Below are 50,893 nucleotides of genomic sequence, written 5' to 3'. Positions count from 1 at the left end.
TTGGCCGTCGAGACCAATGAAAACTGGATGGAGGCCAACCGATACATCAACATGGACGACCTGCGCGAGCACAAGAAGCTCGCTCAGCGCCAAGCCGCATGACCAGCATCATGGCTGCCCCATTTTGCAGAACTTGACGCACACAACCCCTTCATTCTCGGCAAGGAAGGTCGCGTCCGGTCGAACCGACCCCCTCTGGCCTGCCGGCCATCTCCCCCTCAAGGAGGGAGATTATCCACGCCCGAAATGCCGTGCCGCGACCTCGACATGCGTATGTGCCGCATGCGGCTCGAAGCGCTCGGTCTCGTTGTGGTCGGGCGCCTCGTTCGGCCACCAGACACCGCCGATAACAACGCCTTCTGAGACCAGCCGCTGATCCGCGATCAGCGCCGCACCGACCGCATCGACGAAGGTAAAGCGCCCGGGGCGCAGTCTCAGCACCGCGACATCGCCGACGCCGCCAACTTTGAGCGTCCCAAGCTCCGGCCTGGCGATCGCCTCGGCCGGCCTTTGCGTGGCGGCGCGAAGCACCTCGACCAGCGGCATGCCCAGCGCCATCAGCTTCGACATGCAGACGAGGATGTCGAAGGCGGGACCGTCGACGCAATAGAGATGCACGTCGCTGGAGATGACATCGGGCGCCAGGCCCTCGGCCAGCATCGCTTTCGCCACGGCGAAGTCGAACGATCCCATGCCGTGGCCAATGTCGAAGATGACACCGCGTTCGCGGGCCAGCCGCATGTCCGGCCGGATCGCGCCGGAGGCGAACACCGGCGCATTGGGGAATGGCCGAAAACAATGGGTGAGGATGTCGCCGCGGCGCAGCCGCGGCAGCACTTCGGAGCGGCCGGGCGGCGGCTCGTCAATATGCCCATCAGCGGCAGGCCGGCCTGGTCGGCGGCTTCCAGCGCGAGATCGACCGGCGCGATGCCGCTGGCGCCGCCGGCATGCTTGCCGGAGCGCACTTTTACGCCGACGACGACATCGGCGTGCTCGCGCACCGCAGCCACCGTCTCGCGTGGCTCGCAGAGCCTGAGATCGCTGCATTCGCCGACAGAGACGCTTTGCGAGAAGCCGAATATGCCGGCAAAGGAGATGTTGACATAGGCCAGGATGCGCACCTTCGAGCGCTCGATGACATGGCGGCGAAAGCCCAGAATATTGCCGGCGCCGGCGCTGCCGGCGTCGATGAAGGTGGTGGTGCCGCTCTTGGCCGCCAGCCGGTCGGCATCGACGCCAAGCGAGGTGCCGCCCCAATAGACATGGCTGTGCAGGTCGATGAGGCCGGGCGTGACGATGCAATCACGAGCGTCGACTATCTTGGTGGCGTGCTCGGCATCGATCGCCGCCTCGATGGCCACGATGCGTCCGCCCGCAACGGCGACATCGCGCGGCGCGTCCAGGCCCGAGGCCGGATCGATCAGGCGGCCGCCCTTGATCAGGAGATCGAACTGCATCGGCGCCTGCCTCTCTCTTTGTTTCGGGGCATGATCTTTGGACAAAACGGTTTCCGTTTGTCCGAGAAAACCGGTTTCCACTTTTCGGGATCATGCCCCGACTGGTCAAACCGGCCGGTAAGCGACGGCTTCGACCTCGATCTTGATGTCGATCATCAGCCGCGATTCGACCGTGGTGCGGGCCGGCGGATTTTTCGGGAAGTGCTTGGCGTAGACGGCATTGAAGGCGCCGAAGTCGCGCGCGTCCTCGAGCCAGACCGTGGTCTTGACGACATCGTCCATGGTGCAGCCGGCCAGCGCGAGTGCTGCCTTCACATTCTGCAGCACCTGCTCGGTCTGCTCGGTAATGCCGCCCTTGACCACAATGCGGTCGCCGTCGACCGGCACCTGACCTGAGATGTAGACGAAATCCCCGGCGCGCACGGCCGGCGACAGCGGCACGTGGGATGTTCCAAAACACTCTTTGGGCAAGGGAAACTCCTGTTCAGAATGGCGGGCCGCGCCCCGTTTTCGACGACCGCTCTACGCCTGTCCCGGTGATCCTCATAGGGGGCTTTTTGGAAAGCAACATTTTTCCAAACGCGTGTTGCTTTATCGCAGGCTCGCCAGCATCTTGCGCGTCGCATTTTCCCGACAGGAGATTCAATGACCTTCGACAAGAACCCGTTTCCAGAGGGCGATGCCGATCGCCACGCGCTCTGGGAAATGTTGGTGCGGCGCGACATCGACGCCTTTATCGGTCAGGACTGGTCGATGGTCGAGGATGATTTCCTCGCCGACAGCTTCTTCGGCATGCATGCGCATTTCCTCAGCGATGCCGACGCCTGGCGTCTGCAATTCCCGAGCCTTGCCGTCTATCGCGACGAATGGCTGCGCCAGGCCAAGGAGACGGCGGCGGCCAGATTCGCCGAGCCGCTGCGCGAGGCGCTGTTTCGCGTCACCAACATGCGCGACATCGACGTCGATGGCGACCGCGCCGTGCTGCACAAGAAGTTCAACGGCTCGGTGGCCAAGGCCGATGGCAGCGTCGACAAGCTGAAATGGCAGACGCTGTATTTCTGCAGGAAGGTGGCGGGCCACTGGAAGATCGGCGGCTTCGTCGGCTACATGCCGCATCCCTTGGGGATCTGAGTCTTGCCCGCTTATGCTATTGCCGGCCTTCGCGCACGAAGACGTGCGCCTCCCGGGCTGCAGTTGTAAAAGCTCGCCAACCGAATCCACTCGAGCTCAAGCGAGTTGAACGGCACAGGTTCGTCCCACAGGGCTAGCGGGAGCGGTGGTCGAACACGACCGCCATGGTCTTACCAATTGCCGCCATGACGACGAGTTCGACGAGATCGTCGTCGCTGTCGACACAGGTTGGATCCATGCGGCGGATGGCATCGAGCGCCGCTCTAGTCGAGACGGTATCGCCAGCGCGGAATCTGGAAAGCGCAGAGGAAACAAGGTTCTGGGTTGTCACGTCGATGACAGGTACGCTCGGCACTACGTTCATGGCTTCCTCCTGCCAAGAACCCTCTCCCGAAGGAAATAATACGCCGAACAACGGCGTGTGCCAGCGGAATCGTGGTCCGACCAGATTGCCGGGAGGGCACGTTTGCGTGTTTGATAAGGTCGAGCCCACAGCGTCCAGGACCGGATATGAAACTGTACTTCAGCCGCAATCCCAATCCGCGCCTTGCGGTAGCAACGGCACGTCATCTGCAGGCCAAGGTCGAGTGTGAGTTCGCGGCACCCATGGCGCCCGGGCAGGCTGAGCGGTTTCGTCAGCTCAATCCCAATCTTACCCTGCCGATATTGGCATGGACGGGCGGCAGCCTGTGGGAAGCCGACGCCATAGCCTGCCTTCTGTCGCGCGAAGCGGGTTCGGATTTCTGGCGCGGCGGCGGCGACCAACCCGACATGATCCGCTGGCTGAGCTGGGGCAAGGAAAATTTCGTGCGGGCCTGCGACACCGTGCATTTCGAGCGCGGAACCAAGCAGCGCTACGGGATTGGGCCTGTCGACCAGGGCAAGGTCGAGGAGGGGCTGGCGGAGTTCCGCATCGCGGCAGCGATTCTCGAGGCGGAGCTCGCCAAGCGGCCATGGCTTGTGGGCAAGTCGCTTTCCTATGCCGATTTCCGCATGGCGACGTTTTTGCCGTTCAACGATGCAGCCGGCCTGCCGCTGGCGGACTATCCCTCTGTTCTGGGTTGGTATCGCCGGCTCGAAGCCATCGATGCCTGGCGCGATCCCTTCGACGGGCTGGACGCGCCGCTTCTGCCGCCGGTCAACTCCGCTTGATGTGCTTCCCTTTGGGCAGATGGGCTGATGTGTGGCGCTTTGGCAGCATAGGTGTGGAACAGCGGGCGAGTTGCCATGGCGCGCTCGACGGCTCGCGGCCGGGTTGATAAGCCCTGTCCGCAAGGAGAGTCGTGACATGACCGTAGCCATCGAGATGGGACAGACGACGGCGGGTGCGCCGGCGGCGCTCGACCTTGAGGAGCTGCTGGCGACCCGGCTTCTGGTGCAAGGCAATTCCGGCTCCGGCAAATCGCACCTTTTGCGCCGGCTCCTGGAGCAGAGCGCGCCCTGGGTGCAGCAGACCATCATCGACCCGGAAGGCGATTTCGTCTCGCTGGGCGACCATTACGGCCATCTGGTCATCGATGCCGAGGAGCATACGGAGCGTGGCCTGCAAGCAGCCGGCGAGCGGGCGCGCATCCACCGCGTCTCCACGGTGCTCAATCTCGAAGGGCTCGATGCCGAGAACCAGATGCGGCGCGCCGCTGCCTTTCTCGGCGGGTTGTTCGAGGTTGGCCGCGAGCATTGGTATCCGATGCTGGTGGTGGTCGACGAAGCGCAGCTGTTCGCGCCCGCCGTGGCCGGCGAAGTGTCCGACGAGGCGCGAAAGCTCTCGCTCGGCGCCATGACCAATCTGATGTGCCGCGGCCGCAAGCGCGGCCTTGCCGGCATCATCGCCACGCAGCGGCTGGCAAAGCTCGCCAAGAATGTCGCGGCGGAGGCGTCCAATTTCCTCATGGGCCGTACCTTCCTCGATATCGACATGGCGCGCGCCGCCGACCTTCTGGGCATGGAACGGCGTCAGGCCGAGGCGTTTCGAGACCTGGAGCGCGGGCACTTCATGGCGTTGGGCCCAGCGCTGTCGCGCCGTCCGCTGGGCGTGCGCATCGGCCAGACCGAGACCAGCCCGCGCAGCGGTACGCCGCGGCTGATGGCAATGCCGGAAACAGCGCTTGAAGACGCGCGCGCCATCATCCTGGCGGCGCCGCCGCCCGAGACGATGCGCGCGCCGCGCCGGATGGCGTCGCCGGAGCTGCTCGACCAGCTGATGGCGGCCAAATCGGCAGCGATGGAGATCCGCCCGGAACCTGCGGAACCGGCGGTAAGCGCCGAGGATATGGCCGAGCGGCGAGAGCGGGTGGACCGTGTCCTGCGCGCCATCCTGGCGCAGCCCGATGCGGGTTTCCGCGTCATCGGCGTGCTTTATCAGGAGTTCGTCGTCCGCTGCCGCATCGAAGGCCTCGCTTCGGTGGTGCCGGACCTCTCAGAATTCCGTCGCATGCTGACGCGTGCCCGCGCCGGGCTCGGCGCCGACATGGCAGGCGATGACGCCTGGCAGGACGTTTCCGTGCGCGCCTCGCTGCTGCCCGAGGACATGCAGGGCGTGTTCATGATGATCGCCCGCGCCGCCAAGGAGGGCTGGCCGTGCCCGAGCGACGCGGCGATCGCGCGCGCCTACGGCTCGCATTCGCTGCGGCGCGCCCGGCGGCTGCTCACCTATATCGAGGAGCAGGGCCTCATCGTCTGCCAGCTCGACGGCACCGGCCGCCGCACGGTGACGCTGGTCGAGCTCGCCTGGGCGACGGCGCCGGGCGACCCCAATGCCGCGGAGGCGGAACAGGGCAGCCTGGCGCTGTGAAAGGCGAACAGGCAGCTACCTGACTTGCTTGCGCGGTTCTGAACAAGATGTGTTTCGCCGATCGGCGCGCGACGATTTATGATGGGTTTCCGAGAATCGCAGAACGGTTCGGGCGGGAGGGTTGTCCGGTGCGGTTGAAATCTCTGGCTGTCTTTGTCTTTGGCCTCCTCGCCATCGCCGGCATCGCCTTGACGATGTCTGCCCGGTCTTTTGCCGCGTCCTCCGATATACCGGCCTGGCTGCAGGCCCATGTCGGCAATGACGACGGCGAGATTTCGCAAGTGGTGCTGGAGCGGGCGCGCGCGCTTTACCTGAAAAAGGTCGCGCAAGGCGCGGTCCACAATGGCTGCTATTTCGCCATGGATGCGACGCGCCCCGGCGATCTCGGCAATGGCGTGCTAGGGCGGCGCTACTACGTCATTTGCGAGGCCAAGCAGTCGTTCAGGGCGATCTCGTCGGGCCATGGCGGCGGCCGCAATTTGAAAGGCGTGGTCGATTTCTCCAACGGGAAGCGCTGCGCGAGAAACTTCGGCAATGCCCTGGACTCGTCCTTGACGACCGGTGGCGCCTATATGACCGGCGAGGCAAAGACCTCATTCAAGGGTTTTTACCGCATCGGCGCAAAAAAAGACCAGGCGCTGCTGCGCACCTTCATCCAGTTCGACGGCGAGGGCGAGACGGCGAATGCCAGGCAGCGGGTGATCGGCGGCCACGCGGCGCGGCTGTTGCGCGGCATGTGCGTGCGCAAGAACCCGAACAGCTCCTATGCCGACCATGACGGCTTCGTGCCATACGGCAAGCTGGTGGATTATGCCGGCGGCCGCAGCAATGGCTGCACCAGCTGGTCGCCGTCCGACGCCGACCAGATCATTTCGATGGTGAAGGGCAATCCGACGACGCTCTATATCTACCCGGAATCGCGCGACATCGCCGCCGTTGGTAAATCGGGCGCCTATTGGAATGCGTCCTGCCTGAAGAAGATCGGCAAGCCGAAATTCTGGCCGCGAAAGAGCCTTGAGCCGATCATCGCGCAATACGCCAAGGACAACCCGCCACCGCCGCCACAACCGTTGCCGATCTGCACCGGGCCGTGAGGGATGAGTCCTCGGCTCGGCATTGTCGGCGGCGCGGACTGGCTGGGCGGCGCCGCCGATCCGATGGGCTCTACTGATTGATCTCGGGTTCGACGAGCTTTGCCAGATTGCGCAGCGACTCCTGCCAGCCGAGATAGCAGGCTTCGGCCGGAATAACGTCCGGAATGCCGGCCTGCGTGATGTCGAGTTCCGTGCCGACCGACACTTTCTTCAGGAGCACGGTTACTTCGATCTGGCCGGGCAAATTGGGGTCGTCGAACCTGTCGGTGTAGCGCAGGCGCTCGCCGGGAACGAGTTCGAGATATTCGCCGCCGAAGGAATGGCTGCCGCCCGTCGTGAAGTTTCGGAACGACATCTTGAAGGCGCCACCGACTTTCGCGTCGAAGCTGTGCACGGTGCAAGTGAAGCCGTTCGGCGGAAGCCATTTCGCCAGCGCGTCGGCTTCTGTGAATGCGCGGTAGACCTTCTCCGGGCTGGTCGTCAGAACGCGGTGCAAACGTACGGTGCTTGGCATCTCTTCGGTATCCTTTGTGGTTTCGTTGTTCGATGCCCCAAGGACGGGTGAACCTCACCCGGTCCGACATAGCCTGTCAAATTTTCTTGAGCCCTTTGCCGGCAGCCATCCGCCCGCGACTTCGAGTCGCCGCCTCAGGCAGGCGGTCGTGTCGCGTCAAATTGCATGAACCATTGACAGGTTGCCTAACCTTTCGGCGCGGATCTCACAATTTATTAAAATTGTAAGTCTCTCCTACAAAGTTGTATTAGGATCAGCTTAACGCCTTCGGCATTATCTATTAAATGAGGGGCGACGATCTCCTTGGTGTACTATAGAATGATTCCCTGGAACGACGGATCAATTTAAGAGTTGATCCGAAATGGTCGCTCGAAGGTTGTCGAACGACCAAGGCAGCACGCGCAAGGAGTGTCGGAATGACCACAGTCCTCAACGCCAAAGGCATTCCACTTCCCTATACCGGCGCTTCCACCCATTGGTTCTCGGCGACTGGAGGCGCGCCTTACCGCTACGGCACCTCGGGCAACGATTCCTTCTGGGGCGACACCAACGTCAAGGTCACCATGTATGGCGGCGCGGGCGACGACTATTACCATCTCTATTCGACGATCAACAAAGCGGTCGAGAACTACGGCGCGGGCGTCGACACGATCGATACCTGGATGAGCTACAAGCTGCCCGCCAATTTCGAGAACCTCGTCGTCACCGGCGACGGCCACTATGCCTTCGGCAATGCTCAGGACAACATCATAACGGGCGGCGCTGGCAGCCAGACGCTGGACGGCGGCAAGGGCAATGACGTGCTGATCGGCGGCGCCGGCGCCGACACCTTCATCATCACCAAGGGCAATGGCAGCGACCTTATCTCCGATTTCGGCGCGACCGACACGGTGCGCCTCAACGGCTATGCCTTCACCTCGTTCGAGGCCGTCCACGCCAATATGGTCCAGGTGGGATCGAACGTGCAGCTGAACCTCGGCTCGAGCGAGGTGCTGGTGTTCCACAACACCACGATCGACAAGTTTCAGCCCGGCCAGTTCGAGCTGCCGATCGACAAGACCGGCATGACGCTGTCCTTCAACGACGATTTCAACACGCTGAGCCTGTGGAACGGCCAGAGCGGCATCTGGGATTCCAATTTCTGGTGGGGGGCGCAGAACGGCAGCTCGCAGCCCCAGAACGGCGAGCTGCAATGGTATATCGACGCCAATTATGCGCCGACCAGCTCGGTCCATCCGTTCAGCGTCGCAAGCGGCGTGCTCACCATAACCGCGGCGCATGCGCCCGACGACATCAAGCCGCTGATCAACAATTACGAATACACTTCCGGCATACTGACGACGCACGACACCTTCTCGCAGACCTATGGCTATTTCGAAATGCGGGCCGATCTCCCGGAAAATGCCGGCGCGTGGCCGGCCTTCTGGCTTCTGCCCGAAGACGGTTCATGGCCCCCGGAACTCGACGTGATCGAAATGTATGGGCAGAACCCGAATGCGCTTCTCATGACCGCGCACACAAATGAGACGGGAACCCACACCACGGTCGGGTCGACGGTGAATGTCTCCAACACCGACGGCTATCACACCTATGGCCTGTTGTGGACGCCGGACAAGCTGGTCTGGACCTATGATGGCGTCCAGGTCGCGGAAGCGGCGACGCCGTCCGATATGAACAAGCCCATGTACATGCTGGTCGACCTTGCGGTCGGCGGTCAAGCCGGCGCGCCGCCCGACCATCTGGCGACGCCCGCGCAAATGAAGATCGACTATATCCACGCCTATACGCTGAACGATTTGCAGCAGAGCCATCTGAGCACGACAGCCGAGCACGCCGTCTAGATGTCACGGGACCGCGCGCCACTCAGGGATGCGGCCATCGGCCTGCGCCCGGTTTTCCTGCGCGGCATCGCCGATATCGGCATCTTTTCGTTGCTGATCAACATCCTGCTCCTGGTGATCCCGCTCTATCTGCTGCAGGTCTATGACCGGGTGTTGCCGTCCTCCAGCGTCGAGACGCTGCTTTATCTCTCGGTCATGGCGGTCGTCGCGCTCGCCTTCCTCGGCCTGCTGGACGCGGTCCGCGCCGTCTACGCGCAACGTGTTGCGGCCACCGTCGACCAGAAACTGGGCGCGCGGACATTCGCCGCCTCGCTTGGCGCCAGACATGCCGGCAGCGGGCTGTCGCCGCTGAACGACCTTGCCACGACTTGCGCCTTCATCAGGTCGCGCGGCGTGGCGGTGTTGTTCGACCTGCCGTTTGCGCCCGTCTTCCTGGCCTTGCTCTATTTCATCCATCCCGTCCTGTTCTGGCTGACGCTCGCCGGCGCCGTGCTGCTGTTTCTCTTGGTCGTGGCCAACCAGCTTGCCATCGGCAGGAACGATGCCATGTCGGCGGAACGCTCGGCGGTGGCCAGCCAGGCGGAGCAGGCCTTCGCCCGCAACACCGACACGCTGCGCGCCATGGGCATGGTGCAAAATGCCGCCGCGGTCTGGGGACAGCACGTTGCTGAGGCGCTGACCCTGCATGACCGTTCCGGAAGCGCCAATGCGATCTTCAGCGCGACGTCGCGGGCGCTGCGCATGATGCTGCAACTGGCGATCCTCGGCGCCGGCGCGTGGCTGGTGCTACAAGGGCAGATGACCGCCGGCATGATCTTCGCTTCGTCGCTGGTGTCGTCGCGCGCGCTGCAGCCGCTCGACCAGCTGATCGGATCCTGGCGGCAGATCGTCGACGCCAAGCGATGCTGGAAGCGGCTGGACACCGCCCTTGCGGCGCAACCAGCGCAGGGGCGCAAGCTCGCACTGCCCGATCCATTGGGCGCGATTTCGGTGCAGGATCTGTTCTTCATCGCGCCGACTGCGGCTTTCGGCACTGAGCCCATCCTCAAGCGGTTGAATTTTGCCATCGGCGCCGGCGAAGCGGTGGCGATCGTCGGCCCGAGCGGGGCCGGCAAATCGACGCTGGCGAAATTGCTTGTGGGCGCGCTGCAGCCGACCGGCGGCGCGGTCAGGGTCGACGGCGCCGACCTGAGGAGCTGGGACGAAACCCAGCTTGGCAGGCATATCGGCTATCTCGCGCAGGAGGTGGAGCTTTTCCCGGGATCGATCGCGCAAAATGTCGCCCGCTTCGAACCCGACGCCGATGACGCCGCGATCGTCGAAGCGGCCAGGCGCGCCGAGGCGCATGAGCTGATTCTCACGCTGCGCGACGGCTATCAGACCATGATAGGCCCGTCGCATACCGTGCTGTCGGGCGGCGAGCGCCAGCGGATAGGGCTGGCGCGCGCCTTCTACGGCAAGCCACGCATGCTGGTGCTGGACGAGCCCAACGCCCATCTCGACGGCAGTGGGGAGGCGGCGCTCGAAGGGATGCTTTCGGCCGCGCGAAGTGTAAGCGTCACGACAGTCGTCATCACGCATCGCCCTTCGATCGCCGCGGCCTGCGACCGCGTCATGGTCCTGCGCAACGGCATGGTCGAAGCTTTCGGCCCTGCGAGCGAGGTGCTGAGGCAACCGGCGGCCGGCAAGGCCGGGAGCTCGGTGGTGACAGGCTCGTTCGTGCCGACCGTGCGCCCGCACAGCGTCCGCTTCGGGTCATAGACGATGATGCAGCAGAGCCTCGCCTTCGAAGGTCGACCGCGCACCGACTTCCGCCGCATGGCCGTCGTCGGCTACGTGGCCATAGCGCTCTTCGTCGGCTGCTTCGGCTATTGGGCGGCGAACGCGCCGCTCTCCGGCGCGGTGATCACCTCCGGCACGATCTCGGCGACGGGCGGCAACATCCTCATCCAGCACCCCGAGGGCGGCATCATCGAGCAGTTGCTGGTGCATGAAGGCGACCGCGTGCAACAAGGCGAACCGCTGGTCCTGCTCGACCGCAGGGCGGCCGAGACCGACCTCAACCGGCTGACCAGACAGACGATCGCGCTCAGGGCAAGTGCCGCGCGACTTGAGGCCGAGCGCGACGGATCGGACAGGCTGGCGCCGATCGCCGAAGCAGCACCCGCGCCGTTCCAGCGCGATTTCGACAATCTGGTGCACGAACAGCAGAAGGAGTTCGAGGCCAGGCTCGCCCGGTTCCGCTCCGAGCAGTCGATCCTGGCGCAGCGCGTCGCCATGCATCGTGAGTCGGCGGTGGGACTGGAGGCGCAGAAACTCGCCATCCAGCAACAGGCCGAGATCGTGAAGAAGGAACTCGGCATCAAGACCGGCCTGCTCGACAAGGGTCTCACCAACCGCAGCGAATATTCGCAGCTTCTGCGCAGCGAGGCCGATCTGGTCGGCCAAGCCGGCGCGCTGGAGGCGGATATCGCAGCGACCAAGACGCAGATCGTCGAAGCCCAGGCGCAGGTCGAGCGCGCGACCACGCAGCGCGTCGAGGACGCGCTGACCAAGCTCGACGAGGTTCGCACCAGCCTGGCCGACATCGGCGAACAGATCACCGCAGCCGAGGCGGTGCTGGGGCGCACGACGATCAAGGCGCCGGCAACCGGCATCGTGGTATCCTCGATCTACAACTCCAAAGGCAGCGTGATTGCGCCGGGGCAGAAGATCATGGAGATCCTGCCCACCGCGTCGGGCCTCATCGTCGACGCGAAGCTGCGGCCGAAGGACGTGGACCTGGTTCGCGTCGGCCAGCCGGCGAAGCTCAGGCTGTCCGCCCTGAACGCGCGCCTCACCCCTGAGGTCCCGGCTACGGTGACGCAAATTTCCGCCGACAGGCTGATCGATGAAACCACGCATGAGGCGTATTTCCGCGCCAGGCTGAAGATCACCGACACGCTGCCGCAGGGCGTGAAAGCCGAGCAGCTTTACCCGGGAACGCCGGTCGAGGCGTTTATCAGCACCGGCGACCGAACCTTCCTCGAATATCTGGCGCGGCCGATGCTGGACTCGTTCGCGCGGGCGTTCACGGAGCGATAGGCGCCAACTCGTCCTCCCAGTTGACGCCGCCGTAGAACACCCTGAGAATCACCACCTGGTCGCCTTCTACGGTGAAGGCCACAGTCAGGCGGCGCTCGAAGCCAACGATGCGAAGCCCCGGCCGCACATCATCCCTTAGGGTTCCGCGTTCCGAGGCATAGTCGAGACCCAGGCAAAATCGCTCGATCCGCTCGATGTAGCGAAGGGCGGTGAGGTTGCCGGATGCGTGAGCGACCGTATCGTATATCCATAACAGGTCCGTCTGGGCTTCCGGCAAGAGGACAACATGCCGGCGCTTCACACGTTCCCCTTGAGGCGAGCTGCGTGATGTGCGCGAATGCTGTCAAAAGACTTGTCGGCCGGGATGGCCTGGGAGGGGTCTGCCTTCCACCTATCATAGGTCGGCGCGACCTCCTCACGCAGCCAGCGCTCCACGGCGGCGTCGCGTTCCTGCAATGCGCGAAGACCGGCGCGGATCACTTCACTGCTGGTCGCGTATGTGCCGGACCGAACGAGCTGGTCGATGAAAGCAGCCTGCTCGGCCGGCAGGCTGAAGGTGCGTTTTTCGGTGGCGGACATGGATCCCTCCTATCAGGTTGGTATGATATTATCATACCAGCGGCGAGATCGCACGCCCCAATATAGGCTTAGGGACCGCTCCCCTTGCCGTCGGCAAAGACACCGGACATTCGGTTCGGATGCCTGAGATGGGTCGGCGTGATGCCGGTCTGCTGGCGGAAGACACGGCTGAAATGGCCGGCATTGGGAAAACCGCAGCGGTAGGCGATGTCGCCGATTGCCAAGTCGCTCCCCTCCAGCAGCGACTTGGCCTGATGTACGCGCAGCGCAAGATAGGCGGCCATCGGGCCGATGCCGAGCTCGGCGCCGAACAGCCGCTCAAGCTGGCGCCGGGATAAATGCAACCGGCCCGCGATCTCGGCGACCGACAGCGTCTCCTGGAGATTGCTTTCCATCAGAAGCAGCGCCCGTTTCACCGCTCGGCTCGACGCGGCCGGAAAGAGATCGCCGACTGGCTGCACATCCAGGCTCGAGCGGATGCGGTCGAGCACGAGGATCTTGGCGGCTTTTTCCGCAGCCTTGCGGCCGATGAACTGCGACACGAAATGGCCGGCAAGGTCGGCCGCACCCGTGCCTCCGGCGCAGGTCGAGCGGCCCCTATCGACGGAAAACAGGCTGTCGGCATGGGCGTTCACATCAGGGAATTGGCTGCGGAAATCCTTGATGTGAAACCAGCTGACGGCAGCACTGTAGCTATCGAGCAGACCGTAGCGCGCGAGCACGAAGCTGCCGGTGCAGAGTGCCGTCAGCGGCACGCCCTTTTCGGCCGCCCGCAACAGGAAGGCCTCCTTTTCGGAGCTGAGGCTGCGGTTGGTGTCGAGCAGGCCACCGACCACGACGACATTGTCGAACTCCTGCGGATTGCCGATCGCCTTGGTCGGCAGCAACTCGACACCGCAACTCGCCCGGATCGGCAGGCCACGCTCGCCGACGATCTCCCAGTCGAACTCGATCCGGCGGCTGCGGTCGCCTTCATCGCCGGCCAGCCGCAGCGTGTCGATGAACAGCGACAGCGGCGACAGCGTGAAGTCGCGAACCAAGAGAAACGCAAACCGCCTGGCCATTGTTGCTCCGAAACGTTCCTTCGGGTGGATGGAAGCAAAGATGTCGCACAGGCGAGCACGCGGCGCTTTTCAGGAGAAGCCACCGGATGTCGGAGATGAGATCGACGGCCTCAGTGCGGAGCTGGAAATTCTCTGGGTTGTGTGGTGGTCATGGGATGTCGTCATCTACGCTCACACAAGACAGGCAGATGGACCAGCGGAATTGATCAGTATGGCACGGCGTGAGAAAAACCCTATCGTGTTTGTGTAACCTGCAGCACCAAAGCGGAGCCCAACCATGACCCTCACCAATCGCGATATCATCGAGCTGACGGCATGGCGCCGCAAGCTGCACCAGCAGCCGGAAATCTCCAACGAAGAGGAAAAGACCGCCAAGGAAGTCGTCGGCTTCCTCGCCGATACAGGGCCGGACAAGGTGCTGACCGGCCTTGGCGGTCATGGCGTGGCGGCGGTCTATGACAGCGGCCAGGCGGGGCCGACGGTGCTGTTCCGCTCGGAGATCGATGCGCTGCCGATCGAGGAGCTTTCGGGCGTCGAGCATGCCTCGCAGGTGCCGGGAAAATCGCATATGTGCGGCCATGACGGCCACACCGCGATCCTGGCCGCACTCGGCCGCCAGCTCGGACGAGAACGGCCGGCGCGCGGCCGCGTCGTCTTGATGTTCCAGCCGGCGGAGGAGACCGGCAATGGTGCGGCCGGCGTCGTCGCCGATCCACGCTTTGGCGAGATCGCGCCGGATTTTGCCTTCTCGCTGCACAATCTGCCGGGCGTGCCGTTCGGCGAGGTGCGGCTCAAGCCCGGCGTCGTCAACTGCGCCTCGCGCGGCATCCGCATCGTGCTGGAGGGCAAGACCGCGCATTCCTCCATGCCCGAAACCGGCGTGTCGCCGATGCCGGCGATCAGCCAGCTGATGCCGGCGCTTCCGGCACTCGGGCGCGGCACTTTCGCCGATGACGATTTCAGCATGGTGACCGTCACCCATGCGACCATGGGCGAGGCCGTGTTCGGCATTGCGCCCGGCTACGCCGAAGTTTGGGCGACGCTGCGCACAAGGCGCGACGAGCGCATGGCGGAGTTGGTCGCAGCTGCGGAAGCCCTGGCCGCCAGGATCGCGGGCGAGCACCACCTTTCCGTGCGCTGCGACTATCACGAAATCTTCGTCGCCAGCGTCAATGCGCCGGACGCGGTGGAACATCTCAACCGCGCGCTCGACGAGGAAGGTGTCGCGCGCAGCGAAGAGGCCCTGCCGATGCGCGCCTCGGAAGATTTCGGCATTTTCGGCCACAAGGCGAGCTCAGCCATGTTCTTTCTCGGCGCCGGCGAGCGCCATCCTTCGCTGCACAACCCCGATTATGATTTTCCCGACGATCTGATCCCGATCGGTTCGAAAATCTTCATGCGCACGGCGCGCAACCTGCTGGGGTGAGCGGCCCTGCAAAATCCGCATCCTGAAGCTGCCTTTTTCCCGCTGGAATCGTCTTGTAGTCGCGTCCTACATTAGGAGGGGCTTGCGGATGAGAATTGCAACGGTCGTCGCGTTGACTGCGACAGTGGCAGGGTGCGTATCGTCTCCGGTCCAGTATGGAGCCTCGCTCTCGACCCAAGACCCGAAATGGGCAACGCCGGAATGCCAGCAGGCCCGCACGGATGCCTTGAATTACGACCAACGCGAGAAGGAGCATCCAGGATGGGCCGCCGGCGTCGTGCTTGGGCCTTACAGCATGGGGCTCGTTGCGGCCATCAAGGAGCATGAGCAGAAGCGGCGCCGGCTGCTCGCACGCGAGGTGCATTTGCAGTGCTCAAGCCTGCCCTTGCCGAGGGATCTGGACTTCGATCCAAAGATCTACGCGCCAAAGCCGACGCATTATCCCTGAGGGTGGCTTGACGGCGGCGATCATGATGCGCCCTTGGCCAGAGGCCAGTCGACCGGCCCGCGCAGCTCGGGTAACAATGACCGTCTTTGGCGAAAGGGGTCCAATGCGGCAAGTGCCCATCGTGATGCAGCCGTTTGGCGGCATGGCGAACAAGATGTTCCAGTACATGTTTTGCCATGTGCTGGCGAAGCGTATCCCCGGTGGCTATGTCTGCGACGCCGACCTGCCGGAATGGTCCATTGCCAGGGTGCGGCCGCCTTTGTTGTGGAAATACCGGCTGCTTCGGGTCGACGGCTATCACCGCTACGACCTCGACGGGATCATAGCCGCGTTCCGCGACAGGCGGGCGCGGAGCATCCGCTTCAAGGGCTTTGCGCAGCGGCTGGGTTATTATGACCGGGACGAGGTCTCCGGGCTTTTCGACGGGCGTGCCGTCGCCGCGCCGACCCATGGCGACGATTTCCTCGTCATCCATGTGCGGGCCGGCGACATCCTCGACGGCTTCCACCGCAACTATTGCCCGATGCCATTCGGCTTCTTCGAGACGCTCATCAAGGATAGCGGCCGCAAGCCGGTCTTCGTCGGCCAGACCCATGAGGACAACGATTATTGCCGGCGCCTGCGTCAGCGTTTTCCCGATGCTGTCTTCGCGCCGAAGGCGTCGCCATTGACCGATTTCGAGACGCTGCGCCGGGCGAGCCATCTCGTCACGGGGGTGAGCAGCTTCTCCTGGCTGGCCGGTTGGTTGTCTTCGGCGCGGACGATCCATCTGCCGGTGGCCGGCATATTCGACCGGTGCATCAGGCCGGATATCGACCTGCTGCCCCTTGACGACCCACGCTATCGGTTCCACCAGTTCGACATGGGCGACTGGACGGGCTCTTCGGAGCAGCTTGCGGCATTTTATGGCGATGCGATCCCGTTCCGGCAGGTCGAGCCTCAAGCAGCAGCGGGTGGCGCGGGGAAAGCGTTGCGATGAGAATTCCGTTTTCCGTCAACAGGCCGGTGATCTGCGCGATCATGAAGCTGGAGCAGCCCTATGTGATCGAGTGGGTCGCCTGGCACAAGCTGCATGGCTTCGACCTGATGATCGCCGACAACTGCAGCGCCGGCCCGCAGTCGGCGGTGCTCCAGGCGTTGCGCGATGCCGGCTGGATCCGGCTCGTCGACTGGCGGCACGACACGGTGCTGCCGCAGCGGCGGGCCTATTCCTATCTTTACTGGCAGGCATTGCTCCACGGCTATCGCTATCTGGGCTTCATGGACGCCGACGAGTTCCTCGAGCCGCTCGACGGGCCGCCCTGGAGCGGAGCGGAACTGGTCCGCTCGCTTTTGAGCCGCCCGGGCGTGCGCAGCGTCGCCTTTCGCTGGGTGAATTTCGGCAGCGACGGCAAAGAGGCCTATGACGACGAACTGGTGACGGTGCGGTTTCAAAGGCGCGGCACGCATGACGCCCCGACCGCGCGCTGGAAGAAGTCGTTTGCCCGCGTGTCCTCGGTGCTGCGCAAGGCGCTGCGGGATCCCGGGCAGTTCATGCCGCACCCGCACGGTTTCCGCATCTCGCTGCGCAGGACGCTGGTCTACGGCATGACGCTCGACAAGCACCCGGCGGCCATGCCGATGGAATGGAAGATCGGCTGGATCCGCCACTATGCCGTGAAATCGAGGCAGGAACTGGCCGACAAGCATGCCCGCGGCGGCGGCTTCACGCCGTCGAGCGAGGCGCCGTCGCTGGACGAGTACCGGGTATCGAGAGATCAGAACGATATTCTCGATCCGCTCGACGATGCGACGGTGGGCGCCTTGCGGGCAAAGGTTTCGGAAATCGTCAGGTCGCTCGACCCGGCGGTCATCGCCCAGACGCGGCCGCTTTTCACGCAGCGGGGTCGAGGATCAGCGGCGCGGTAGCCATGCCGTGAAACGACATCGTGGCGCGGCGCTCGGCATTTGCGGCATCGAGCCGCCATCCGGGCGCACGGGTGAACAGGGCTTCTATCATCGCCGCGATCTCGATACGGGCGACATGTTGCCCGAGGCAGACATGCAGGCCGGTGCCGAAGGTCATCGACATGGCTGGCGGGCGCGTGAGGTCCAGCCGGTCGCCATCGGCGAAGACGGCATCGTCGCGATTGCCGCTGCCGAGCACCGGCACGACCGCTTCGCCAGCCGCAATCCTGACGTCGCCGAGGTCGATGTCCTGCGCCGCGATGCGGGCGACGGCGTATTGCACCGAGGCGCCATAGCGCAGCAGTTCGGCCGCCGCGCTGCTCCAGTCGACAGCGCCGCGCTCGAGCAGCGCGCGCTGTTCGGGAAAGCGATCCAGCGCAACAATTGCGTTGCCGAGAGCGTCGACGACAGTCTCCTGTCCGGCAAACAGCATGAAGACGATGTTGGCCACCATGTCCCCGCGCGACCAGCGGCCTTGCGCAACCTCCCGCACCATGCCGGCAACCATTCCGTCCGGCCGGTAGGCCTGTCGAGCCAGCCGCTCCTCGACAAAAGCCTGGCATTCGCGATAGGCCTCGGCGCTTGCTGCCGGCGGCTGCGCTCTTCGCAGGTCGAATGCGCTGGCCATGCGGCGGGTCACCGATTTCAACGCCCAAGGGTCCTCGATCTCGATGCCGAGGATTTCCTGCAGCAGCCAGAAGGACACCGGCACGGCGAGCCCGGCGACGGCGTCGACGCGGCCATCCGCCAGCGCACGCTCGACCAGCTCGTGGCTCAGCGCGCGAAGACCTTGCGTCAGAGCTTCGATGGCCGGCCGTGAGAAAAAGCCAGCGACCGGCCGGCGCAAGGCGCCATGCTGAGGCGGATCGGCGAGCAGCACCGAGCGGCTGAGCAGAGCCATGGGCGCATGGTCGACGAGCTTGCGGCGGACCTCTTCATATGTACCCGGCGGCGCCTGAAGAAGAGCGGGATGCTTCAGCGCGCCCGACACCAGCTCATGGCTGAACACATAATGCGCGTCGGCCAGCTCGGGATAGGGCGCGACGCCGCGCGCAATGCCGCCGGCGGCGCGCATGCGGGCGAAATGCGGAAACGGGTCGTCGCCGAGCGCGAACGGATCGAAATGCGGAGCTGTCATGACGGCTCGAATCTCATGCCTTGAGATTCTTGGCTGAAATGACCCTGAAGCCGCCTGACGTGGCGTCCTGCGGGAAGAAGTCCGGCATGACGTAGAGGAACTCGCATCCGTAGACGCGGTAGTGCATGCGCAGCAGCGGATCGCGGATGATCTCTTCCAGCGGCGGTCTTGTGCCGGTCTGGTTCCAGCGGTCGATGGTGGCGCGGAACCGCGCATCGGCCTTGACATGATCATACTCTTCGCCCGAGGAGCCGGCATAGGACGAGCAGCGGCCATCGCCGATCAGCCAGCTGGCGCCCAGGCGGCGGCCGTGGCTCTCCATCTCCTTCAAGAGCCGCACCGCCGTGTTGGAGCCGCGATGGCTCGGCCGGACGCAGAGATTGTAGGCGTAAAGTGCGTAAACCGGCTCGCTGCGCGGCAGCGATGCATAGGCATCAAAATTCCTGGGGAAATCGGCGCGCACCAGCGGATCCTGGCTGGTCTCGGTAAAGCAGATGGTGCCAGCAAGCAGATCGCCATCGATCGCGCCGAACATGGTGTGTCCGAGTGCCAGCCGGTGGCGGATGGTCGTTTCGCTCGCCTGCAGCGGTGCGGCCCAGGCGGCAGCCTCAAGCTCCATCAGCAAAGGGATGTCTTCCAGGTCTAACCGGCGGATGGGTATCGCAACATCGTCTAAATTCATGTGTCGGCTGCCTCGACTTCTAACGCGTTGATGGCGCATGGCAGTTTCTTGCCAATGCGGTTTGCAGCTTCACGGAAACGTCAACCTGTTCTATCTCCTGTTTGACGCATGCCGGATCGAGAACCATTTCACGGCTTTCACAAGCCTGTCTAATTATCATGGTTCCCCTTTGCAATTACATACGGACAACGGAAACGCATGATATTTTACGTCGCGCACCGGGAGCACGCCTACACGCAGGCGGTGGTGCTTCTGTATCACCGGACTGACCTGGAGGCGTGGTTCCGGCTGGTGCGCTACGAGGATGCCGGGCTGCTGCGCGGCGTTCGCGCCGGGGTGGTCATCTGGTCCGACATGGACCGGCTGACATCGGACGAATTGAGCCGCGCGGCCGGCATCAGCGCCGAACTGGCTGACAACACCGGCCTGACGCAGCTCAATCACCCGACCGCCAGCCTGCAGCGCTTCGACCTGCTGCGCCTGCTTCATGCCGACGGCAGCAACGCTTTTCGTGTGTTCAGGCCGGACGAGCTGGAAGAGGCGATACGCTATCCCGTTTTCATCCGCGACGAGACGGGCGCACTCTACAGGGAGCCGCCGCTGCTGCACGACCGGCCGGCGCTGGACGCCGCGATCGCCCGGCTGGACGGTAGCGATCTGGTGCGGCCGATGGTGGTGGAGATGATCGGCACCCCCGGAATGGACGGTTATTTCAGGAAGTACGCGGCGTTTCGGGTCGGCGATACGATCTACGGCCAGCATTGCGCCATGTCGAAATCGTGGTTCGTCAAGAATTCGCCCGAGCAATTGCTGCAGGCGCATATCGAAGAAATCAGGACCTATGTCGATACGAATCCTGACGCCAATGCGGTCATGCAGGTCTTCGAAAAAGCCCGCATGCAGTATGGCCGCATCGACTACACTTTCGTGGACGGCAGGCTTGTAGTGTTCGAGATCAACAGCAACCCCACCGTGCTCAGCGACCCGCCGACGCCGTTCGCCATCTATGACCCCAAGCCCTTTGCCGATCTTCAGGCCGACGCGCTGCTCGCGCTGCCGCAGGCAGCCGAGGCGGACTCGCTGGCTGCAATCGACACCGCCCACCGGTCGGCGCTGGCCAAGTTGCGGCGCCATTACCAGATGAGGCGGTTGAAGTTAACGCTGCGAAAAGTGCTCAGGAAGAGGAAATAGCCGCCGCCTCCTCCGCAACCCGAAAGTACACCACGTCACGTTTCGTCGGATCTTGTCACAGCCTGCCTGGAACCAAATCACGGGCTAGATTGTTCAAGTTGGTTACGACGCCGACGCCGCCTGCCGGTTGGGCAAGCGGCGCACTTGAGGAGCTCCCCATCATGACCATCTCATCCAGCTTTCGTTCGCTCGCGGTTGCGGCAATAGCCACCGTTGCTGTCAGCGCTGCCAGCGCCGCGCATGCCGATAGCGGCACGATCCGCTTTGCCGTCTACAAGGCGGCCTTCTTCGTCGGCGGTTCCGGCGGCGAGGGGACGCTGACCTTCCACGGCCGCTCCTATCCCATCACGATCGGCGGCGTGTCGGGCGGCTTCGCTTTCGGCGTTTCCAAGACCTACTTCAAGGGCACCGTGCGGCACATCCGCAGGGTGCGGGATGCGACCGGGGTTTATGGCGCGGCCGGCGGTGGCGGCGCGCTCGGCAAGGGGGCGCAGGTGATCGTCATGACCAATGACAAGGGCGCCACGCTCGAGCTTACGGGCCGGCAGGTGGGGCTGCAGGTGAATGCGGATTTGAGCGGGTTGGCGATTTCGTTGAAGTAAGGGGCGTTGCGTCTGGGTGGGCAAGGTCGTCCAGGATGATGGCAATCGCGTAGGGCGGTCCCCACTCCGTCTCGGCTGGCGCTGGCCTCGGCCCCCTACCTCTCCTCCACAATCCGCAGATACGCCGCCGTCACGAACAGCACGATCAGCCCGAACAAGATCCGCCGTGCCCCCTCCGGCATCTGCAGGATGGTCAGCAGTGTTGTCAGCACGGTCAGGATCAGGGCGCCGATGATGCTGCCGGTGTAGCCGCCGCGGCCGCCGAAGATAGAGGTGCCGCCGATGACGGCGGCGGCGACCGAGGGCAGCACCAGCGGTTCGGCGAGCGACAGCGAGGGGGCCTTGATCAGGCCGATATAGAGCAGGCCGGTGATGCCGGCGAGCACGCTGGAGGTGACGTAGAGCGCGGTGATGACCTGCCAGTATTGCACGCCCGACAGGCGGGTCGCGCGCTCATTGTCGCCGACGGCGTAGAGCAGGCGGCCGAAGCCGGTGCGGGCGAGCGTGAAGACGATGAGGGCGGCGAGCGGCACGAACAGCAGCAGCGCGTTGGGGAAGCCCCATGTCACGCCGGTGCCGAGCCAAGCCAGGAAGTCGGGGATTTTTGCGCCCGACGCGATCACCGTGCGCTGGTAGACCTGCAGGCAGCCGGTGCCGATCAGGCTGGTGCCCAGCGTCATGATCAGCGGGTGGACGCGGAAGACGCCGACGCCAATGCCATTGACGAGGCCGATCAGCACCGCCGGCATCATCGCCAGGAGGAACGCCACCGCCGGGTCCTGGTTGACCACTTGCGTGGCCATGATGAAGGCGCTCATCGTCGCCACCGTGCCGACCGACAGGTCGATGCCGCCGGTCAGCATGGTCATGGTCTGGCATCCCGCCAGGATCGCCAGCGGTATGGCGAATTTAATAGTGTTGGCGATCCAGCGCTCGTTGACGATGCCGGGGCGCAGGATCTGCAGGATTATAACCAGGATGGCGAGCAGGACGATCAGCGGGATGAGCGGGCGATCGGCCATGAAGCGCTTTATGCGGCGGGCGAAGGGGACCGGGGTGATGGCGGTGGTGCTCATGGGGCGGCTCTTGCTCGCGATGAGGTTTGCAAGGTGCGGCAAGTTGGCGAGGACAGTGCTCTACGGCGCCCCCCTCTGGCCTGCCGGCCATCTCCCCCACTTGTGGGGAGATTGGCAGCTTCAGCGCCTCGCTCATTCTTGCAAGGTTGGAGATTGGCGAAGGTCGTCGCGACATCCAATCTCCCCCCTTGTGGGGGAGATGTCCGGCAGGACAGAGGGGGGCGCGAAGGAACGCCGACGTCTCTCTGCGACAGCCCTCCCATCATTGCCGCCCCCGCATCGTGATAAACGCGCCGAACATCACCACCGCCACCATGATCAGCCCCTCGATGATGGCGGTGACATTCGGGTCGATGGCAAGCAGCGTCAAATCCGTGCGCACCAGGCGCAACACGAAGACGGCGACGATCGGGCCGAGCAGGCCGCCCTTGCCGCCGCCGAGCGCGACGCCGCCCAGCACCACGGCGGCGACGCTGGCGAGCAGATAGGGGCCGGGGATGGGGGCGCCGATGCCGGTGCTCATGGTCAGCGCCAGGCCGCCAAAGGCGGCGAACAGGCCGGACAGCGCATAGGCGATGATGCGAGTGCGCTTGACCGGCACGCCGGAGCGGAACGCCGCCAGTTCGCTAGAGCCGATGGAGTAGATGGAGAGGCCGAGGCGCGAGCGCCTCAGTGGTATCCAGATGACGCAGAGGCACACGATCAGCACCAGCAGCGCCTTGGGCAGCCAGGCGTCTATGGCGTCGGGCAGGCCGGGGATCGGTACGGTGCCAGAGATCAGCGCCTTCAGCCATTCGGCGATGCCGCCGCCCGGCGCGTCGAGTACCAGCAGGGCTGCACCCTGCAGCACGAACAGCATGGCCAGCGTCACGACAATGTCGGGCACGCGGGTGACGACGATGAGCAGGCCGTTGAGTGCGCCGAGCACGAAACCCATGGCCAGCACGAAGGGCACCACGAACAGCGCGTATTCCTCGCTCGCGCCATTCATCATCGACGCCGCGGTGACGCTGGTCAGCGCCATCATGGCGGCGACCGACAGGTCAATGCCGCCGGCGATGACGACGACGGTCTGCGCGGCGACTGCGAAGGCATAGGGCAGAACGGCTCGGGCGAGCGAGCCGAAATCATTGCTGCCATAGGCCGGCTGGATGATCCTGGTGGCGATGAACAGGACGATGAGCAGGGCGAACAGGCCGACGACCCAGGCTTGGCGGCGCAGGAAATGGCTCATGGCGCGGCCTCCGGCGAAGCCGAAGTGTTCGCGGTCGGATCAGCCAATATGCCGATATCGGCCTTGGCGCCGCGCGGCAGGCCGTAGGCGGCGCGCATCAGCGCCGGCTCGTCGGCCTCCTCGACCGGAAAAATGTCGACCATGCGGCCGCCGAAGATGACGATGACGCGGTCGCAGACGCGCTGCACCTCCTCCAGCTCCGAGGTGTAGAACAGCACCGACTTGCCGTTGCCGGCGAGTTCGCGCAGCAGCTTGTAGATCTCCTGCTTGGTGCCGACATCGATGCCGCGCGTCGGGTCGAAGCACAGGATGGTGCGGGCATCCGCCGCGATCCAGCGGGCGATGGTCACCTTCTGCTGGTTGCCGCCGGACAGGCGCTGCACCTCGCCTTGCGCGCGGGTGTCGATCTGCAGCCGCTCGATCGCGCTGAGCACGGTCGCGCGTTCGCGGCGCATGTTGATCGGACCCCAGTTGCGCAAGGCAGCGCTGAAAGGCAGCGCGATGTTTTCGCGCACCGAGCGCTGCATGGCGAGCGCTTCCGAGCGGTCGCCCGGCACATAGGCAATGCCGGCGCGGATGGCGTCGATCGGATGCGAGAATTTCACCGGCTGGCCATCGACTTCGATCGTGCCGCCGGAGGGCCGGATCGAGCCGGCAAGGGCGGCGAACAACTCGTCCTGGCCCTGGCCTTCGAGCGCGACGACGCCGGCGACTTCGCCGTCGGCGAGATCGAAGGAGACATCGCTGAGCTTGGCGCCGACGCGCAGGTTTCGCACCGAAATGCGCGGCCGGGTGGTCGCGGGCGCGGCCTTCTCGGCAGCGCTGCGGGCCGCGACATGGGTTTTGACGATGCGGGTGCCGAGCATCAGCTCGACGATCTTTTCTTCCACGCCCGGCACGATGTCGACGATGCCGACGGTCTCGCCGTCCCGCAGCACGGTGGCGCGGTCGCACAGCGCCGAGATTTCGACGAAGCGGTGCGAGATGAAGATCACGGCGCGGCCCGAATCGCCTTGGCGGCGCACCACTTCCAGCACCTTTTCGGCAAGGTTGGCGGGCAGGGCCGCCGTCATCTCGTCGAGCAGCAGCACGTCCGGCTCGACGGCGAGCGCCCGCGCCAGGTCGAGCACGCGCAGCACGGCCAGCGGAATGTCGCGCGCGGTGTCGCGCAGATCGAGGTCGGTGATGCCGAGCTCGCGCACCCAGGCGCGGAACGGCTCGACCGGCGTGCCGGTGAGCCTGAGATTGGAGAGAACGTCGAGATCGGGGATTAGCGACGGCTCCTGGTAGACCGGCAGCAGCCCGGCGCGGCGCGCGGCGGCGGGCGAGCGAATGTCGCGCGCTTCGCCACGGATCAGGATGCGGCCGGAGTTCGCCGGAATGGCGCCGGTCAGGATCTTCACCAGCGTCGACTTGCCGGCGCCGTTGGCGCCCATCAGCGCGTGGACCTCGCCAGGCAGCACGGAGAGCGACGCGTTGCGAAGCGCTGCAACCGCGCCGTAGTTCTTGGCGACGCCGGTGGCGTCGAGGAGGGGGCTGGTGGTCAAATCGATGTCCGCTCAGAAATTCTCTTGCTGGCACTCTACGGCGCCCCCCTCTGTCCTGCCGGACATCTCCCCCACTTGGGGGGAGATTGGCAGTTCCGGCGCCGCCCCTCGTCTTGCGACGTAGAAAATTTGCGAAAGCCGAGATGACAGCCAATCTCCCCACCTGTGGGGGAGATGTCCGGCAGGACAGAGGGGGCGCCGTAGAGCGCTAGTCTGTGTGACGAGGACGGCCGTTCGCCGTCCTCGCCAGTTCATTCAAACCAGGCTTACTCCCCCGGCCCCTTGCAGGCCACGATCTGGTCCTTCGTGTAGGTCGTCCACTCCGGGATCGAGATCGAGACCGGCCATTCCGGGCTGAGCGACGGGTCGGCGGCTGCCTTCAGCTTGGCCTTGCCTTCGTCGGTGGCGTTGTCCCACAGCTGCGGGTCGACCAGCACGGTCTGCTGCGCCGGCTTCTTGCCGTCGAGGATCTGCAGCGCCAGCGTCACGCCCGCGCCGCCGATCGAGCCGGGGTTGGTGACGGCTGCACCGACGAGACCTTTCACCGAGCTCAGCTGGCCGACGAAGCCGGCATTGTCGGCGCCGACCACCGGCACCAGCGGCGCCTGCGATTCGACCAGCGCGTCGACGATGACGTTGTCGATGCCCGACGTCCACACGCCGTTGAACGGCGTGCCGGTGGCCAGGAACGACAGCATCTGCTGCTTGGCCTGATCCTGCTGCCAGCCGGTGAAGACTTCCTGCGCCACCTTCACGCCGGGGTTTTCGGCCAGCGCCTTCTTGAAGCCTTTGTCGCGATCGCTATCGGCCGAGGCGCCGGCGGCGCCGCGCATGTAGAACACTTCGCCCTTGCCGCCCATCTGCTGGAACAGCCATTTGGCGCCGAGATAGGCATACTGTTCCTGGTTGTTGGAGATGATGTAGGCCGACGGTTCGGTCACCGCCTGGTCGACGGCAACGACGACGATGCCGGCCTTGGTGGCTTCTTCCAGGCCCGCCTTGATGCCCGCGGGATCAGCGGGGTTGACGACGATGGCGTCGACCTTGGCGCTGATCAGATTGCGGATGTCTTCGAGCTGGCCGGCGGCATCGGTGTTGCGGTGGGCGATGTTGAGCTTCGTCACTTCGCCCGAAGCCAGCGCCTGCGCCTTCATGGCGCAGACCATTTCCTCGCGCCAGCCATTGCCCTGCACGGTGTTGGAAATGCCGATCGTATATTTGGCTTCGGCCGACGACACGCCCATCGATGCCAGCAAGGCAGCGCCCGCAAGCAACGGGACCATGGTCAGTATTTTCTTCATGTCAGTACTCCTCCACATTGTTGTTTTTCGTCTCAGGGTCAGACCCTTCGGCAGGATCGGACCAAGTCATTCACCTCGTCATTTGACGAAGGGGCGCAGCACGTCGCGGGCGAGCAGGAAGCCCCGCTTCACCGCATCGTCGTTGCCTTCAAACCGCCTGTCCTCATGTTCGATGATGACCGAGCCGTCATAGCCGGCGCGGTAGAGGCCGGAGAAGAAGCCGCTCCAGTCGACATCGCCCAATCCCGGCATGCGCGGCACCTGCCAGCCTATCCCGGCGGAAAGAATCCCGCGCTCATACAAACCATCATGATCGATCATCAAATCCTTGGCGTGGACATGCAGCATGTAGGGGCCGAACTCCTTGATGAAGCGGCCCTGGTCGATCATCTGCCAGACCAGATGCGAGGGGTCGAAATTCATGCCGACCTCGCCGCCCCAGGCCTCGAGGATGCGCCGCCAGATGTAGGGCGAATAGGCGATGTTGTGCCCGCCCGGCCACTCGTCATAACTGAAGATCATCGGGCAGTTCTCGAAGGCGAGTTTTACCCCGTGGCCGCGCGCATAGGCGACGGTCTCGGGCCAGACTTTCAGCACGTCCTGCCAGTTGACGTCCACGGTCTTCGAGGCATCGCCGCCGCAGAAGGTGTTGACCACCGGCACGCCCATATTGGCGGCCAGCACGATGACCTTCTTCAGATGCCCGATGACGGCCTCGCGATGGGCAGGGTCCGGATGCAACGGGTTGGGATAGTAGCCGAGGCCAGAGACCGTGAGTTTCTTCTCTGCCAGCGATGCGGCAATCTCCTTGGCCTGCGCAGGCGAGGTGGAGGCGGCGTCGATATGACTGGTGCCGGCATAGCGTCGCGTCGCGCCGGAGGTTTTCGGCCAGCAGGCGATTTCCAGCGCCTCGAAGCCAACCGAGCTTGCCCAGCCGGCGACCTCGCCAAGCGGCGTCTCCGCAAAAGGTGCTGTTAGCACTCCTAGTTTCATTCTGCCTCCTAGACCCCGACGACTATAATGCCGATTGTTTGGATCGCTTCAACCTCGCGACCTCATCTTGTTCAAGACTGTGCCGGACAGCCGCCATCGGATCGTCCGACAGCAGGTCGCCCAGCGCCGATGTGACGGCCGCGCGGAACGTATCGTCGGCGGCAAGGCCGGGGTCGAATATCCCGTCGATGGCAAGGATGGCGGACACCAGCGCGCTGGCATCGTGACCGGTCGCATCGGCGATCGCGGCGACCTTGCCGGCATAGGGATCCGACACCGGCCAGCGTCTGCCGAAACGTTCCGAGGCCTGGATCAGATAGGCCATCCAGCCGGCGACCGGCACCGACAGCAGGCCAACGCTGGCGCTCTGTCTCAGCCGGTCGCGGATCGGGTTGAGCAGGCGCTGGACGATCTTCTGCGAACCGTCGGTGGCAATCTGGTGGTTGCGGTGGCGGATCGCGGTGTTCTTCAGCCGGGCAAGACTCTGCTCGACATAGGCAAGCGGCAGGATGCCCGGCACCGGCATCAGCGTCGGCACAGTCTCTTCGACCAGCATGCGCCTGATGAAGTCCGACAGCAGCGGGTCGGCCATGGCATCCGATGTGTGCTCGAGACCAGCCAGAACGCCGAGCGTGGCGAGTGCCGTCTGGGCGCCATTCAGCACCCGCATCTTGAGATGCTCAAACGGCGTGACGTCGTCGACAAAGGTGGCGCCGACCAGATCCCAGCGCGGCATGCGGCCGGCGAATTTTTCCTCGATCACCCATTGCCGGAACGGCTCACCGACAGCGACGGCGGCATCGTGGTAGCCGAACCATTGTTCGACACTGTCGAGGTCATCCTGCGTCACCGCCGGCGCGATGCGGTCGACCATGGCCGCGGGGAACGCGACATTGGCCTCTATCCAGCGGGCCAGCCCTTTGCTCCGCCGTTCGGCAAACGTCCGCACGACATTGTTCAGGATAGTACCGTTGGTCGGAATGTTGTCACAGGAGAGAAACGTTATGGGTCGCTCATGTGTGGCCCTGCGCTGCTCCAGCGCCCGCACCAACAGGCCGGGGACGCTGCGCGGCTTCTCGGGGTTGGCGAGGTCGTGGACGATATCAGGATGGCCAAGGTCGAGTTCGCCGCTGGACGGGACGTGGCAATAGCCTTTTTCCGTCACTGTCATCGTCACCAACTCGATATCGGGTGAGATCAGCACGCCGAGCGCCAGTGCCGCACTCTCCTGGCTGTCGACCACCCGGACGATGCTGCCGATGACGCGCGCCTCGATGTGGCTGTTCTCGCGGATCAGCCTTGTGTACAGCCCGCCCTGCCGTCCCAGCGTGTCGGCAAGGCTGGGCGGACGGATGTTGATGCCGACGATGCCCCAGCGGTCGAAGCGCAGCGAGATGAGATCGTCGGTGTATTCGGCCTGATGGCAGCGGTGGAAGGCGCCGACGCCGAGATGCGCCATGCCGGGCGAGAGGAGCGTACGGTCATAGGACGGTGTCTGGACCGAGGCCGGCAAGCGGTCGAGCAGCGCCGGCCCAAGCGTTTCGGTGGAAGCGCTCACCGGTTCGCCCCGATCACCGCCTGTTCCTGGTCGATGACCGCGCCGGTCATCGGTCCGGCGGCATCGGAGAGCAGGAAGACGGCGAGGCTGGCGATGTCGTCCGGCGTCAGCAGCCGGCCGAAAGGCTGCGCGGCATTGGCCTTGTCGAGCCAGCCAGGGCCGTTGCCCAATGTCTCCGCCTGCATGATGCGTTCGGCCGGCGTGTCGGTCCAGCCGACATTGATGCCGTTGACGCGGATGCGATCGAAACGGTGGGCGTTGGCGGCGTTCCTGGTCAGCGTCGCCAGCGCGCCCTTGGTGGCGGAATAGACGGCGAGTTCCGGCGAACCGCAATGGGCGTTGATCGACAGGATGTTGAGAATGGCGCCGCCCTGTCCGCGCTGCTTCATGTCGGCAATCGCCGCCTGCATCAGGAAGAACGGCGCGCGCGTGTTGACGGCAAACAGTGCCGCCCAGTCGTCGAGGCTGGCGTCGAGGAAGGAGGCGCGATCGGTCAGGCCGGCGGCGTTGACCAGCGCATCGATGCGGCCGAAGCGCTCGATGCAGGCTTGCGCCAGAAGGGTGGGGGCGTCAGGATCGGCAAGGTCGGCGGCGACGAAGATGGTCGGCGTGCCCATTTGCGAAAGCTCGGCCGCCACAGCCTCGCCACGCGTCTTCTCTCGGCCGGTGACCAGCAGCCCGGCGGCACCGGAACGCGCCAGCGTCTCGGCAATGGCGAGGCCAATGCCTTGCGTCGACCCGGTGACCAGAGCCACCTTGCCGTCAAGCCGGATCTCCATTCCTCCTCCCGGGAATAAAGTTTCTATTTTGAGAAATATGGAACGACAATTCCCGATAGTCAATTGGACCAGTGACGCCTCATTCGCCGCGCCGCGCCGCCACGCCATGGACCAGCGCCATCCCAACGGCGAGCGAGGCCGCCAGTGAGCGGAAGCCGGCAAAGTCGGATTCCACCACTTCCAGCCAGCTGTCCGAGAGCGGGATCAGCGGGCTGAAGGTGCTGTCGGTGACGGTGACGATACGCGCCTTGCGCTCATGCGCCACCGCGACGAGATCGGGCGTGATCGAATTGTAGGGGCTGAAGGAGACAGCGAGCACGGCATCCCGGCCGCCGATGCAGCCGATCTGGTCGAGTGCGGAGGACCCGACATTGTCGACCAGCACGTTGCGCACGCCTTGCTGCGAGAGCGTCAGCGAGAGATAGGCGGTGACGGGAAAGGCGCGCTTGGAGCCGATGACATAGATCAGCTCGGCCGCCGCCAGCAGCGCCACCATCTTGTCGAAACTCTCGACGTCGAAGCCGGTCTCGATGCGGCCCAGCGAGGCCTGCGATGCGCCGACCATGCCGTGCAGGAAATGCAGATTTGGCTCGGTCTCGGTGCGCGGTTCGCCGCGCCCTTCCGGCCATGAGCCCTTGATGTGCTCCTTGAACAGGCCCTGGAAATCGGAAAAGCCGGAATAGCCGAAGATCTGGGCAAAGCGCACCAGCGTCGAGGGCTGCACGCCGGCCTGTGCCGCAACCTGCGCGATGGTGCCGAGCGCGACGTCGCTCGGATGCTGCCAAAGGAAGATTGCCACCTGGCGCAGCCGCTTGGGGAAATGCACCGTGCCCGACGACAGCACCGCGCGTAGCTCCTCATAGGTCTGCGGCTGGATGTAGCCAAGCGCGGCCAGCGAGCGTCCGCGCTTGCGCGTCGCCGCCTCGTCGGTGCTGGACCGTCCGGATGCCTTGCTTGCCCCACTCATGATTTCAGGCTAGCGCGATACGATCGTTTTACAATATGAAAATTGGAAATGATGTTCGAAAGCGGTCTGCCGGGAGGAGCTTGAAAATGGTCTACGCAACATCGGACGGATCGGCGGGCAAGCGGCTCAGGGTCGGCATGGTCGGCGGCGGTCGCAATGCCTTTATCGGCGCCGTGCATCGGCTGGCCATGCGCCTGGACGACCAGATCGTACTGGTCGCCGGCGCGCTGTCGTCGAACCCGGAGAACGCCGCCGCCTCGGCCGCCGAGATCGGCATCGCGCCCGAGCGCAGCTATGCCGATTATCGCGCCATGGCACGAGCCGAAGCGGCGCGGCCGGACGGCATCGAGGCGGTGGTCATCGTCACGCCCAACCATCTGCACGCGCCGATCGCCACGGCCTTTCTCGAGGCCGGCATCGACGTCATCTGCGACAAGCCGCTGTCGACGACGCTGGCCGACGCAGAAGCATTGGTGGCGCTGGCGCGGGAGAAAAAGCGACGCTTCGTCGTCACGCTCAACAACACCGGCTACGCCATGGTCCGCCAGGCGCGCGAGATGGTGGCGGCGGGCGCGCTTGGCCGCATCGTGTCCGTGCATGGCGCCTACATCCAGGACTGGCTGACCAAGCCGATCGACGCCGAGGGCCAGAAGCAGGCGGAGTGGCGCACCGATCCGGCGCGCGCCGGGCAGTCGGCGGTGCTGGCCGATATCGGCGTGCATGCCTTCAACCTGGCAAGCTATATCTCCGGCTGTGAGGCCGAGGCGGTGTCGGCCGATCTGTTCACCGCCGTCCCCAGACGCCGGCTCGACGACAATGCGCATGTGCTGGTGCACTGGACGGGCGGGGCGCGCGGCACGATCCTCGCCAGCCAGACCTCGCCCGGCCACTACAATGATCTCTCGGTGCGCATCTATGGCGACAAAGCCGGGCTCGAATGGTCGGGCGGCCGGCCGGAAGAACTGCGCTTCTCCATCCATGGCGAGGAGACCCGCACGCTGGTGCGCGGCGGCCATGGCTCGACCACTGAGAGCCAGCGCGTGTCGCGCATGCCGGCGGCGCATCCGGAGGGATATATCGAGGCCTTCGCCAATTTCTACCGCGACGCCGCCGACATCATTCGCGCGCACCGTTCGGGCGGGTCGGTTGATCCGGCGCGCGCGGCACAGGTGCCCGATGTGGTGGAGGGCGCGCGCGGGGTGAAGTTTGTTGCGGCGGCGGTGGAGTCGAATGCAGCGGGTGGGGCTTGGACGGCGGCAAGGTTTGGGTGAGGGATAATATCGAGAAACACCGGTGCCGAAGCGCCCATTCCTGGATGGAACAAACGCGATCGGCAACGGTCTTGGCCTCAAGCAGCAAGCAATGCAGTCCAAGACGCTCTCATTCGTGCAAGGCGCTGACGAACGTTGGCTGCCTTCATATCAAGATCTCTTGCAATTCTAGGGCCATCGTCGCCGCGTGCGACGCCGATCAGAATAGCCTCATCAGTTGGAGCAAGCGCCGACGTTAATCTGCGCAACTGATCCCTTGCCTGGAGTGCAGATTCAAAATTGCTCTCGATAGACAGTCTGAATTCTTCTCGGCCAGATGTTTCGACACGCCTCAGGATACCAGCGCGACTATGCTCGCGACGGCGAACGCGACCGACAGTAGCTCTCACCTCATCAGGAACGCTGACGATCGGGAGTTGGGATGCCTGAAGATCGAGAAGATGATCTAGGCCCGCTTCCATTGCGAAGCTTCGGGCGTCGATTTTTGTACGGCTCATACAGATTTTTTGTAGGCGAGCGTACTGTTCCCACACGAGGTCATGGTCAGTCATTTTGTTTCCTATGGTCTATGAGGGACCGCTTTGGCCCTCGGGAAAACCTTAATGTCGAAAGTGACATTGGCTGAGTTCCGAAGAGGTTTTTGGAGGCGCTGTGCTACAAAAACTTTCTAGAAGGCCAATATTGCCGTCGACATAAGGCAAAATGGTTGAAAAATTCAGGAAGTTCAAGGGGCATTTGCGCCCCCTGATCAAATATTAAGCAGTTAGCTGAATGCGGAGTGTTTCGGACCATTTTCGCCGGAAAGCGTCAAAGGTCGTAGCAGCCGCACTATTTTCTCGGCTCATGATGCTCTGGGCGCGAGCCAGGGACAGCAGCATCAACTCCAAGGCGACAAGAGGCCCGTCTGACCCGGCTGAAGCTGTGGGCTCTGTTTCTTCTTCATTGCCTCCTGCGGCAACAGTTGTCATTAGCGGTGCATAAAGTTGCGCGTAGAATGGGTGAGCGGTGTTGATCGTCAAAATCACACGGCCAAACTTGTTTTCTACGTGGTAGAAAGGCCAATATTCATCATGGCGATACGTAATTATGTATTTTGACCCTTTTACTCGCTCAAATGCTTCATCGTCGGTCTCGCTATCTCGTTTGACGACTACTGCAAGGCCCCGCAGATTGGCATCTATTTGGGCGCGTTCTTCCTCGGACAAATCAGACTCTAGCACCTCCGATTGAAAGGGGTCTGTCTCGTTGGCTTTCAACTCTGCTGCACTGAGAGATGATCCCTTGTCTCGGGTATTTCGCTGCGCCTGAAATCTTTGGATTTCCGATCGCACTGTAGAAATGTCGTCACCTATCGCGGAGTTAATGGCATCAATGACATAGCCTTTGGGTCGGACTCCCTGTTTGTTGGAGGCAACGCCAAAAGCTTCGTCTAGTTCGCCTGGGAAGTCTATTTCGATTCGAAACCAGTTGGTGTCGGAATGGCGCTTTGTAATCTGTGGGATGTATCCGGCAAAAACCTCACGATCATTCCGGAGTATTGAGATGTTTTGTCCTGAGAAAACACCGATATCCTTCAGCATTTTCCTCGGGTACCCCGCCCATTCTTCAATCGGAAGGGCGTATAATTTGACAGTCGCTTCGAATGTTTGTGGTTTGTTTTCATGCTGTCTAAGTGTAATTTTACGAGCGACAACCAAGCGGCTTGTAGTGATTTTTAGCAGATCCAGCTTCGCATGCCGAGCGTTCGGCATCGATAGAGTGGGGTCGACGGGATCAACCCGACGATTGTTGATGTAGAGCTTTAGGCCCTTCGCAAGCTCTCGGCGATATACATGAGCCATCTCCTTGGTCGCATGTTCGACAAGGGTTCGATCAGTTGCGAAGCTCAGGCGATCACATTCGGGCATGTAGACGATGGTACCAGTGCGGCCTAGGGTATCATTTACATCCTCTCCCTGGGCAGTAGGAACGTCTTGATCGTCCCGGCTCTTTGGAAAGCGCATAGCTTTGACAAAGAAATCAGTGATATCGGGAGAGAGCTCAGTAATGAATTCGGGTGCAGGCAACGCGATTAGGTTCGCCTTGTCTCGCCCAATAGCGTCGCTGTCGAGAACCATACGATAGTATGCTTTGGGCTCTTGCCAAGAATAAATTTCTACTACTGGCGACATTGAAAGTCCGGCAGTTTTCATGCCCATGCCGAAACGACCAATGCCGGAGCGACTACCGAATGTCATAGAGCCGCCGAAGGAAGTAGCTACCTGCAATACGTTGGGTGCCATGCCTCGACCATTGTCCCAGACCATAATGTCGGTCTGCAGATCGCCTTGGCGGCCAGCTTGTCGGATGAAGATTCGGACATCCGCGGCGCCAGCGCCGATGGAGTTGTCGACATGTTCGCAGAGTGCAGAAGTGGTGCTGTCATAGCCGACGTCACGCAAAGACTGAACAAATGTCTGTGCCAGAAACAATGGAACAGCCGCTGATTCCTTCAGTGCTCGTGTTAGAACCGCGCGGCCGCCTCTGGGTGCATCAGCAGCCCATTTAGGTGAAAATGTCTCAGCCTCAACCAGCTCTTGAACCTCAGTTGGCTCGTTTGTCGCGTCTTCGGGAGTGGCCGTATCGGAAACGATGTTGTTCATTTTGATGGTCCTATTTTCTGTGGCGACCGTTATGGCCGCACGGGTCAAGGGCATCATTGCGCCCTCAACTATAAAGGAGCTGGCGACGGCAAAGTGTGACAAAGATATGAGCTACTGGAAGCTTGCGCTTTTCGCGCCCGCTCGTCGCTCTGGTGGCACGGTCATCGGCTCACGACCTCGGCGGTATCAAAGCGGGGCCTCAACAGCTGGCGTTTCTCGAAAAATATGGGTTCACCGCGTCGGCAGCCTATTCCGTCATTGAGGGCTATGCGCTTAAGGGGAAGCTGACTTCGTCCGTCGATATCGAAGATGAACGCCTTTCCCTGCCTCTGAGGGACTGGCGTCGTTGCAAGATTTTGGAGAATTGGTGTGAAGAATAGTCATTATGTCCCGGCGCTGCTGCTCGGGCGGAGAAAAGGAATCAGGCCCTATGCGAAGCTTGAGGCCATGTGGGCTTCCGTTCCCGAAAAACGCAAGATCGAGTGTCACAACGTCGCTTACGACGCGGACACGGGGGCGGGTTCTTACGCCCTCCACCTCGAATGCATCGAAAAGGGAAGAAAGTAGGCAGCTTCACGCCTTCGCCCGTGGATACGACGCTATCCCTTGATCGCCGAGCCGACGATGGAATCGACGAAGAAGCGCTGCAGGAAGACGAACAGGATGAGCGGCGGCAGCACGGCGAGCGTCGCGCCGGCCATCACCAGGCCGGTGTTGACCGCGCCCCTGTTGTAGCTGAGCAGGCGGCTCAGGCTGATGACGATCGGGTAGGCGTCGGCATTGCCTTGCAGCACGGTCAGCGGCCAGAGATAGCTGTTCCAGTGATAGACGAAGGCGAACAAAGCGAGCGCCGCGATTGCCGGCGCGACGCTTGGCGCGACGATCTTGTAGAGGATCAAAAACTCCGAGGCGCCGTCCATGCGCGCGGCGTCGATCAGGTCGTCAGGCACGCCGGAGATGAACTGGCGCATCAGGAAGATGCCGAAAGCATTGGCGAGATTGGGCACGATGATGCCGGCGAGGCTGGCGTTGAGGCCGATCGAGCCGACCAGGCGATAGAGCGGGATCAGCGTCACGATCGGCGGCAGGAACATGGTGGCGATCAGCACAGAGAACAGCAGCGACTTGGCGGGGAAGTGGTATTTGGCGAAGGCGTAGCCGGCCATCATGCTGGTCAGCAGGATGCCGGCGGTGGTGATCGAGGCGATGACCAGGGAATTCCACATCGAGCGGCCGACATTGACCACGCCCGACACCTTCTCATAGGCGTCGAAGCTCGGCGTAAGGGGGATCCACACCGGCGGCACCTGCATGCTCTCGGCCGGCGTCTTGAGGCTCGACAGCACCATCCATACCAGCGGGAAGGCCGAGGCGACGGCGACCAGCAGCATCAGCGTCGCCAGCAGCGCCTTGCGGCCCGACGGGCGCCGGCGCGACAGCCGGCTCGACGATCCCGCGCTCATTCGTCGTTCTTCCGGTTGGCGAAGGCAAACAGCACGCAGACGACGACAATCAGCGAAAGCATCAGCATCACCGCCATGGCCGAACCCAGTCCACCCTGCGCACGCTCGATGCCGACGCGGCGGATGTGGTAGGTCAGCACATTGGTCGAGCCGACCGGCCCGCCCTGCGTGATCAGGGCAACCGGCTCGAACACCTGCACGGCGTTAATGATGGCGATGACGGCGCTGAACAGAAGCGTGCGCCGTATCAGCGGCAGGGTGATGAAGCGGAACTGCTCGAAACGGTTGGCGCCGTCGAGCTTTGCTGCTTCATACAGGCTGCCGGGGATTTGTGTCAGTCCGGCGATCGCCAGCACGGTGAAATAGCCGACCTGCTGCCAGACATTGAGGAAGACGATCGAGATCAGCGCCGAGCGCGGCGACGACAGGAAAGGCTGCGGGCCGATGCCGATAAGGCCGAGCATCTGGTTGAGAGGGCCTTCGCTCGGCGAATAGAGTTTCGACCACACCAGCGCGACAGCGATCATAGGCACCATGTAGGTGGCAAACAGCACCGTGCGCAGCGCCGTGCCGCCGGCGACGTCGCGCTGGTAAACCATCAGGCCGAAGGCCACCGACAGAGGCAGGATGAGGACGACGGAGAGCGCGGTGTAGACGGCTGTGTTGGCGAGCGCGGCCTTGAAATCGCGGCCGACCGAGGAGACCCCAAAAATCTCGCGGAAATTGTCGACGCCGACGAAGCCGGCGCTGGAAAACGGCGTCTGCGTCGACCAGTCCTGGAACGACAGCCAGACGGTGAGCAGCATCGGCAACAGGATGAAGATGCCGATCAGCGTCACGGCGGGCGCCAGCATGATGCCCGCCGAGGCACGATACCTCTGAATCATTATTTGGCGGCGCGCTCCAGGATCGAAATGGCGTCGGCCTGCGCCGTCGCCTGCGCATCCTTGGCCGAGACCTGGCCATACTGCAACGCCTCGAGCGTCTGCTGCAGCGATTCCGAGAATTCCTGGCCGCCGGGCACGACAGGGAACGGCTTGGCGTCGGTGAGCACGCTGACATAGCCGGAGAGGAATTCCGAGCCGAGCTTGTCCTTGTGCGCCTCGATGTCGGAGAGGCGTGAGGGCAGGATGCCCATCGACATCAGGATATCCGACATCGCGGAAGCGCCGTTCTTGCCGGACTTTGGATTGTTCAGCCAGGCGAGGAAGTCCCACGCCGCCTTCTGCTCGGCCGCACCTGCATTGGCGTTGACCACGGTCATCCAGGAGTAGGATATCGAATGCGGCTTGTCGCCGCTCGGGCCGACGGGAATCGGCGCCGTTGCAATGTCGGCGAATCTGTCGCCCATGCCGGCCTTCAGCGCGCTCTCCCACCAATTGGCCATGATGATCATGCCGGTCTTGCCGGAGACGAAATTGTCGAGGAAGGGGCCGGTGGTGTTGGCGTCGGCTGTCGCCATCGAAGGCACGCTGGCGCCGGACTTGATCAGGTCTTCATAGAGCTGGAAAGTCTCCGCGGCCTGCGGGCTGTCGAGCACCGGCTTGCCGTCCTTGACCAGGTCGCCGCCATTGGACACCAGCAGCGAGGCGAAGGGGTGGACAACGCCGGCCGCCCAGGAGTTGATCATGCCGAAGCCTTGCTGTCCCGCATCCTGGTTGGTCAGCTTCTTGGCCGCATCCTTGAACTCGTCCCAGGTCTTGGGTGGCGCCGCGATGCCGGCCTGCTTGAACAGCGCCTTGTTGTAGTTCAGCGCATAGACGTCGATTTCGTTGGGGATGCCGTAGAGCGTGCCGCCGACCGAGGCGGCGCTGGTGATGCCCGCCGGCCATGCGGCCTTGACCTCGCTGGCCACCGCATCGGGGGCGGGCGCGACCAGCTTGTCGCGCGCCAGTTCCGGCAACCAGAGATCGTAGATGCCGCCGATGGTTGGGCCGTCCGCGCCGCCGCCTTGCGAGCGCAACGTGGTCAGGAGGTCGCCGAAGGGGACGGCGCGCACGGTGACGCTGACATCCGGATTGGTCTTGGCATAATCCTTGGCCGCCGCTTCCAGCAGCGCCACCGTCTCCGGCGACCAGTGGGTGAGATAGGAGATGTCGACCGATTGCGCCCAGGCCGTGGCGGGCAGGATGGCGAGGCCTGCGGCCAGTGCCAGTTTCGACGTCCAGGCAAACGACATTCCTCATCCTCCCTATCGGTTCACATGAGGTTATGACAAGTCAGCGCGGCGACGCAAGGGCTTGCTGGGGAAAAAGTCTCACATGGTACGGTCACAGATTTCTTTGCGGCGCTGGAATGTGGATATTTATCGTTAGGTAACAAACGGATGCAGGTACTGCAATGTCGTGAGCGGGCCAACGCCGCCATTCCTGAGGCGCAGCAGACCTCTTGCGAATACCGCTATGTCGTTATAATGACTTTTGCCGAACCAATGACTTCTCACGGCACGGGAACGCCGCGGGACGCCAAGGACAGAGAACAATGGGAGACTGGCAATGAGCATGCTTTCACTTCACCGGCGCGCAGCGCTTAGGCTGATCGGCGGCCTTGCCGCCGCCTGCGCCGGCGTCTTTGCCTCATTGCCGGCGCGAGCCGCCGACAGCACGGTGACGCTGTGGAGCTGGCGCACCGAGGACGAGGCGGCGATGCGCCGCATCTTCGATGCCTTCGAGGCGAAGAATCCCGGCATCAAGGTCGCCATCCAGTTCACGCCCGATGCCGATTACCAGAACCGGCTGAGCACGGCGCTGCGGGGCGGCCGCGGGCCCGACATCGCGCAGCTCAAGGCCTATGGCGAGTTGCAGCCCTTCGTCGAGGCCGGCTATCTCGACGCGCTGGACGACAGCGTGCCGGAGCTGAAGAACATGGAGGACGCAGCGCTTGGCGGCGTGCGTGGCCGCGCTGACGGCAAGCTCTACGGCGTGCCCTACTCGGTGCCGATGATGGGCGTCTTCTACAACCAGGATATCTTCGCCGCCCAGGGCATCGAGATCCCCAAGACCTACAAGGATTTCACCGCCGTCTGCGAGAAGCTGAAGGCGGCCGGCATCACGCCGATCGCCACCGGCGGCGCCAACGGCTCGGCCTGGGAACTGGAGATCGCCGTCGGGGTCGTCGGCCCGACCGTCTATGGTCCTGAATTCTACGACGAGATGATGAGCGGCAAGGCGACCTTCCAGGATCCGCGCTATGTGGCGGCGCTGAAGCGCTTCGCCGAGCTGAAGCCGTATTTCCCCGACGGCTTCGCCGGCATCGACTACACCACCGCCACGCAGCAGTTCATCGGCGGCAAGGCGGCGATGTTCCTCGGCGGTTCGTTCGAGAACGGCAGCTTCAAGGCGCAGAACCCGAAGCTGAAATTCTCGATCTTCCCGTTCCCCGCCGACGATGCCGGGGCAAAACTCTACACCTCGGCCTTCTCCGACGGCTCCTATGGCCTGGTCTCCGAGAGCCAGAACAAGGAAGCCGCGACCAAGGTGCTGGGCTTCATGGCTTCGGCAGAGTTCGCGCAGATGTTCGCCGACGAGCTCGGCTGGCCGCCGGCCCGCACGGATGTGACGTTGAAGGATCCAGTGCTGGCCGCGATGATGGAGATGGCGAAGAATTCGACGCCGTATCTGACGCTGGTCGGCTTCCGCTGGCAGTCGCCGACGGCGTCTTCGGTGCTGCAGTCGGAGATCATCGACATGGTCGAAGGCAACATCGCGCCGGAGAAGCTGGCGGCCGACATGCAGGCCGCCGTCGCCACCTGGTTCAAGCCGAAGCAGTAGGCGCGGCCGGTCGCAAAAGCGGCCGGCCTCTCACGGACCAGAAAAGCGCATGAGCACCCTTCGCCGCACCAGCAGCCTTCGCCGCACGCAGCAGCGCATGGCAGTGCTGTTCATCCTGCCGGCGCTGGCGGTCTATGCGCTGTTCGTCCTCTATCCCCTGGGGATGTCGCTGTGGGGCAGCTTCTTCGTCTGGAAAGGGCTGCGCATGGTCGAGTTCGCCGGCCCGTCGAATTTCTCAAGGCTGTTCGTTTTCCCCAGCGGCGCGCGGATCTACGGCGCGCTGTGGCACAACACCGCCTGGTTCTTCGGCATCATGGTCTTCCAAAATGGCCTCGGCCTGTTGTTCGCCTGGCTGCTGTTCCTGCGCGACAAGGGTGCGGCGTTCTTCCAGTCGTTGTTCTTCTTTCCGGCGGTGCTGAGCCCGGTCATCGTCGGCGCGCTGTGGCGGTTGCTTTTGGCACCGGGCGGCGTCGTCGAATGGGCGCTGAACGGGCTTGGCCTGCACCAGGGCAGCCTGACCGTGCTCGGCAACAGCCACACCGCGCTTGCCATGCTGATCGCCGTCGATGCCTGGAACTGGATGGGCCTGCCGGTGCTGATCTACACGGCAGGTCTGCGGCAGATTTCCGGCCAGATTTTCGAGGCGGCAAAACTTGACGGCGCCGGCAATGCGCGCATGCTGTTCTCGATCGCGCTGCCGCTGCTGATGCCGGCGCTGGGCACGCTGACGACGCTGTCGTTCATCAACACCTTCAACCAGTTCGACATCGTCTATGTCATGCAGGGCGTGCAGGGCAATCCGAGCTATTCGACCGACACGCTGGTGACCTACTTCTACCGGCTGGCCTTCGGGGCGGAAGGCGCTGTCGGCATCACCGATATCGGTCTGGCGCTGGCGCTCGGCACCGTGCTGTTTTTGATCCTCAGCATCGGCACGCTCATGATGCTGCGCTCCTTCGACCGCCGCACGGTGCAGCTATGAGCGCGCTGGCGATTTCGCAAAGACCGGCCATCTCTCGGCAGCTGGCGCGGCTGCCCGGCTGGACGGTGCTGGTCGTTTGGACGGCGGCCGTGCTGTTGCCGCTCTACATCCTCATCGTCTCCTGTTTCAAGACCACGGCCGAGATCTACGACAACAGGCTCGGCCTGCCGCAAAGCTTTGCCTTCGACAATTTCATCAACGCCTGGACGCGCGCCGATCTCGGCCAGAATTTCATCAACAGCCTGATCGTCACGGGCGGCGCCGTCATACTCACCATCGTCGTCTCGGCGATGGCGGCCTATCCGCTCAGCCGCTACAAGCTTGGCTGGAATGCCATCATGCTCGGCCTGTTCCTGTCCGGCATCATGCTGCCCATCCGGTTGGCCTCGGTCGAACTGTTCACGTTGATGCGCAATCTCGGCCTGCTGGATTCGCTGACCGGGCTGATCCTGGTCTATTCGGCGATCCGCATTCCCTTCGCCGTCTTCATCTTCGCCAATTTCATGCGCGTCTTGCCCTCCGAGTTGGACGAGGCGGCGCGCATGGACGGCGCCGGCGAGGTGCGCATCCTGTTCCAGATCATCCTGCCGATGGTCAAGCCGGCGGTGTCGATCGTGGCAATCTTCACCGCGATCGCGGTGTGGAACGATTTCTTCTTCCCGCTGATCTTCATCTTCGACGACCGCTACAAGACGGTGCCGCTGGCGATCAGCGTCTTCGTCGGCCAGTTCCGCACCGACTGGGGTCTGGTGTTCGCCTCGCTGGCGATATCCATGGCGCCCATCCTGATCATGTATTGTCTGCTGGCGCGCCAGATTCGCGAAGGCGTCGGTACCGGAGGGGGCATGAAATGATCGAAGACAGGATTTATGCGGCGAAATCGATCCTGGTGGTCGGCGCGCACGCCTTCGATGCCGAGGTGATGGCCGGGCCGCTGGCGGCCGCTGCCGTCAAGCGCGGCGCCACGGTGACCTTCCTGCATCTGACCATGGGTGAGCAGGGCCATCCGTACCTGGTTCCCGCGCATTATTGCGTGCAGAAGGAAGAGGAAGCGGGCAGCGCGGCGGAGCGGCTCGGCGTCACCATGCGTGGCTTTGGCCTGCGCGACGGCTTCCTGCCCACAGACGATCAGACGGCGCTCGAGGTGGGCGACATCATTCGCGAGCTGAAACCCGAGATCGTCATCACCCATTGGCATGGCAGCTGGCACAAGGACCATCGCGCCGCCGCGCATTTGACGAAGACCGGTATCTTCTTCGCCGGACTGCCGACCGTTGCCAGCGACCATCCGGCGCACACGCCGCAACTGCTGCTGTTCGGCGAAAACTGGGAGGACGATGACGGCTTCCGGCCCGAGCATCTCGTCGATGTCAGCGACGGGTTCGAGGCCTGGCGCGACGCGGTCATGGAGTATGAGCTGGCGCGCGGCCTGAGCAGCTTCCCCTATGTGGACTATTACAGTTCGCTCTACCGGCTGCGCGGCTGCCTGCGCGGCACGCGCCATGCGCAGGCCTTCGCGGCGGCGTCGCATTCGTGGAATGCCGGCAGCGGCCTGTTCTCGCTCCCCTTCGGCAAAGGGTCCGGTCGATGAGGCGGGTACTCGCCATCGACCTCGGCGGCACCAATCTGCGCGCTGCCGTATCTCCGGGCGATGTCGGTGCGTTGGAGGCGCTGGGCAGCGAGCCGGCGCCGGCAACCCTTGATGCCTTCATTGCGCGCATCGACGCGCTGTGCGCTGAGGCCGGGTCGGTCTCAGCGCTTGGCATCGCGGTGCCGGGTCTGGTCGAGGGCTCAATCTGCCGCTGGATCCCCAACTTGCCGTTCCTCGACGGCGTCGATATCCAGCCGCTGTTTCCCAAACTGCGCGTAGCGCTCGGCAATGACGCACAGATCGCGCTGCTGGGAGAGGCTGTCGAAGGCAGTGCGAAAAACATGCCGGATGCGATCCTGCTCGCCATCGGCACCGGCATCGGTTCGGCGGTGCTGGCCAATGGCCGCATCGTTGCCGGCGCGCATGGCGGCGCCTGCTCGTTCGGCTGGGCCTGCGCCGACGTCAAAGACCATGGCGAGGAGCGCAGCGGCTGGCTGGAGCGCGTCGCGTCGGGCCGGGCGCTCGATGCCCTTGCCGGACAGATCGGCCTTGCCGACGGCCGCCAGCTGATCGCCGCTGCCCAGGCCGGCGAACTGGCCGCACTCACCTTGCTTGAACTGCCGGCGCGACAGCTCGGCACCGCGCTTGCAGGCGCTGTCGCGCTGCTCGATCCGCAAGCGGTGCTGATTTCGGGTGGTTTGGCGGAGGCGCTGGATGTGATCCGGCCGCCGCTGCTTGCGGCGCTGCGACGTCAACTGCCGCCACATCTGCGCGGCATCGACGTCAAGGCTGGAAAGTTCGGTCCCCGCGCCGGTCTGGTCGGCGCGGCGCTGGCCGGCGCCGTTGGGCAAGGGTGGAGGCAGGTGCGATGAGCGAAGCAAGCTTTCAGCAGCCGGACCGCAGACGGCCGGAGCCGCTCTGGTACCAGGTCGAAGAGGCGATCCGCGCCATCGTCAAGAGCGGCGAATGGGCAACGGGCGACCAGATCCCGGCGGAGGACAGGCTGTGCGCCCTGTTCGGCGTCAGCCGAATCACGCTGCGCCACGCCTTGCGCAATCTCGAGGAGGCAGGACTGCTCAGGCGCGAACATGGCCGCGGCACGTTCGTGCGCTCGACCACGCTGGTCGCCGGCACGCGCGAGCTGACCAGCTTTACCCAGGAGATGGGCAATATGGGCGTGGTCGCGGGCTCGCGCCTGCTCGACTGCAGCCTGACCACCGCCAATGCGGCGGCTGCCGGCGCGCTGGAGATCGAGGAGGGCGATCCGGTGGTGCGCATTCGCAGGCTGCGGCTCGGCAACAATGAGCCGATCGGCATCCAGACGGCGCAGCTGTCGGCCGTGCGCGTGCCGGGCTTCCTCGATGCCGGCCTGCTGCAGGGCTCGCTCTACGAGGCGCTGGAGCGCCATTACGGCATCGTGCCGGTGGCCGCGCGGGAGAACTACCGGGTCGGCGCGGTCGGCGCGGCGGACGCCGAACTGCTCGACCTCGCTGTCGGCAGCCCGGCCTTCGTCGTCGAACGCATCACCACCGACGAGCGCGGCCCGTTCGAATTCACGGTCTCGATCATGCGCGGCGACCGCTACGAAATCCGCTCGACGCTGCGCGCCGGACGCGTGCCGCTGAACCCGAGAAGCTGATCCATTCCAGACCGACACAGCAAACAGGAGTACCCACGTGTCCGATCTCTACATCCACCGTCTCGCCGCCCTCATCGACCAGGCTGCGAAAGCCAATGAAGAGGCCTTTGGCCAGGCCGCCAGCCGCTTTGCCGACTCGCTCGAGGGCGGCGGGCTGGTGCATCTCTATGGCTCCGGCCATTCGGTGCTGCCGGTGCAGGAAGTGTTTCCGCGCTATGGCAGCTATGTCGGCTTCAACCCCCTGACCGACCCGCGCGTGATGTGGCACAATGTGCTCGGCGCCGGCGGCGTGCGCGAGCTTTTGTGGCTGGAGCGAACTGAAAAATACGCCGAAAAATTCCTCGACCACCAGCCGCTCAACAAGGGCGATTCCATCATCATCTTCGGCCATAGCGGCCGCAACTCGTCGGGCATCGACACCGCGCTCTACGCCAGGAAGCGCGGCATGTTCGTCGTCGCTGTCACCAGCAAGAACAATCTGGACAAGCCGGCGACGCACTCCTCCGGCAAGCGGCTGGCGGATGCCGCCGACCTCGTCATCGACACCTGTTCGCCGATCGAGGACGCCATCGTGCCGGTCGAGGGCTGGAGCCGGCCGGTGTCGGGCTCATCGACGGTGCTTGCCATGATCCTGGCGCATGAGCTGATCGCGCGCACCGCCGAGCAGCTCGCCAAGCGCGGCATCGAACTGCCGGTCTTCGCCTCGCCGACCATTGCCGGCGTGACGCTGCACGACACCGACGTCATCTACGGCGTCTACCGCGAGCGCATGCTGGATGCGCAGAAGAAGCACCTGCCGACCTTCCAGGCGACGATGCGGGGAGAGTGAAAGCACGGAGGCCCGGCACATGGCCAGGCCTCCAATTTCTCTCGCTGGAATTTTCCGGATGTTCAACGCCGCTTCGGGCGCGCGGCAGGAGATTTGTTGCCGCGCGGGCCGCTCTGAACCGGCGTGTTGCCCTGGTTTTCCTCCGACAGCTTGCGCCAGCGGGCAAGGCGCTCAGGGTCGAGCGTACCCGCCTTCAACGCAGCCTGCACCGCGCAGCCCGGTTCGTGGACATGGGTGCAGTCGCGGAACTTGCACAGCGGTGCGAGCTCGGTGATTTCGGCAAACAGCGTGTCGATGCCGGATGCGACGTCGCTGACATGCAGCGTGCGCATGCCCGGCGTGTCGATCACCCAGCCGCCACCGGCAATGGGGTGCAGCGACCGCGCCGTGGTGGTGTGGCGACCCTTGGCATCGTGTTCCCGGATGCCCGCGGTCTGTTGCGGCGATTGCTGCGCCGATCCGGCCAGCGTGTTGACCAGCGTCGATTTGCCGACGCCGGAGGAGCCGACCAGCGCCACCGTCTGCCCTGCGCCACACCAGGGAGCAAGCGCCGCTGCGGCATCGGCGACGCGCGGGTTCAGCACCACCACGGCCAGCCCACGCTGCAGGGCGGCGGCCTGGCCTTGGTAAGCCTCGGCATCGTCAGCGGTGTCGGCCTTGGTCAGCAGGATCACCGGCGTCGTTCCGGCCTCGTTGGCCAGCGCGAGATAGCGCTCGAGCCGGGCGATGTTGAAATCGGCATTGCAGGACGTCACGATGAACAGCGTGTCGACATTGGCCGCGGCCAGCTGCGGCACCCTGCCGCCCTGTGTGCGGCGCTCCAGCACCGTCTTGCGGGTCAGGCGGCGGCGCAGCAGATGCGTGTGAGGCTCGACCAGCACCCAGTCGCCGACGGCATAGTCGCCGGTGTTGGCATTGGCCGGCAGCGTCAGATCCACTGGCCCTGACAGAGACAGACCGGCCAGACGGTCGCGGTGCACCGAAGCGATGCGCGTCGGCACCAGGTCTGCCTCATCGGCTTCAAGCTGGTCGCCGAAGAAATCCGTCCAGCCCAGGCTTGCGAGGGAAGCCGTCACGGTTTTGACCACGGCGACGGCGTCACAGACATCGGAGAGTATCCTTTGGCAAAATGGGCGCGGACCCTCGGGGCGGTTGTTCAAGCCGTGTATGGGCGGCATGGCGGCATTTGGCAAGCCGAACCGCGCCGATGGCCAAGCCGTTTCGCGCACCGCGTGGAACGCATCGAGGCGGTGGTTCGCTGAACGTCACCAGACACGGAACTCTATCGTGGCACCTATCCGCGTCGCGTGCGTCGAGGGTCGTTCAACATTGAGGAAAAATCCTATGCGCTTACGCCTCGTTACTCTCAATGTCTGCAACACGGAAGGCGAACCGGAGCGCCTGGCGGCCATCAACCGGGAGCTGGGGCGGCTCGACCCGGATCTGGTCGCCTTTCAGGAGGTCATCCAGACAGCCGATGTGAAATTCCTCGATACGCTGCCCGATGGTTTGGATTTGCATGCAACGCATCAGGCCTCGTCGTCGACCTCGAAGTTGGCAAGGACGGCTGAGGATGGCAGGTCGGGAAGCCTGGCAGAAGGGAGGGGGATGGCCGGCGCCACAGGGGGCGGGGGGTTGGGATGGGGTTGCCTGAAGCACCGGCCAAAGCGGGACAAGTCCCACGCCCACAAGCTAGCAGAGGTTGGATCGGTTCATATGGTGTGATCGCGGAACTGGCGCAAAAGCGCTTTCACATCCCCGCGCAGGCGTCGGCAACGGGCCCGCAACCGGGGGTTTCCGGTCGGTTGGTGGGTTGCGCAAGCGCCGGTTGAAGGCGCTGCGGGAGGCGGTCGTTTTTAGTGCGGTTGGAGTGCTATGCGCTCAGCGACAGGTGCTCAAGGCAGGGCAATCGCATGGCGCCACCACATGCGATTGTCCTGCTAACGCCACCGGCAGCATCCGCCGCGCAATCAGATCCGCCCCGCAATCAGATCCGCCGCCTTCTCGGCGATCATGACCACTGCCGCATTGGTGTTGGACGACACGATGCTCGGCATGACCGAGCTGTCGCAGACACGCAGGCCTTGCAGCCCGCGCACGCGAAGCTCGGGGTCGACGACGCTGTCGGCATCGCCGCCCATCCGGCAGGTGCCGACTGGGTGATAGGCGCTGCGGCCATGTTCTCGGGCGAAGGCTTCGAGTGCTGAGCGCCCCTGCATCGCCTTGCCGGGCAGATGCTCGCGGCTGATGTATCTGGCGAAGGCTGGCTGCGACAGGATTTCGCGGCTGATCTCGATGCCGTCGATGGCGCGTTCGAGATCATAGTGCTCGGCGAACGGGTTGGGGTCGATGATGGGCGCATCGCGCAGGTCCGCGGACTTGAGCGTGACGCTGCCGCGCGAACGCGGGCGCACATGGTAGGAGTTCAGCGTGCAGCCATTGCCGCCGGGAACCGAGCCGATGCCTTCCTCAACGCCGGCGCCGGGCAGGAAATGGAACTGGATGTCCGGCGTCTTCTCCGCGCGGTCGCCCCACCAGAAGCCGCCGGCCTCGACGATGTTGGAGGCCACCGGCCCCTTGCCGAACAGCGCATATTCAAGACCGGCGACCGCTTGCCAGCGCTTCTTCTTGTAACGGTCGATGCCATGCGGTCCGTTGAGCTCGGCGACGACATCGACGTCCATGTGATCGTGCAGATTCTGGCCGACGTTTTTGGAATCGTGGACCACCTCGATGCCGTGATGGCCGAGATGCACGGCCGGGCCGATGCCGGACAGCATCAGCAATTTCGGCGAGCCGATGGCGCCGGCGGCGACGATGACTTCGCGCTCGGCGCGGAGCAGTTCGGTGCGGCCATTGACGATGATCTCGACACCGATGGCGCGGCCGTTCTCGACCACGATGCGGCTGACGGAGGCGTCGGTGCGTAGCGTCAGATTCTTGCGGCCGAGCGCCGGCTTCAGATAGGCGACCGCCGTGCTCGAGCGTTTCCCCCGGCGCGTCGTCGTCTGGTAGAAGCCGGCGCCCGCCTGCTTACCGGCGTTGAAGTCGGCGCGGAAAGGAAGGCCCGCCTGCTGCGCCGCCTTGACGAAGATGCGGGTCAGCGGATGCGGCGCGCCGCTGGAGACGCCGAGCGGGCCGTCAGTGCCGTGCTGCGCATCGGCAAAAGTGTCGTTGCCCTCGGAGCGGACGAAGTAGGGCAGCACGTCGGCATAGCTCCAGCCGGCACAGCCATTCTCAGTCGCCCAGCCGTCATAATCCTCAGGGCAACCGCGGGTGAACACCTGGGCGTTGATCGAGGAGCCGCCGCCCAGCACGCGGGCCTGCGGATAGACCATGGTGCGGCCGTCGATCTCCTTGCCGGGCGCGGTGTCATAACCCCAGATCAGCGGCCCCGACGTCATCTTGAAGAAGCCGACCGGCAAATGGATGTAGCGGTCGGTGTCGGGCGGACCGGCCTCGAGCAGCACGACGGACACGTCCGGGTCCTCGCTCAGCCGGGCGGCCAGAATGCAGCCAGCCGAACCGCCGCCGACAATGATGTAATCCGTCATTTCCACTCCCGGGTTCTCTTTGTTGGAGCATGATCTCCGGACAAAACGGTTTCCCGATTTGTCCGAGAAAACCGGTTCCCACTTCTAGGGATCATGCTCCGGCGGGCGATGAAAATCACCGCCCCTTCCTCTTGCGCGCGACGATCTCAAGTCGCTTGTGCCACGTCAAGAGAAAGGGTATGGTTATCGTGTTGAAGGGTTGTCGTACAAGTGGAGGAGCAGCTTGACGATCCTCACCAGGAGGTCCCGGCCGCGCTCCCTGCGCAAGATGCCGGGCGGAACAGAATTGGAATCGGGAGGTTTCGAGGTATGAACGACACGAAGAATTTTGCGGTCAACCGGCGCACGCTGATGATGGGCGCCACCGCCGGCGTGGCGGCACTCGCGATGCCGAGCGTGCTGCGCGCGCAGGAAAAGCCGACGCTGGTGACGTCGATCCGCTCGCTGTCCAACCCCTATCACGCGGTGTGGAAGACCGGCGCGGAAGCGTATGCCAAATGGGCCGGGCTGGAACACGTCACGCTGGTTTCGGAAGGCAACAGCGAGAAGGGCATTGCCGACATCAAGGCGATGCTGGCCAAGACCGGCGGCAACATGGTGCTGAATTCCGATCCCAACGACACGCCCGATGCGCGCCCGATCGTCGAGGCCTGCGCCAAGGCCGGCGCCTATGTGGTGACGCAGTGGAACAAGCCGGGGGATCTGCACCCGAAGGATTTCAACCCGAACTATGTCTCGCATATCGAGTTCGACGGCATCGACGGCGGCAAGACCATCGCCGAGATCCTGTTCAAGACCATTGGCGGCAAGGGCGGCATCGTCGCACTCGGCGGCCTGATCTCGACCACGGCGGCGATCGAACGCAAGAAGGGCCTCGATGCGGCGCTCGCCGCCAACCCGGACATCAAGCTGCTCGACTTCCAGGTCGCCAACTGGAAGTCGACCGAAGCCTTCGACCTGATGGGCAATCTGCTCACCCGCTTCGGCGACGACATCAAGGGCATCTGGGCGGCCAATGACGATATGGGCTCCGGCGCACTGGAAGCGCTACGTGCCGAAAATCTCGCCGGCAAGGTGCCGATCGTCGGCGTTGACGGCATCAAGACGGCGGTCGATGCGGTGCGCACCGGCGAGTTCGCCTGCACCGTCACTTCGGATCCGTTCTGGCAGGGTGGCATGGGTCTAGCCATCGGCTACAACGCCAAGATCGGCAAGTTCGACCCGACCAAGGAGCCCCCGGAGCACCGTGAGTTCTACGGCAAGGCGGTGCTGATCTCGCACGACAATGTCGAGGAATATTACAAGACCAATGTCGATGCGAAGCCCGAGATCGACTGGAACGATCTGTGGGGCCGGGTCACCGGAGCAATCCGCACCTGATCCATCGGAGTGGGCTGCAACTCCCTGGCGGCCCGCTTCCTCCCGCAGCCGTCGCGATCCCCTTGTCGCGACGGCTGTCACCAGCAGACGGGAAGCGGTTTCTTGACAATCCATACAGAACCCCTGAAGTCCGTTTCGGACATCGAGCGGACGACGCCCATGACATCGTTCCCCGGCCGCATCGCGACATTCCTGGGCGGCAGGCGCTGGCGCAGCCTGGCGCCGCTGGCGGTGCTGATTGTACTCTGCGTACTCATCGCCATTGCCAACCCCAATTTCATCGAGCTGCGCAATCTGGTGCGGCTTGCGAATTCCGCCGCCGTGCCGCTGACGCTGGCGATGGGGCTGACCTTCATCATCCTGATGGGCAGCATCGACCTTGCAGTCGAAGGCACGCTTTCGGTCGCGGCGATGGTGCTTGTTCTGCTCGCCGCCAATGACGGCAACGGCAACGACTATGGCTGGTGGGCGGTGCTCGCTGCCATCGCCGCCGCCACCGCCATGGGCTTCGTCAGCGGTCTCGTCCAGACCATGCTGCGCATCCCGTCCTTCATGGGCACGCTCGGCATGTGGTTCATCGGCCTCGGCCTGTCGGTCTATATGCTGGGCGGCACGGCCATCAAGCTGAACGACGCCTCGATCCGCGACCTGGCCTTGCACCGTTTCCTCGGCCTGCCGGTGGCGGTCTGGGTTGCGTTCGGCTCGTTCCTGCTCGCCACCGTCATCCAGTATCACACCAAGCTCGGCCGCCACATATTGGCGATCGGCGGCGATGAGGATGTCGCCAAGCTCTCCGGCGTCAATGTGGTGCGCGTGCGCATCACCGCTTTTGCGCTGGCCGGGTTCTTCTTCGGCATTGCCGGCGTGCTGGCCGCAGCACAGCTCGGCCAGTCGCACGCCGTGATCGGCGACGGCAGGCTGTTTGCAGCGGTCACCGCAGTGGTCGTCGGCGGCACCGCTTTGACCGGCGGCGAGGGCGGCGTCGTCAACACGCTGATCGGCGTTTTGATCGTCACCGTGCTTGCCAATGGCATGATCCTGCTCGGCATATCGCCCTATATCCAGCAGACGGTGCAGGGGCTGATGATCATCGCCGCGGTGGCGCTGTCGCTCGATCGCGTCCGCCTGAAAATCGTGAAGTGAGCGCCATGCTGCAGGCGTCCAACATCATCAAGAATTTCCCCGGCGTTCAGGCCTTGCACGACGTCTCCATCCAAGTGCGGCCCAACGAGGTGGTCGGGCTGATCGGCGAGAACGGCGCCGGCAAGTCGACGCTGATGCGGGTGCTGGCCGGCGGCTACCGGCCGGATGGCGGCTCGCTCACGCTG

At 63.9% G+C, this 50,893-nt stretch carries 49 protein-coding genes and 1 pseudogene (1 of these 50 only partly in view); 26 read left to right on the top strand and 24 right to left on the bottom strand.

Translation table 11 applies throughout. The annotated features are described in order from the left end of the window. Positions 1 to 231: 231 nt before the first annotated feature. Positions 232 to 1,457, bottom strand: a pseudogene (locus NKI46_RS02725) (amidohydrolase/deacetylase family metallohydrolase). Between the two features lie 105 nt (positions 1,458 to 1,562). Then, positions 1,563 to 1,928 (bottom strand): RidA family protein, encoded by a 366-nt coding sequence (locus tag NKI46_RS02720; RefSeq protein WP_023683098.1) that lies wholly within the window; start codon positions 1,926 to 1,928, stop codon positions 1,563 to 1,565. A 174-nt stretch (positions 1,929 to 2,102) separates the two neighbouring features. On the opposite strand from NKI46_RS02720, the gene NKI46_RS02715 reads away from it, so the two are divergent. Next, positions 2,103 to 2,588 (top strand): hypothetical protein, encoded by a 486-nt coding sequence (locus NKI46_RS02715; RefSeq protein WP_023669704.1) that lies wholly within the window; start codon positions 2,103 to 2,105, stop codon positions 2,586 to 2,588. A gap of 133 nt (positions 2,589 to 2,721) precedes the next feature. Here NKI46_RS02715 and NKI46_RS02710 read toward each other — a convergent pair whose 3' ends face one another. After that, on the bottom strand, positions 2,722 to 2,952 hold the full coding sequence (locus NKI46_RS02710; protein WP_023669703.1) for a hypothetical protein: 231 nt from the start codon (positions 2,950 to 2,952) through the stop codon (positions 2,722 to 2,724). A 146-nt stretch (positions 2,953 to 3,098) separates the two neighbouring features. On the opposite strand from NKI46_RS02710, the gene NKI46_RS02705 reads away from it, so the two are divergent. The 3 genes from NKI46_RS02705 to NKI46_RS02695 all read left to right on the top strand — a co-directional run bounded on the left by NKI46_RS02705 (position 3,099) and on the right by NKI46_RS02695 (position 6,473). After that, complete coding sequence (locus NKI46_RS02705; RefSeq protein ID WP_352744617.1) at positions 3,099 to 3,740, top strand: glutathione S-transferase family protein; 642 nt, start codon at positions 3,099 to 3,101, stop codon at positions 3,738 to 3,740. Between the two features lie 136 nt (positions 3,741 to 3,876). Beyond that, entirely contained in the window at positions 3,877 to 5,379 is a 1,503-nt protein-coding gene (locus tag NKI46_RS02700; RefSeq protein WP_352744614.1) for a helicase HerA domain-containing protein, read from the top strand. A 128-nt stretch (positions 5,380 to 5,507) separates the two neighbouring features. Further along, positions 5,508 to 6,473 (top strand): hypothetical protein, encoded by a 966-nt coding sequence (locus NKI46_RS02695; protein ID WP_352744611.1) that lies wholly within the window; start codon positions 5,508 to 5,510, stop codon positions 6,471 to 6,473. A gap of 70 nt (positions 6,474 to 6,543) precedes the next feature. Here the strand turns inward: NKI46_RS02695 and NKI46_RS02690 are convergent, their stop codons facing one another. Continuing rightward, positions 6,544 to 6,987 carry an SRPBCC family protein gene (locus tag NKI46_RS02690; RefSeq protein WP_023683102.1) on the bottom strand — a complete coding sequence of 148 codons (444 nt, stop codon included), beginning with the start codon at positions 6,985 to 6,987 and terminating at the stop codon, positions 6,544 to 6,546. Between the two features lie 416 nt (positions 6,988 to 7,403). Here NKI46_RS02690 and eglC point away from each other — a divergent pair, with 416 nt between their 5' ends. From eglC to NKI46_RS02675, 3 genes are read left to right on the top strand one after another with little or no spacing between them, the layout of a single operon-like run. Continuing rightward, positions 7,404 to 8,828, top strand: coding sequence for an endo-1,3-1,4-beta-glycanase EglC (gene eglC / locus NKI46_RS02685; RefSeq protein ID WP_023669698.1), 1,425 nt, complete (start codon positions 7,404 to 7,406; stop codon positions 8,826 to 8,828). After that, positions 8,829 to 10,589 (top strand): type I secretion system permease/ATPase, encoded by a 1,761-nt coding sequence (locus NKI46_RS02680; RefSeq protein ID WP_352744608.1) that lies wholly within the window; start codon positions 8,829 to 8,831, stop codon positions 10,587 to 10,589. Positions 10,590 to 10,592: 3 nt separating this feature from the next. Next, a complete protein-coding gene (locus NKI46_RS02675; protein WP_352460756.1) occupies positions 10,593 to 11,912 on the top strand; it encodes an HlyD family type I secretion periplasmic adaptor subunit in 1,320 nt (439 codons plus the stop codon). Here the strand turns inward: NKI46_RS02675 and NKI46_RS02670 are convergent. The 3 genes from NKI46_RS02670 to NKI46_RS02660 form a co-directional block, all read right to left on the bottom strand. After that, on the bottom strand, positions 11,899 to 12,213 hold the full coding sequence (locus tag NKI46_RS02670) for a type II toxin-antitoxin system RelE/ParE family toxin (protein WP_023669695.1): 315 nt from the start codon (positions 12,211 to 12,213) through the stop codon (positions 11,899 to 11,901). The two genes, NKI46_RS02675 and NKI46_RS02670, sit on opposite strands and share 14 nt — an antisense overlap. Beyond that, positions 12,210 to 12,491 carry a type II toxin-antitoxin system ParD family antitoxin gene (locus NKI46_RS02665; protein WP_023669694.1) on the bottom strand — a complete coding sequence of 94 codons (282 nt, stop codon included), beginning with the start codon at positions 12,489 to 12,491 and terminating at the stop codon, positions 12,210 to 12,212. The genes NKI46_RS02670 and NKI46_RS02665 overlap by 4 nt, the downstream gene beginning before the upstream one ends. 68 nt (positions 12,492 to 12,559) lie before the next feature. Next, entirely contained in the window at positions 12,560 to 13,555 is a 996-nt protein-coding gene (locus tag NKI46_RS02660; RefSeq protein WP_023737560.1) for a GlxA family transcriptional regulator, read from the bottom strand. Positions 13,556 to 13,832: 277 nt separating this feature from the next. Here NKI46_RS02660 and NKI46_RS02655 point away from each other — a divergent pair, with 277 nt between their 5' ends. The 4 genes from NKI46_RS02655 (at position 13,833) to NKI46_RS02640 (ending at position 17,337) form a co-directional block, all read left to right on the top strand. Then, the gene (locus NKI46_RS02655) at positions 13,833 to 14,981 is read left to right on the top strand and encodes an amidohydrolase (protein WP_023737562.1); all 1,149 of its coding nucleotides are present in this window, start codon (positions 13,833 to 13,835) and stop codon (positions 14,979 to 14,981) included. A gap of 88 nt (positions 14,982 to 15,069) precedes the next feature. Then, a complete protein-coding gene (locus NKI46_RS02650) occupies positions 15,070 to 15,429 on the top strand; it encodes a hypothetical protein (RefSeq protein ID WP_023737563.1) in 360 nt (119 codons plus the stop codon). Between the two features lie 103 nt (positions 15,430 to 15,532). Next, positions 15,533 to 16,408, top strand: coding sequence for an alpha-1,2-fucosyltransferase (locus tag NKI46_RS02645; protein WP_023698639.1), 876 nt, complete (start codon positions 15,533 to 15,535; stop codon positions 16,406 to 16,408). Beyond that, positions 16,405 to 17,337 (top strand): glycosyltransferase family protein, encoded by a 933-nt coding sequence (locus NKI46_RS02640; protein ID WP_352744603.1) that lies wholly within the window; start codon positions 16,405 to 16,407, stop codon positions 17,335 to 17,337. Before NKI46_RS02645 ends, NKI46_RS02640 begins: the two co-directional genes overlap by 4 nt. Here the strand turns inward: NKI46_RS02640 and NKI46_RS02635 are convergent. Together NKI46_RS02635 and NKI46_RS02630 are read right to left on the bottom strand one after the other, a co-directional pair. After that, positions 17,303 to 18,514, bottom strand: coding sequence for a cytochrome P450 (locus NKI46_RS02635; protein ID WP_023737565.1), 1,212 nt, complete (start codon positions 18,512 to 18,514; stop codon positions 17,303 to 17,305). The two genes, NKI46_RS02640 and NKI46_RS02635, sit on opposite strands and share 35 nt — an antisense overlap. 13 nt (positions 18,515 to 18,527) lie before the next feature. Further along, the gene (locus tag NKI46_RS02630) at positions 18,528 to 19,196 is read right to left on the bottom strand and encodes a GNAT family N-acetyltransferase (RefSeq protein ID WP_031202403.1); all 669 of its coding nucleotides are present in this window, start codon (positions 19,194 to 19,196) and stop codon (positions 18,528 to 18,530) included. A 198-nt stretch (positions 19,197 to 19,394) separates the two neighbouring features. Between NKI46_RS02630 and NKI46_RS02625 the strand changes: the two genes are divergently transcribed. Together NKI46_RS02625 and NKI46_RS02620 are read left to right on the top strand one after the other, a co-directional pair. Continuing rightward, on the top strand, positions 19,395 to 20,387 hold the full coding sequence (locus NKI46_RS02625; protein ID WP_023737566.1) for a hypothetical protein: 993 nt from the start codon (positions 19,395 to 19,397) through the stop codon (positions 20,385 to 20,387). Between the two features lie 161 nt (positions 20,388 to 20,548). Continuing rightward, positions 20,549 to 20,989, top strand: coding sequence for a lipid-binding SYLF domain-containing protein (locus NKI46_RS02620; protein ID WP_023737567.1), 441 nt, complete (start codon positions 20,549 to 20,551; stop codon positions 20,987 to 20,989). A gap of 95 nt (positions 20,990 to 21,084) precedes the next feature. Here the strand turns inward: NKI46_RS02620 and NKI46_RS02615 are convergent, their stop codons facing one another. The 8 genes from NKI46_RS02615 to NKI46_RS02580 form a co-directional block, all read right to left on the bottom strand. Further along, positions 21,085 to 22,065, bottom strand: a complete 981-nt coding sequence (locus NKI46_RS02615) for an ABC transporter permease (RefSeq protein ID WP_023737568.1) — start codon at positions 22,063 to 22,065, stop codon at positions 21,085 to 21,087. 262 nt (positions 22,066 to 22,327) lie between these two features. Then, on the bottom strand, positions 22,328 to 23,299 hold the full coding sequence (locus NKI46_RS02610; RefSeq protein ID WP_023737569.1) for an ABC transporter permease: 972 nt from the start codon (positions 23,297 to 23,299) through the stop codon (positions 22,328 to 22,330). Further along, the gene (locus tag NKI46_RS02605; RefSeq protein ID WP_352744598.1) at positions 23,296 to 24,846 is read right to left on the bottom strand and encodes a sugar ABC transporter ATP-binding protein; all 1,551 of its coding nucleotides are present in this window, start codon (positions 24,844 to 24,846) and stop codon (positions 23,296 to 23,298) included. Before NKI46_RS02605 ends, NKI46_RS02610 begins: the two co-directional genes overlap by 4 nt. A gap of 266 nt (positions 24,847 to 25,112) precedes the next feature. Continuing rightward, positions 25,113 to 26,147 (bottom strand): ABC transporter substrate-binding protein, encoded by a 1,035-nt coding sequence (locus tag NKI46_RS02600; RefSeq protein ID WP_023683115.1) that lies wholly within the window; start codon positions 26,145 to 26,147, stop codon positions 25,113 to 25,115. A 78-nt stretch (positions 26,148 to 26,225) separates the two neighbouring features. After that, positions 26,226 to 27,140 (bottom strand): sugar phosphate isomerase/epimerase family protein, encoded by a 915-nt coding sequence (locus NKI46_RS02595; protein ID WP_352744596.1) that lies wholly within the window; start codon positions 27,138 to 27,140, stop codon positions 26,226 to 26,228. A 22-nt stretch (positions 27,141 to 27,162) separates the two neighbouring features. Next, positions 27,163 to 28,698 carry a mannitol dehydrogenase family protein gene (locus NKI46_RS02590; protein WP_023737572.1) on the bottom strand — a complete coding sequence of 512 codons (1,536 nt, stop codon included), beginning with the start codon at positions 28,696 to 28,698 and terminating at the stop codon, positions 27,163 to 27,165. Next, a complete protein-coding gene (locus NKI46_RS02585) occupies positions 28,695 to 29,477 on the bottom strand; it encodes an SDR family oxidoreductase (RefSeq protein WP_352744593.1) in 783 nt (260 codons plus the stop codon). The genes NKI46_RS02590 and NKI46_RS02585 overlap by 4 nt, the downstream gene beginning before the upstream one ends. Positions 29,478 to 29,556: 79 nt before the next feature. Further along, complete coding sequence (locus tag NKI46_RS02580) at positions 29,557 to 30,444, bottom strand: MurR/RpiR family transcriptional regulator (protein WP_352498316.1); 888 nt, start codon at positions 30,442 to 30,444, stop codon at positions 29,557 to 29,559. Between the two features lie 86 nt (positions 30,445 to 30,530). Between NKI46_RS02580 and NKI46_RS02575 the strand changes: the two genes are divergently transcribed. Continuing rightward, positions 30,531 to 31,715, top strand: a complete 1,185-nt coding sequence (locus NKI46_RS02575) for a Gfo/Idh/MocA family protein (protein WP_352744590.1) — start codon at positions 30,531 to 30,533, stop codon at positions 31,713 to 31,715. A gap of 77 nt (positions 31,716 to 31,792) precedes the next feature. Here NKI46_RS02575 and NKI46_RS02570 read toward each other — a convergent pair whose 3' ends face one another. Then, complete coding sequence (locus NKI46_RS02570; protein WP_352744588.1) at positions 31,793 to 32,266, bottom strand: hypothetical protein; 474 nt, start codon at positions 32,264 to 32,266, stop codon at positions 31,793 to 31,795. A 204-nt stretch (positions 32,267 to 32,470) separates the two neighbouring features. Beyond that, positions 32,471 to 34,357 carry an ATP-binding protein gene (locus NKI46_RS02565; protein WP_352744586.1) on the bottom strand — a complete coding sequence of 629 codons (1,887 nt, stop codon included), beginning with the start codon at positions 34,355 to 34,357 and terminating at the stop codon, positions 32,471 to 32,473. 122 nt (positions 34,358 to 34,479) lie between these two features. On the opposite strand from NKI46_RS02565, the gene NKI46_RS02560 reads away from it, so the two are divergent. Then, the gene (locus tag NKI46_RS02560) at positions 34,480 to 34,737 is read left to right on the top strand and encodes a hypothetical protein (protein ID WP_352744583.1); all 258 of its coding nucleotides are present in this window, start codon (positions 34,480 to 34,482) and stop codon (positions 34,735 to 34,737) included. Between the two features lie 219 nt (positions 34,738 to 34,956). Here the strand turns inward: NKI46_RS02560 and NKI46_RS02555 are convergent, their stop codons facing one another. From NKI46_RS02555 to NKI46_RS02545, 3 genes are read right to left on the bottom strand one after another with little or no spacing between them, the layout of a single operon-like run. Continuing rightward, entirely contained in the window at positions 34,957 to 35,820 is an 864-nt protein-coding gene (locus NKI46_RS02555; RefSeq protein ID WP_352744581.1) for a carbohydrate ABC transporter permease, read from the bottom strand. After that, positions 35,817 to 36,707 carry a carbohydrate ABC transporter permease gene (locus tag NKI46_RS02550; RefSeq protein WP_352744578.1) on the bottom strand — a complete coding sequence of 297 codons (891 nt, stop codon included), beginning with the start codon at positions 36,705 to 36,707 and terminating at the stop codon, positions 35,817 to 35,819. Before NKI46_RS02550 ends, NKI46_RS02555 begins: the two co-directional genes overlap by 4 nt. Continuing rightward, positions 36,707 to 37,999, bottom strand: coding sequence for an ABC transporter substrate-binding protein (locus NKI46_RS02545; RefSeq protein WP_352744576.1), 1,293 nt, complete (start codon positions 37,997 to 37,999; stop codon positions 36,707 to 36,709). Before NKI46_RS02545 ends, NKI46_RS02550 begins: the two co-directional genes overlap by 1 nt. Positions 38,000 to 38,315: 316 nt before the next feature. Between NKI46_RS02545 and NKI46_RS02540 the strand changes: the two genes are divergently transcribed. From NKI46_RS02540 to NKI46_RS02510, 7 genes are read left to right on the top strand one after another with little or no spacing between them, the layout of a single operon-like run. Next, a complete protein-coding gene (locus NKI46_RS02540; protein ID WP_352744575.1) occupies positions 38,316 to 39,590 on the top strand; it encodes an extracellular solute-binding protein in 1,275 nt (424 codons plus the stop codon). A gap of 49 nt (positions 39,591 to 39,639) precedes the next feature. Then, positions 39,640 to 40,572 (top strand): carbohydrate ABC transporter permease, encoded by a 933-nt coding sequence (locus NKI46_RS02535; protein ID WP_352744573.1) that lies wholly within the window; start codon positions 39,640 to 39,642, stop codon positions 40,570 to 40,572. Then, a complete protein-coding gene (locus NKI46_RS02530) occupies positions 40,569 to 41,426 on the top strand; it encodes a carbohydrate ABC transporter permease (protein WP_023698619.1) in 858 nt (285 codons plus the stop codon). Before NKI46_RS02535 ends, NKI46_RS02530 begins: the two co-directional genes overlap by 4 nt. After that, on the top strand, positions 41,423 to 42,163 hold the full coding sequence (locus tag NKI46_RS02525) for a PIG-L deacetylase family protein (RefSeq protein WP_031195993.1): 741 nt from the start codon (positions 41,423 to 41,425) through the stop codon (positions 42,161 to 42,163). Before NKI46_RS02530 ends, NKI46_RS02525 begins: the two co-directional genes overlap by 4 nt. Next, on the top strand, positions 42,160 to 43,035 hold the full coding sequence (locus tag NKI46_RS02520; RefSeq protein WP_352744571.1) for an ROK family protein: 876 nt from the start codon (positions 42,160 to 42,162) through the stop codon (positions 43,033 to 43,035). The genes NKI46_RS02525 and NKI46_RS02520 overlap by 4 nt, the downstream gene beginning before the upstream one ends. Continuing rightward, positions 43,032 to 43,802, top strand: coding sequence for a GntR family transcriptional regulator (locus NKI46_RS02515; RefSeq protein ID WP_023683130.1), 771 nt, complete (start codon positions 43,032 to 43,034; stop codon positions 43,800 to 43,802). The genes NKI46_RS02520 and NKI46_RS02515 overlap by 4 nt, the downstream gene beginning before the upstream one ends. 37 nt (positions 43,803 to 43,839) lie before the next feature. After that, entirely contained in the window at positions 43,840 to 44,631 is a 792-nt protein-coding gene (locus NKI46_RS02510; protein WP_352744569.1) for a sugar isomerase domain-containing protein, read from the top strand. Positions 44,632 to 44,693: 62 nt separating this feature from the next. On the opposite strand, the gene rsgA is transcribed toward NKI46_RS02510, so the two are convergent. Continuing rightward, the gene (gene rsgA / locus NKI46_RS02505) at positions 44,694 to 45,719 is read right to left on the bottom strand and encodes a ribosome small subunit-dependent GTPase A (protein ID WP_502896781.1); all 1,026 of its coding nucleotides are present in this window, start codon (positions 45,717 to 45,719) and stop codon (positions 44,694 to 44,696) included. A gap of 256 nt (positions 45,720 to 45,975) precedes the next feature. Here rsgA and NKI46_RS02500 point away from each other — a divergent pair, with 256 nt between their 5' ends. After that, positions 45,976 to 46,356 (top strand): endonuclease/exonuclease/phosphatase family protein, encoded by a 381-nt coding sequence (locus NKI46_RS02500; protein WP_352744564.1) that lies wholly within the window; start codon positions 45,976 to 45,978, stop codon positions 46,354 to 46,356. A 245-nt stretch (positions 46,357 to 46,601) separates the two neighbouring features. Here the strand turns inward: NKI46_RS02500 and NKI46_RS02495 are convergent, their stop codons facing one another. After that, a complete protein-coding gene (locus NKI46_RS02495; RefSeq protein WP_352744561.1) occupies positions 46,602 to 48,185 on the bottom strand; it encodes a GMC family oxidoreductase in 1,584 nt (527 codons plus the stop codon). Between the two features lie 309 nt (positions 48,186 to 48,494). On the opposite strand from NKI46_RS02495, the gene NKI46_RS02490 reads away from it, so the two are divergent. From NKI46_RS02490 to NKI46_RS02480, 3 genes are all read left to right on the top strand, one after another. Continuing rightward, positions 48,495 to 49,565 carry a sugar ABC transporter substrate-binding protein gene (locus tag NKI46_RS02490; RefSeq protein ID WP_352744558.1) on the top strand — a complete coding sequence of 357 codons (1,071 nt, stop codon included), beginning with the start codon at positions 48,495 to 48,497 and terminating at the stop codon, positions 49,563 to 49,565. 159 nt (positions 49,566 to 49,724) lie between these two features. Then, positions 49,725 to 50,708, top strand: a complete 984-nt coding sequence (locus NKI46_RS02485; RefSeq protein WP_352744556.1) for an ABC transporter permease — start codon at positions 49,725 to 49,727, stop codon at positions 50,706 to 50,708. A gap of 5 nt (positions 50,709 to 50,713) precedes the next feature. Then, positions 50,714 to 50,893, top strand: partial view of a sugar ABC transporter ATP-binding protein gene (locus NKI46_RS02480; RefSeq protein ID WP_352744648.1) — the beginning only. Its footprint extends 1,323 nt past the window's final position; 180 of the gene's 1,503 nt are visible here — the first part of the coding sequence; it begins with the start codon at positions 50,714 to 50,716; its stop codon lies beyond the right edge, outside the window.

The organism is Mesorhizobium sp. M0615, from assembly GCF_040320805.1.
Lineage (GTDB): Bacteria > Pseudomonadota > Alphaproteobacteria > Rhizobiales > Rhizobiaceae > Mesorhizobium.
Note: the sequence above shows the minus strand (reverse complement) of the source record. Positions and strands in the feature narration are given on the sequence as shown.

What these genes read in the sequence shown, in the direction of transcription:
- NKI46_RS02715 (WP_023669704.1), top strand. Translation starts at nt 2,103, where the DNA reads ATGACCTTCGACAAGAACCCGTTTCCAGAGGGCGATGCCGATCGCCAC.
- NKI46_RS02710 (WP_023669703.1), bottom strand. Translation starts at nt 2,952, where the DNA reads ATGAACGTAGTGCCGAGCGTACCTGTCATCGACGTGACAACCCAGAAC.
- NKI46_RS02705 (WP_352744617.1), top strand. Translation starts at nt 3,099, where the DNA reads ATGAAACTGTACTTCAGCCGCAATCCCAATCCGCGCCTTGCGGTAGCA.
- NKI46_RS02700 (WP_352744614.1), top strand. Translation starts at nt 3,877, where the DNA reads ATGACCGTAGCCATCGAGATGGGACAGACGACGGCGGGTGCGCCGGCG.
- NKI46_RS02690 (WP_023683102.1), bottom strand. Translation starts at nt 6,987, where the DNA reads ATGCCAAGCACCGTACGTTTGCACCGCGTTCTGACGACCAGCCCGGAG.
- eglC (WP_023669698.1), top strand. Translation starts at nt 7,404, where the DNA reads ATGACCACAGTCCTCAACGCCAAAGGCATTCCACTTCCCTATACCGGC.
- NKI46_RS02680 (WP_352744608.1), top strand. Translation starts at nt 8,829, where the DNA reads ATGTCACGGGACCGCGCGCCACTCAGGGATGCGGCCATCGGCCTGCGC.
- NKI46_RS02675 (WP_352460756.1), top strand. Translation starts at nt 10,593, where the DNA reads ATGATGCAGCAGAGCCTCGCCTTCGAAGGTCGACCGCGCACCGACTTC.
- NKI46_RS02665 (WP_023669694.1), bottom strand. Translation starts at nt 12,491, where the DNA reads ATGTCCGCCACCGAAAAACGCACCTTCAGCCTGCCGGCCGAGCAGGCT.
- NKI46_RS02660 (WP_023737560.1), bottom strand. Translation starts at nt 13,555, where the DNA reads ATGGCCAGGCGGTTTGCGTTTCTCTTGGTTCGCGACTTCACGCTGTCG.
- NKI46_RS02655 (WP_023737562.1), top strand. Translation starts at nt 13,833, where the DNA reads ATGACCCTCACCAATCGCGATATCATCGAGCTGACGGCATGGCGCCGC.
- NKI46_RS02650 (WP_023737563.1), top strand. Translation starts at nt 15,070, where the DNA reads ATGAGAATTGCAACGGTCGTCGCGTTGACTGCGACAGTGGCAGGGTGC.
- NKI46_RS02645 (WP_023698639.1), top strand. Translation starts at nt 15,533, where the DNA reads ATGCGGCAAGTGCCCATCGTGATGCAGCCGTTTGGCGGCATGGCGAAC.
- NKI46_RS02640 (WP_352744603.1), top strand. Translation starts at nt 16,405, where the DNA reads ATGAGAATTCCGTTTTCCGTCAACAGGCCGGTGATCTGCGCGATCATG.
- NKI46_RS02635 (WP_023737565.1), bottom strand. Translation starts at nt 18,514, where the DNA reads ATGACAGCTCCGCATTTCGATCCGTTCGCGCTCGGCGACGACCCGTTT.
- NKI46_RS02630 (WP_031202403.1), bottom strand. Translation starts at nt 19,196, where the DNA reads ATGAATTTAGACGATGTTGCGATACCCATCCGCCGGTTAGACCTGGAA.
- NKI46_RS02625 (WP_023737566.1), top strand. Translation starts at nt 19,395, where the DNA reads ATGATATTTTACGTCGCGCACCGGGAGCACGCCTACACGCAGGCGGTG.
- NKI46_RS02620 (WP_023737567.1), top strand. Translation starts at nt 20,549, where the DNA reads ATGACCATCTCATCCAGCTTTCGTTCGCTCGCGGTTGCGGCAATAGCC.
- NKI46_RS02615 (WP_023737568.1), bottom strand. Translation starts at nt 22,065, where the DNA reads ATGAGCACCACCGCCATCACCCCGGTCCCCTTCGCCCGCCGCATAAAG.
- NKI46_RS02610 (WP_023737569.1), bottom strand. Translation starts at nt 23,299, where the DNA reads ATGAGCCATTTCCTGCGCCGCCAAGCCTGGGTCGTCGGCCTGTTCGCC.
- NKI46_RS02600 (WP_023683115.1), bottom strand. Translation starts at nt 26,147, where the DNA reads ATGAAGAAAATACTGACCATGGTCCCGTTGCTTGCGGGCGCTGCCTTG.
- NKI46_RS02595 (WP_352744596.1), bottom strand. Translation starts at nt 27,140, where the DNA reads ATGAAACTAGGAGTGCTAACAGCACCTTTTGCGGAGACGCCGCTTGGC.
- NKI46_RS02585 (WP_352744593.1), bottom strand. Translation starts at nt 29,477, where the DNA reads ATGGAGATCCGGCTTGACGGCAAGGTGGCTCTGGTCACCGGGTCGACG.
- NKI46_RS02580 (WP_352498316.1), bottom strand. Translation starts at nt 30,444, where the DNA reads ATGAGTGGGGCAAGCAAGGCATCCGGACGGTCCAGCACCGACGAGGCG.
- NKI46_RS02575 (WP_352744590.1), top strand. Translation starts at nt 30,531, where the DNA reads ATGGTCTACGCAACATCGGACGGATCGGCGGGCAAGCGGCTCAGGGTC.
- NKI46_RS02570 (WP_352744588.1), bottom strand. Translation starts at nt 32,266, where the DNA reads ATGACTGACCATGACCTCGTGTGGGAACAGTACGCTCGCCTACAAAAA.
- NKI46_RS02565 (WP_352744586.1), bottom strand. Translation starts at nt 34,357, where the DNA reads ATGAACAACATCGTTTCCGATACGGCCACTCCCGAAGACGCGACAAAC.
- NKI46_RS02555 (WP_352744581.1), bottom strand. Translation starts at nt 35,820, where the DNA reads ATGAGCGCGGGATCGTCGAGCCGGCTGTCGCGCCGGCGCCCGTCGGGC.
- NKI46_RS02550 (WP_352744578.1), bottom strand. Translation starts at nt 36,707, where the DNA reads ATGATTCAGAGGTATCGTGCCTCGGCGGGCATCATGCTGGCGCCCGCC.
- NKI46_RS02545 (WP_352744576.1), bottom strand. Translation starts at nt 37,999, where the DNA reads ATGTCGTTTGCCTGGACGTCGAAACTGGCACTGGCCGCAGGCCTCGCC.
- NKI46_RS02540 (WP_352744575.1), top strand. Translation starts at nt 38,316, where the DNA reads ATGAGCATGCTTTCACTTCACCGGCGCGCAGCGCTTAGGCTGATCGGC.
- NKI46_RS02535 (WP_352744573.1), top strand. Translation starts at nt 39,640, where the DNA reads ATGAGCACCCTTCGCCGCACCAGCAGCCTTCGCCGCACGCAGCAGCGC.
- NKI46_RS02530 (WP_023698619.1), top strand. Translation starts at nt 40,569, where the DNA reads ATGAGCGCGCTGGCGATTTCGCAAAGACCGGCCATCTCTCGGCAGCTG.
- NKI46_RS02525 (WP_031195993.1), top strand. Translation starts at nt 41,423, where the DNA reads ATGATCGAAGACAGGATTTATGCGGCGAAATCGATCCTGGTGGTCGGC.
- NKI46_RS02520 (WP_352744571.1), top strand. Translation starts at nt 42,160, where the DNA reads ATGAGGCGGGTACTCGCCATCGACCTCGGCGGCACCAATCTGCGCGCT.
- NKI46_RS02515 (WP_023683130.1), top strand. Translation starts at nt 43,032, where the DNA reads ATGAGCGAAGCAAGCTTTCAGCAGCCGGACCGCAGACGGCCGGAGCCG.
- NKI46_RS02500 (WP_352744564.1), top strand. Translation starts at nt 45,976, where the DNA reads ATGCGCTTACGCCTCGTTACTCTCAATGTCTGCAACACGGAAGGCGAA.
- NKI46_RS02495 (WP_352744561.1), bottom strand. Translation starts at nt 48,185, where the DNA reads ATGACGGATTACATCATTGTCGGCGGCGGTTCGGCTGGCTGCATTCTG.
- NKI46_RS02490 (WP_352744558.1), top strand. Translation starts at nt 48,495, where the DNA reads ATGAACGACACGAAGAATTTTGCGGTCAACCGGCGCACGCTGATGATG.
- NKI46_RS02485 (WP_352744556.1), top strand. Translation starts at nt 49,725, where the DNA reads ATGACATCGTTCCCCGGCCGCATCGCGACATTCCTGGGCGGCAGGCGC.